The 57671-nt window shown below is 61.9% G+C and carries 48 protein-coding genes and 4 pseudogenes (1 of these 52 only partly in view); 14 read left to right on the top strand and 38 right to left on the bottom strand.

Translation table 11 applies throughout. The features are described from left to right. The 3 genes in view from AB3X86_RS10990 to AB3X86_RS10980 are tightly spaced (at most 43 nt apart) and all read right to left on the bottom strand, a layout consistent with a single transcriptional unit that may run on beyond the window. A protein-coding gene (locus AB3X86_RS10990; RefSeq protein ID WP_368595988.1) for a hypothetical protein crosses the window boundary here: on the bottom strand, positions 1-255 show its beginning. The gene continues 1065 nt to the left of window position 1, outside the view; the window shows 255 of its 1320 coding nt (coding positions 1-255); the start codon lies at positions 253-255; the stop codon falls past the left edge of the window. A 25-nt stretch (positions 256-280) separates the two neighbouring features. Further along, positions 281-1540, bottom strand: a complete 1260-nt coding sequence (locus AB3X86_RS10985; RefSeq protein ID WP_368595987.1) for a hypothetical protein — start codon at positions 1538-1540, stop codon at positions 281-283. Positions 1541-1583: 43 nt separating this feature from the next. Next, a complete protein-coding gene (locus tag AB3X86_RS10980; RefSeq protein ID WP_368595986.1) occupies positions 1584-2306 on the bottom strand; it encodes an NADPH-dependent F420 reductase in 723 nt (240 codons plus the stop codon). Positions 2307-2483: 177 nt separating this feature from the next. On the opposite strand from AB3X86_RS10980, the gene AB3X86_RS10975 reads away from it, so the two are divergent. Both AB3X86_RS10975 and AB3X86_RS10970 read left to right on the top strand, forming a co-directional pair. Continuing rightward, positions 2484-2981, top strand: coding sequence for a nuclear transport factor 2 family protein (locus AB3X86_RS10975; protein WP_368595985.1), 498 nt, complete (start codon positions 2484-2486; stop codon positions 2979-2981). Between the two features lie 130 nt (positions 2982-3111). After that, the gene (locus tag AB3X86_RS10970; protein WP_368595984.1) at positions 3112-4023 is read left to right on the top strand and encodes a LysR family transcriptional regulator; all 912 of its coding nucleotides are present in this window, start codon (positions 3112-3114) and stop codon (positions 4021-4023) included. 80 nt (positions 4024-4103) lie between these two features. On the opposite strand, the gene AB3X86_RS10965 is transcribed toward AB3X86_RS10970, so the two are convergent. Continuing rightward, positions 4104-5015 carry a LysR family transcriptional regulator gene (locus AB3X86_RS10965; RefSeq protein WP_368595983.1) on the bottom strand — a complete coding sequence of 304 codons (912 nt, stop codon included), beginning with the start codon at positions 5013-5015 and terminating at the stop codon, positions 4104-4106. Between the two features lie 212 nt (positions 5016-5227). Between AB3X86_RS10965 and AB3X86_RS10960 the strand changes: the two genes are divergently transcribed. Next, positions 5228-6205 (top strand): zinc-binding alcohol dehydrogenase family protein, encoded by a 978-nt coding sequence (locus AB3X86_RS10960; RefSeq protein WP_368595982.1) that lies wholly within the window; start codon positions 5228-5230, stop codon positions 6203-6205. Positions 6206-6249: 44 nt separating this feature from the next. Here AB3X86_RS10960 and AB3X86_RS10955 read toward each other — a convergent pair whose 3' ends face one another. The 3 genes from AB3X86_RS10955 to AB3X86_RS10945 form a co-directional block, all read right to left on the bottom strand. Next, the gene (locus tag AB3X86_RS10955) at positions 6250-6588 is read right to left on the bottom strand and encodes a hypothetical protein (protein ID WP_368595981.1); all 339 of its coding nucleotides are present in this window, start codon (positions 6586-6588) and stop codon (positions 6250-6252) included. 112 nt (positions 6589-6700) lie between these two features. Further along, a complete protein-coding gene (locus tag AB3X86_RS10950; RefSeq protein WP_368595980.1) occupies positions 6701-7750 on the bottom strand; it encodes a methyltransferase in 1050 nt (349 codons plus the stop codon). A 465-nt stretch (positions 7751-8215) separates the two neighbouring features. Then, complete coding sequence (locus tag AB3X86_RS10945) at positions 8216-8401, bottom strand: hypothetical protein (RefSeq protein ID WP_368595979.1); 186 nt, start codon at positions 8399-8401, stop codon at positions 8216-8218. 148 nt (positions 8402-8549) lie between these two features. On the opposite strand from AB3X86_RS10945, the gene tssA reads away from it, so the two are divergent. Further along, positions 8550-9617 (top strand): type VI secretion system protein TssA, encoded by a 1068-nt coding sequence (tssA, locus tag AB3X86_RS10940; protein ID WP_368595978.1) that lies wholly within the window; start codon positions 8550-8552, stop codon positions 9615-9617. Positions 9618-9630: 13 nt separating this feature from the next. Here tssA and AB3X86_RS10935 read toward each other — a convergent pair whose 3' ends face one another. The 20 genes and pseudogenes from AB3X86_RS10935 to tssB form a co-directional block, all read right to left on the bottom strand. Next, positions 9631-9930 carry a hypothetical protein gene (locus AB3X86_RS10935; protein ID WP_368595977.1) on the bottom strand — a complete coding sequence of 100 codons (300 nt, stop codon included), beginning with the start codon at positions 9928-9930 and terminating at the stop codon, positions 9631-9633. Beyond that, positions 9927-10067 (bottom strand): hypothetical protein, encoded by a 141-nt coding sequence (locus AB3X86_RS10930; RefSeq protein ID WP_368595976.1) that lies wholly within the window; start codon positions 10065-10067, stop codon positions 9927-9929. The genes AB3X86_RS10935 and AB3X86_RS10930 overlap by 4 nt, the downstream gene beginning before the upstream one ends. Then, the gene (locus tag AB3X86_RS10925) at positions 10067-10786 is read right to left on the bottom strand and encodes a PP2C family serine/threonine-protein phosphatase (protein ID WP_368595975.1); all 720 of its coding nucleotides are present in this window, start codon (positions 10784-10786) and stop codon (positions 10067-10069) included. Before AB3X86_RS10925 ends, AB3X86_RS10930 begins: the two co-directional genes overlap by 1 nt. Beyond that, complete coding sequence (gene tagF, locus AB3X86_RS10920) at positions 10783-12255, bottom strand: type VI secretion system-associated protein TagF (RefSeq protein WP_368595974.1); 1473 nt, start codon at positions 12253-12255, stop codon at positions 10783-10785. The genes AB3X86_RS10925 and tagF overlap by 4 nt, the downstream gene beginning before the upstream one ends. Beyond that, entirely contained in the window at positions 12252-15857 is a 3606-nt protein-coding gene (gene tssM / locus AB3X86_RS10915; protein ID WP_368595973.1) for a type VI secretion system membrane subunit TssM, read from the bottom strand. Before tssM ends, tagF begins: the two co-directional genes overlap by 4 nt. 4 nt (positions 15858-15861) lie before the next feature. After that, positions 15862-16698: a type IVB secretion system protein IcmH/DotU gene (icmH, locus tag AB3X86_RS10910; protein WP_368595972.1), complete on the bottom strand. Its 837-nt coding sequence runs from the start codon at positions 16696-16698 to the stop codon at positions 15862-15864. Next, positions 16583-17230: a type IVB secretion system protein IcmH/DotU gene (gene icmH / locus AB3X86_RS10905; protein WP_368595971.1), complete on the bottom strand. Its 648-nt coding sequence runs from the start codon at positions 17228-17230 to the stop codon at positions 16583-16585. Before icmH (AB3X86_RS10905) ends, icmH (AB3X86_RS10910) begins: the two co-directional genes overlap by 116 nt. After that, positions 17227-18425: pseudogene (gene tssK / locus AB3X86_RS10900) on the bottom strand (type VI secretion system baseplate subunit TssK). The gene icmH (AB3X86_RS10905) and the pseudogene tssK overlap by 4 nt, the downstream one beginning before the upstream one ends. Before the next feature lie 80 nt (positions 18426-18505). Beyond that, positions 18506-19888, bottom strand: coding sequence for a type VI secretion system-associated FHA domain protein TagH (gene tagH / locus AB3X86_RS10895; protein ID WP_368595970.1), 1383 nt, complete (start codon positions 19886-19888; stop codon positions 18506-18508). Beyond that, positions 19885-20439, bottom strand: coding sequence for a hypothetical protein (locus AB3X86_RS10890; protein ID WP_368595969.1), 555 nt, complete (start codon positions 20437-20439; stop codon positions 19885-19887). The genes tagH and AB3X86_RS10890 overlap by 4 nt, the downstream gene beginning before the upstream one ends. Then, on the bottom strand, positions 20436-22322 hold the full coding sequence (gene tssI / locus AB3X86_RS10885; protein ID WP_368595968.1) for a type VI secretion system tip protein TssI/VgrG: 1887 nt from the start codon (positions 22320-22322) through the stop codon (positions 20436-20438). Before tssI ends, AB3X86_RS10890 begins: the two co-directional genes overlap by 4 nt. Before the next feature lie 99 nt (positions 22323-22421). Next, positions 22422-23045, bottom strand: coding sequence for a hypothetical protein (locus AB3X86_RS10880; RefSeq protein WP_368595967.1), 624 nt, complete (start codon positions 23043-23045; stop codon positions 22422-22424). A gap of 35 nt (positions 23046-23080) precedes the next feature. After that, positions 23081-23677, bottom strand: coding sequence for a hypothetical protein (locus tag AB3X86_RS10875; RefSeq protein ID WP_368595966.1), 597 nt, complete (start codon positions 23675-23677; stop codon positions 23081-23083). A 6-nt stretch (positions 23678-23683) separates the two neighbouring features. After that, the gene (gene tssH, locus AB3X86_RS10870) at positions 23684-26389 is read right to left on the bottom strand and encodes a type VI secretion system ATPase TssH (protein ID WP_368595965.1); all 2706 of its coding nucleotides are present in this window, start codon (positions 26387-26389) and stop codon (positions 23684-23686) included. Between the two features lie 82 nt (positions 26390-26471). Next, positions 26472-27488: a type VI secretion system baseplate subunit TssG gene (gene tssG, locus AB3X86_RS10865; protein WP_368595964.1), complete on the bottom strand. Its 1017-nt coding sequence runs from the start codon at positions 27486-27488 to the stop codon at positions 26472-26474. Further along, entirely contained in the window at positions 27452-29341 is a 1890-nt protein-coding gene (gene tssF / locus AB3X86_RS10860; protein WP_368595963.1) for a type VI secretion system baseplate subunit TssF, read from the bottom strand. Before tssF ends, tssG begins: the two co-directional genes overlap by 37 nt. A 5-nt stretch (positions 29342-29346) precedes the next feature. Then, entirely contained in the window at positions 29347-29850 is a 504-nt protein-coding gene (tssE, locus tag AB3X86_RS10855) for a type VI secretion system baseplate subunit TssE (protein WP_368595962.1), read from the bottom strand. A 78-nt stretch (positions 29851-29928) separates the two neighbouring features. Beyond that, the gene (locus AB3X86_RS10850) at positions 29929-30432 is read right to left on the bottom strand and encodes an Hcp family type VI secretion system effector (RefSeq protein ID WP_368595961.1); all 504 of its coding nucleotides are present in this window, start codon (positions 30430-30432) and stop codon (positions 29929-29931) included. A gap of 112 nt (positions 30433-30544) precedes the next feature. After that, complete coding sequence (gene tssC / locus AB3X86_RS10845) at positions 30545-32038, bottom strand: type VI secretion system contractile sheath large subunit (RefSeq protein ID WP_368595960.1); 1494 nt, start codon at positions 32036-32038, stop codon at positions 30545-30547. An 8-nt stretch (positions 32039-32046) separates the two neighbouring features. Further along, a complete protein-coding gene (tssB, locus tag AB3X86_RS10840) occupies positions 32047-32592 on the bottom strand; it encodes a type VI secretion system contractile sheath small subunit (protein WP_368595959.1) in 546 nt (181 codons plus the stop codon). A gap of 492 nt (positions 32593-33084) precedes the next feature. Here tssB and AB3X86_RS10835 point away from each other — a divergent pair, with 492 nt between their 5' ends. The 3 genes from AB3X86_RS10835 to AB3X86_RS10825 are packed head-to-tail and all read left to right on the top strand — an operon-like array spanning position 33085 to position 36301. Next, positions 33085-33981: a hypothetical protein gene (locus AB3X86_RS10835; protein WP_368595958.1), complete on the top strand. Its 897-nt coding sequence runs from the start codon at positions 33085-33087 to the stop codon at positions 33979-33981. Next, positions 33978-34868, top strand: coding sequence for a DUF3365 domain-containing protein (locus AB3X86_RS10830; RefSeq protein WP_368595957.1), 891 nt, complete (start codon positions 33978-33980; stop codon positions 34866-34868). Before AB3X86_RS10835 ends, AB3X86_RS10830 begins: the two co-directional genes overlap by 4 nt. 26 nt (positions 34869-34894) lie before the next feature. Further along, positions 34895-36301: a serine/threonine-protein kinase gene (locus tag AB3X86_RS10825; RefSeq protein ID WP_368595956.1), complete on the top strand. Its 1407-nt coding sequence runs from the start codon at positions 34895-34897 to the stop codon at positions 36299-36301. Positions 36302-36332: 31 nt separating this feature from the next. On the opposite strand, the gene AB3X86_RS10820 is transcribed toward AB3X86_RS10825, so the two are convergent. The 4 genes from AB3X86_RS10820 to AB3X86_RS10805 form a co-directional block, all read right to left on the bottom strand. Next, entirely contained in the window at positions 36333-37181 is an 849-nt protein-coding gene (locus AB3X86_RS10820; RefSeq protein WP_368595955.1) for an anti-sigma factor, read from the bottom strand. A gap of 135 nt (positions 37182-37316) precedes the next feature. Next, positions 37317-38387 (bottom strand): catalase family peroxidase, encoded by a 1071-nt coding sequence (locus AB3X86_RS10815; RefSeq protein ID WP_368595954.1) that lies wholly within the window; start codon positions 38385-38387, stop codon positions 37317-37319. Then, a complete protein-coding gene (locus AB3X86_RS10810) occupies positions 38365-39144 on the bottom strand; it encodes an anti-sigma factor (protein WP_368595953.1) in 780 nt (259 codons plus the stop codon). Before AB3X86_RS10810 ends, AB3X86_RS10815 begins: the two co-directional genes overlap by 23 nt. A 154-nt stretch (positions 39145-39298) precedes the next feature. Then, positions 39299-39859, bottom strand: a complete 561-nt coding sequence (locus AB3X86_RS10805) for an RNA polymerase sigma factor (RefSeq protein ID WP_368595952.1) — start codon at positions 39857-39859, stop codon at positions 39299-39301. Between the two features lie 593 nt (positions 39860-40452). On the opposite strand from AB3X86_RS10805, the gene AB3X86_RS10800 reads away from it, so the two are divergent. Then, positions 40453-41106, top strand: coding sequence for an SDR family NAD(P)-dependent oxidoreductase (locus tag AB3X86_RS10800; protein WP_368595951.1), 654 nt, complete (start codon positions 40453-40455; stop codon positions 41104-41106). A gap of 2381 nt (positions 41107-43487) precedes the next feature. On the opposite strand, the gene AB3X86_RS10795 is transcribed toward AB3X86_RS10800, so the two are convergent. Both AB3X86_RS10795 and AB3X86_RS10790 read right to left on the bottom strand, forming a co-directional pair. Further along, the gene (locus tag AB3X86_RS10795) at positions 43488-45149 is read right to left on the bottom strand and encodes an NRAMP family divalent metal transporter (protein WP_368595950.1); all 1662 of its coding nucleotides are present in this window, start codon (positions 45147-45149) and stop codon (positions 43488-43490) included. A 109-nt stretch (positions 45150-45258) separates the two neighbouring features. Continuing rightward, positions 45259-45408: a hypothetical protein gene (locus tag AB3X86_RS10790; protein WP_368595949.1), complete on the bottom strand. Its 150-nt coding sequence runs from the start codon at positions 45406-45408 to the stop codon at positions 45259-45261. Positions 45409-46865: 1457 nt separating this feature from the next. Between AB3X86_RS10790 and AB3X86_RS10785 the strand changes: the two genes are divergently transcribed. Continuing rightward, positions 46866-48404 (top strand): carbohydrate porin, encoded by a 1539-nt coding sequence (locus tag AB3X86_RS10785; RefSeq protein WP_368595948.1) that lies wholly within the window; start codon positions 46866-46868, stop codon positions 48402-48404. Positions 48405-48721: 317 nt separating this feature from the next. Here AB3X86_RS10785 and AB3X86_RS10780 read toward each other — a convergent pair. Both AB3X86_RS10780 and AB3X86_RS10775 read right to left on the bottom strand, forming a co-directional pair. Next, positions 48722-49224: pseudogene (locus AB3X86_RS10780) on the bottom strand (class II aldolase/adducin family protein); the annotation flags it as partial. Between the two features lie 582 nt (positions 49225-49806). Further along, complete coding sequence (locus AB3X86_RS10775; protein WP_368595947.1) at positions 49807-49923, bottom strand: hypothetical protein; 117 nt, start codon at positions 49921-49923, stop codon at positions 49807-49809. Positions 49924-50258: 335 nt separating this feature from the next. Here AB3X86_RS10775 and AB3X86_RS10770 point away from each other — a divergent pair. Then, positions 50259-50603: pseudogene (locus AB3X86_RS10770) on the top strand (fatty acid desaturase); the annotation flags it as partial. 31 nt (positions 50604-50634) lie between these two features. Next, positions 50635-50880: an Arm DNA-binding domain-containing protein gene (locus AB3X86_RS10765; RefSeq protein WP_368595946.1), complete on the top strand. Its 246-nt coding sequence runs from the start codon at positions 50635-50637 to the stop codon at positions 50878-50880. 1 nt (position 50881) lies between these two features. Here the strand turns inward: AB3X86_RS10765 and AB3X86_RS10760 are convergent, their stop codons facing one another. Continuing rightward, positions 50882-51694 (bottom strand): IclR family transcriptional regulator, encoded by an 813-nt coding sequence (locus AB3X86_RS10760; RefSeq protein WP_368595945.1) that lies wholly within the window; start codon positions 51692-51694, stop codon positions 50882-50884. Positions 51695-51860: 166 nt separating this feature from the next. Further along, positions 51861-52427, bottom strand: coding sequence for a VOC family protein (locus tag AB3X86_RS10755; protein WP_368595944.1), 567 nt, complete (start codon positions 52425-52427; stop codon positions 51861-51863). A gap of 142 nt (positions 52428-52569) precedes the next feature. On the opposite strand from AB3X86_RS10755, the gene AB3X86_RS10750 reads away from it, so the two are divergent. The 3 genes and pseudogenes from AB3X86_RS10750 (at position 52570) to AB3X86_RS10740 (ending at position 56473) form a co-directional block, all read left to right on the top strand. After that, positions 52570-53421: a fumarylacetoacetate hydrolase family protein gene (locus AB3X86_RS10750; protein ID WP_368596308.1), complete on the top strand. Its 852-nt coding sequence runs from the start codon at positions 52570-52572 to the stop codon at positions 53419-53421. A gap of 57 nt (positions 53422-53478) precedes the next feature. Beyond that, positions 53479-55002 (top strand): annotated as a pseudogene (locus AB3X86_RS10745) (bifunctional 3-(3-hydroxy-phenyl)propionate/3-hydroxycinnamic acid hydroxylase). Positions 55003-55093: 91 nt separating this feature from the next. Further along, on the top strand, positions 55094-56473 hold the full coding sequence (locus tag AB3X86_RS10740) for an MFS transporter (protein WP_368595943.1): 1380 nt from the start codon (positions 55094-55096) through the stop codon (positions 56471-56473). Positions 56474-56608: 135 nt separating this feature from the next. On the opposite strand, the gene adhP is transcribed toward AB3X86_RS10740, so the two are convergent. Continuing rightward, positions 56609-57634, bottom strand: a complete 1026-nt coding sequence (gene adhP, locus AB3X86_RS10735; RefSeq protein ID WP_368595942.1) for an alcohol dehydrogenase AdhP — start codon at positions 57632-57634, stop codon at positions 56609-56611. Between the last annotated feature and the right edge of the window lie 37 nt (positions 57635-57671).

Genomic DNA, 57671 nt, shown 5'->3' with positions numbered 1-57671 from the left:
CGCATGCACGGCCGCACCCGTGATATCGCCGACGAAGAGGACATTGTCGGGCCCGAACTCGAGGGCTCCCGCAGACCGAAGCGGTCCGCCCGGCCGCGGCAAGCCGCCCCTCTCCACGCCGGCCCTGACCTTTTCGCCCCCGGCCAGCGCCGGGCGGGACAAAGCAAGCATGAGTGCCGAGGCCGAGCCCGCACGCAGAAACTCGCGCCGCGCACGGGCCTCGTCCGCCATACCGGATTTTGTCGTGTGGTCCATTGCGTTCCCTGGTTGTCGTTCGATGCTAGATGGTGGCGAATCCGCCACCGGCAGCCGTCAATCCACCGCTGACCTCGAGCGCATCGATCGCGCCATGCAGTTCCAGCGGATTGACGCCTTCGCCATGCGTGATCAGGCCGCCGGCGATTGCGATCTTGCGCGCCGATCCTCCGGGCTTGATGCTGAGCGCCGTCGCTGCAAGTCGGACAACGACGCCTTTGACCAGTGAGTCGCCCGTACCCCCCCACGTCTCGATGCCCCGGCGGACGGTGATTTCGCCGACAGGCTGGCTGATCTGAATGCCCACTGCGCCATCAGCATGCGTGACGACCCGCTCGAATTGCGCTGACCGCACGGTGCCCGTGTAGACATTGAAGCCGCGCGATCCCTGCCCGAACGTCTCGATCAACGCGTTGACTTCGAGCCGCTCGAGGGAGCCGAAATTCACGAAGCCGATGCCGCTCGGCCCGTGGGACGTGACCTTCCCGTCGACGATCCAGCGATCGACGGTTCCCCAGTTGTCGAGCACCATGTCATTCGAACCGTAGGTCGTCACCGGGCCGTGATTGTGCACGTTGGCGACGCATGCGCCCGACACGACGAACAAGCCGCCGGTGATGCGATCCGGCGTGCCTGGTGCGATGCCGCCATCGCTGTGGACGGCGCCGGTTTCAAGGCGATGCGCGACGACACGCCCGCCCGTCTCTCCGGCGCCGCCGACGAAGATGCCGCTGCCGCGAACCGGCGCACCGGCACGGCCCGCCGAAAGCCCGGTGAGGTCCGCCGTGATGACCACGCCGCGGTCTTCGCGCTGATTCCAGAGCGTGAAGACGCCAGGAACGACTTCGACACCATATCCCTTCGGGCGCTCTTCATAGCCACGGGCGTCCGCGGCCCAAATGTCGATATCGTGGGCTTCGACATGACCGCCTGCCACGCTGTCGCGGGCCAGCAACTGCACGACGCCCGCAATGCTCAGAGCTTGCAGCACGAGCCGACCGAACCCGTCGACACGGGTGTCGTTGAAAATGGCGCGCCGATCGGGGTCCGTGGAAAGCCGCAAGCCCTCGACCCGATTGTCTGCCGAAAGCTCCAGCCCGTCGCTGCCGGGCGCGAAGCGCAGGGCAGCATCTGCGTCGAGGCCGGTCAGAGCCAGGCCGGGCCGCAGGCGAAGGGCTGTCACCCCATCGATCTGCGCTGAAACGACGATATGCAGAATCTGGTCGTCGTCGAGCGCCGTCTGCAATTCGGCGCGCGTGGAGACGGTGCGCGTTTCGGTGTTCATGGTGAGTCGTTCTCCATGATCTGATGCACGGTGCGCACGCCGTTTAGACGAGCGACACGGCCTCTTTGGCGCTGACCAGCTTGCCAAGCTTTCCATACTCGTGCAGATCGCCGCCAACCTCGATCCGGATCGACTGGTCGATGCCGCCCACGCGCACGGGAGAAAAACCGCTGACGGTAATGAGTCTTGCCACGACCTCGCCGGCTTGTGCATCGTCCGCTGCATAGAACAGCACGGCACGCTCCGGCGACCGGTTTGCGCCGGCTTCCAGCGATTCGGCGCCCAGCGTGCCGAACGCCTTGACGAGGCGCGCCCGATCCGGGAGCAGCCCGCAAATCAACACGCCAGAAGATTGCTCGTCAGGAATGATCTTCCTGTATCCGCCCTTCCCGTCCGGGGCAATCGGGTTTGACGGGTCCACGATGATCTTCCCCGCCAGCGCCTCACGATGGGTGACGAGAAATTGCCTGATTGCGTCGAACTGGATCGCCAGGACAATGACGTCCGCCTTGGCAATTGCATCCTCGACCGTCGACGCTTCGGCATAGTTGCCGAGGTCCCGGGCCACCTCCTCGGCCTCATCCGGCGTCCTTGCCGCGACGATGATCGTCTCGCCACCAATTACCAGATTCTTCGCCAGCCGGGAACCTATGCTTCCAAGGCCGATGATTGCCGTGCTCATGACAGTTGCCCTCCTTTCTGTTTCCCGCCTGCGTAACCGCAACGGTGCATCGCGGGGGATGATGTAATCAGTGACGCTTTGCATTCGTCTTCGCTGTCGAAAGCGTGCACGACGTTTCCCGTTTCGTTAAGAGCTGCTGCTCAAATACTCGTGACACGCAATGTGTTCTGGATGGTAGCCAACCGTTCGGCTGACCGCTAACGGACATCGCGGAAATCGGATTTCCATTTCTGGAAAGCTCACGCGAGAGGCCGCGTTTGTATGCTCGAACGTGTACCCCTGATGGGGAGGAAGAAGCCCATGCTCGCGCCAACCGAAGTGCTGTCCTCGATACTCGAGAAGCCAACCGAGATCGAGCGCGTCCGTGCGCTCGTCACACCTGACGTGACCTATGTTTCGCTCAACTGCGACAATCCCGTTCTGAAGCGGATCATGCCGTGGGCCGGTACGTATCGCGGTCCGGAGAGCATCGTGAAGACCTTTGTGGATGTCGGCCGTTACCGGGAGATTCAATCCTTCGAGCCGGAGGCGCTGTTCGGCACCGACGAATACGCCGCCATGTTCGGCCGTTTGACGTACCGATCGACGGTACTCTCAAAGGTCGTGACGACGCCCTTCGCGGTGTTCGCCAAGGTCGAACATGGCCGCTGCACATATCTCCGGTTCATGGAGGACACGTTCGCGACAGGCGCGTCGTTCCGAAGCGGCGGAAGCTGGACTTTTCAAGGCAATCCGAACGGCGAGCGAGTCGTGCTGTAGGCGACGTATCCTTTACGTCGCCACGGGCGGACGGCTGCCTTGCTGCCGCCCGGTTGCGGCGGTAACCTGCGTCAGACGATTGAGGCCGCAGATCGCCAGCAAGGTGCGGGGCGGACGGAGCGTAACGGTAATGAAAGATCTGAATACGCTGCTGATTTTTGCGAAGGTTGTCGAGGCGAGCAGTTTCTCGGAGGGCGCGAGGCGGCTGAAGATGCCCATTTCCTCAGTGAGCCGCCGTATTGCCGAACTCGAAAATCAGCTGGGTGTTCGTTTGCTCGATCGATCCACGCATCACCTGAGGCTCACAGACTTCGGCACCGAAGTATTCGAGCTCGCGAGACAGGCAACCGAGGTCAGCGAAGCCGTCGACAATGTCATTTCGAACCGCCTGCCCGAGGTGTCCGGCGCCGTACGGCTCTGTGCGCCGCCAAACCTCTCCGATTCGCTGATCGTACCTGTCGTCGGAGCCTTTCATCAGTCTTACCCGAACGTCGAGGTCAAGGCATTCATTACCGAACGCATCGTCGACCAGATAGCCGAGGACGTCGATATCGCGTTCAAGGTCGGAACCTTCACCGACGCGACGCTCGCGGCGCGCACGCTTCTGAGCTACCGGCATCAGCTCGTTGCAAGTCCAAAGTACCTCGCCAGATGCCCGCCTCCGGAATCGCCGCGGGACCTTCCCGCGCACAGGCTTTTCGCGTTCTCTTTCTGGAAGCCGGACTATTGCTGGAGCTTCGTTCATGTCAACGACCGGGATACCGAAACGGTTTCCTTCCAGCCGACAATTGCCATGAACGATTACACCGGGCTCATTGTGGCGCTGCTCGAGGGCTGCGGCATTGGAGAACTGCCGCCCATCGTCCAGCCAGACCTGGTGCGCAGCGGGCAGCTCGTCGAGGTCTTGCCGGACTGGCATCTGCCGGTGTTCGACCTGACCATCGCCAACCTGCGCGACCGCTATCTGCCCCGGCAGGTCCGCATCTTCAGGGACTTCGCGTCGAAGATGGTGCCTGGGCTCTTTGGCACCTTACCATCCTGAAAAGGCGAAAACAGGCGATACCACCGAAGCCGTTTCAATCATTCGAAGTCCGTCCGTCAGGAGGTCGAATGTTCTGTACTTTACTCCGGAATATCCGGAAACAACACGGGTGCCATTTCAATCGCGAATTCCTTGAAGAGCCTGCATGGTTTAGACATGTGCCGGTTGCCCAGGTAGACGAGTGAGAGGTCGTAGGTCGGTAGGCGCCACTGCGGCATCACTTCCACCAGCTTGCCCTCGCGGACGAGATCGGGCCGAACCACAGGGGGCAGCTCACCAATGCCGGCACCTCCCAGCAACATGGACGCGAGGCCGGCAAAATCGTTCATCGCGAATAACGGCCGGAACGTGAGCGTCTGCTTTTCGCCTCCATTCTCGTGCACGAAGCACCAGCTGCAATCCGCCTTCCAGTGCGAAAACGCAAGGAGGCGATGCTCGAGCAGATCCTGCGGTTTTCGGATCGCCCCGCAGCGCTTAAGGCAGGCGGGCGTTGCCACGATGCGATGCCGATAGGCCAGAAGGCGCCGCGCGACCAGCGACGAATCGCGCAATGCACCAACCCGGAACACAAGGTCGACGCCGTCCGCGATATGTTCGACGTAGCGCTCGGTAACGAGAATCTGAAAACGCACGTTCGGATAGCGCTTCTGGAATTCCAGGACGAGCGGCGTCAGCAAGGTGTCCGAAACGCTCGGCGGCGCCGAAAGGCGCAAGAGCCCTGACACGTCCGAGAGATGGCTGGAAGCGACCCTGTCGATGGCCTCACCCAGCTCGACGCCTCGCACGGCTTGCTCATACACCTCCTTGCCGAGGTCGGTGAGGGTGAGATTACGCGTGGAGCGCTCCAGGAGCCGAACGCCCAGTGCCTTCTCGAACTCTGCGATGTGCCGGCTGACCGTAGAGACCGGCATGCCAAGCCGGCGTGCCGCCTCGGAAAGGCTTCCCGATTCGACCACCTTTGCGAATATCACCAGCGAGCTGAGGTTCGCCATCGCTTTTCCATCATTGGAAAACCATTGTGCGCCAATCGTCAGCGGCGTCGCAAGAGCGGGCGCCAACCCAGAGTACGAGCGCGCACGTGACGTGTCATGGCACGATGACCTTCCCGGAACTGGAAAACAATTTTCTGCTTTTCCGCCTACCGGAAAATCGCGGCTCGTCTATGGTTTCGAATAGACACTCGCGAGCCGAAAAGGAGGCATCGATGACGACCATGAAAGCAGCAGTGATCCACGAGCCGGGTGGTCCTGAGGTGTTCAGACTCGAACAACGTCCCATACCGACGCCGCAGCGCGGCGAGGTGCTGATCCGCGTGAAGGCGTTCGGACTCAATCGGTCCGAAATGTTTACGCGCCAGGGATTTTCCCAGAGCGTGAAGTTTCCGCGCGTGCTGGGAATCGAGGCGGTCGGCATCGTGGAAGACGCACCGGGAATGGAGTTCGCCAAGGGCGATACGGTTACCACCGCGATGGGAGGCTTGGGGCGTGAGTTCGACGGCAGCTATGCGGAGTACACCTGCGTACCTGCCCGCCAGGTGCAAAAACTGGTCGCTGGCCTGGCCTGGGAAACGCTCGGCGCAATGCCGGAAATGCTTCAGACCGCGTGGGGCTCGCTGTTCAAGGCTCTCGCGCTGCAAGAGCGGGACCGGCTGCTGATTCGGGGCGGAACGACATCGGTTGGACTTGCCGCCGCGGCAATCGCCAAAGCGCACGGTGCGTTCGTGATTTCGACGACCCGCAATCCGCAGAAAGGCGACGCGCTGCGTGCGAATGGCGCCGACCGTGTCGTCATAGACTCGGGCGCAATCGCGCAGGAGATCGGCGAAGTGTCGCCCGGCGGCGTGGATAAAGTGCTGGAACTCATCGGAACCACGACGCTGAAGGACTCGTTACGATGCGCGAAACAAGGCGGCGTGGTGTGCATGACTGGCATTGTTGGCAACCAGTGGTCGTTCGATACCTTCAGTCCGATGGAAGTGATACCGAGCACGGTGAAACTCACCATTTACGACGGCGGAGTCAATGAATTCATGGCGACGCCGTATGACGAATTGCTGGCGCAGGTGAAGGCCGGAACACTTCGTGTCCCTGTTGGGAAGGTTTTTCGGCTCGACGAAATCGTGGAAGCACACCGGTGCATGGAAGAGAACAAGGCTGGAGGGAAGATCGTCGTGCTGCCATGAAGGCGGCCTCCAGGCGATTGCACCGACCGATGGAAGCCCCCATCTCACGTTTCGCGATACACACCGACAATAGCTGGCCAGAAGGAAACCGCGCCCGCGATGGCCTCCGAAGCACCTTCACTAATGGCGACCCGGCCGACCTGGGCCAGAGTGCAACGCGCCGCAAAATTCCATAATTTCCTTGTGCACGAAACGCCGCTATCTTTTGGCGGCCAGATGAACGTCAAGCTGGCCGCAACCCGGCTAGCCGGAGTCGTCACGACGACCGCAAAGCGGAACGTCCGAAATGAACTCTGAGAGCCGGCCGTCGCCGCCCCCTGCAAGCGAGCGAGCAGCAGTCGTTCGGCACCGACCTTGGGCGAACGACTGGTGAGCAGGCGCATCCGCGTCGTCACACGGACATCAGCAGTGGCCGACTAGCGCGCGTTGCGCATCGGGCGGGTTTCGGAGTGGACCAGCCGTTCGAGTGACCACAGCATCCCTGCGCCTGCCACGCTACCGGATTCCGATAATCATCGAGTTTTGCCCGACCAGCGGCTCGACTCTAACCTCTCGGAAACCTGCCTCGGTCATCCATTCACGGCACTGCCTGGCGGTATAGTCGAAACCACCGGGGGTCTCGATCAGCATGTTCAAACTCATCAGCAAACCGAAAGCGTTCCGTCTGCGCTCGTCGTCAATCACCGCGTCGTAGACGATCAAACATCCGCCAGCAGGCAGCGCCTCGTAACTCTTCGCGAGCAACTCGCGCTTCTGTTCGAGATTCCAGTCGTGAAGAATATGTCCCATCACCAGCACGTCGGCCGAAGGCAACGCGTCTTTGAAGAAGTCGCCTGGATGAAAGTGAATTCGATCCTGTAGATCGTTCGCCGCAATGTAGTCGTTGAACACGGGACTGACCGCGGGCAGATCGAACCCAATACCCGCAAGATGCTCGTGCGCACGCGCGACCTCCGCCGCCAAGGCACCCTGCGCAGTACCGACGTCGACGAACAAGCGATAGTTCTGCCATGGAAACTTCTGCGCAATCTCTTTTGCCAGATCCAGGCTCACGCCAGTCATCGCGCCCAGAAACTCACGGAGCCCGCGTTCGTTCTGATAGATTGCGTGGAACGGGTCACCGCCCTGCTTTGCTTCGTTCTGCGGTAGCCCGGTGCGCAGCGCTTCGGTCAGCGAACCCCAGAACGGATATAAGCGGTTGTTGGTCATGAGCAACATTCCTCCGATACAACCCGGCTTTGCTCTGTCTAGAAACGCACCTGCGTCAGCAGTGTTCCGGTACAGGCCGTCGTCTCGATCCAGGACCCCTAGCGCAACCAGAGCATCGAGAAAGTCCAGCGCCGATCTCGGATGCAACTGCAATTCCTCGATCAGTTGGGTCGCATTGCGGGGGCCCTTCCCAAGAACCGTGAACAGGTCAAGTTCGACCGCGGATAGCAGCGTCTTTGAGGCCCAAAACCCCATCGCCAACTGAAGCAGCTTTTGGGGAGAGTCGGCGGATGCACTCCCGGTTTCAGACGTGAAGGTGCTCGATTGCGTTTCCATTGGCTTATTTCCTTTCGCAGAGGTACTAAGGTGTTCCCCGCTGGCCTTGCTTCGCTATGTGAATCTTCTTCTGAAACGTACAGACTCCGTTGGCGACGACGACTTCCTGGCGAATGTCGAATTGCCTGTTTGCAACAACAGAACACTGTGCCGGCGAACATTATTCCCCGCTCGCCTCGCATTCCACACATCGGCAACGCGTCGTTACGTTGCTCGATGTCGTGCCAGCGCCGCCACGTCCCTAGCCTCCAGTCACATGAATCGTCAGGCGCTATGAGCTTTCCCGCAGCGCCTGATAGGCACGTCCGGTAGACATGCGCTTTTCTGTAATCGCTTGTGCACGTCCGGTGACCGTCGCGAGGATGTCCGCCGGCGTTGTTTCAGGAGAACCGGACTGGAATGGTGGCTGCGGATCGTAGGCCACATAGAGTTGCGCCCCTTCTCTGGCGACTCATCGCTGCTGGTTTACGCCTGCCAGGCGTATTGCTGGAACATCTCCTCGAGCGGCGGGTTGGTGACGCTGCCGGTATAGTTCGTCATGGTCGACGCTGCGACGACCAGGATGACATCGAGCACCAGAGCCTGTTCGAACCCGGCGGCCGTAAAGGATGCAACGTCCTGATCGTCGAGACGGCCACGCTTGTCGATCAACGAATAGTGATGTACCGGAGCCTCGCCAATTACATCGCACGCAATAGAAAGTGCTCGCTGACCGAAGATTGGATGACACGGAACAAACACCGAGTGTTAGCTGTTATGTGGTTGTTCTCTCCGGCCTCTACTTCCTCGCGAGTCAGTCATGACGCTATTCGATCCAGACAAACTGCTACGTCCTGTCGATGACCATTCCCCGACAGGCGATAACCTCGAATACGACCCGGAATTCATCGCGCTCGAACAGATCGCAACGCCGATATCCGAGCGGGCGATGGGCGACAGCCTGAAGGCCGCCGTAGAACCCGACTGGGACAGGGTGGCAAGCGCCGCCGAGGCTTTATTCAGCCATACCAAGGATCTGCGCGTAGCGATCCATCTGACGGCTTCCGCGGCCCGCATACACGGCGTCGCAGGTTGGAGCGCCGGCCTTGGGCTGGTTCGTGGTCTGCTGGAGCGTTACTGGAATGAGGTCCACCCCCAGTTGGAAGCCGACGACGACAACGACGTGACGGCGCGCTCCAACGCGATCAGGCCACTTGGCGATCCCCGGAGTGTGCTCGCGTATTTCCGCAAGGCGCCCTTCGTGACCTCGCCTCGGCTCGGCCGCTTTTCGTTGCGCGATCTGCGCATCGCGACAGGCGCAATCGATCCGACGCCATCCGCCGAGGGCGCGCCGCCGACACTGCCCGAGCTCGAAGCGTGCTGCATGGATTGCCCCGTCGACCAGTTACCCGCTGCGTCAGCGGCGCTTGCCTGCGCGCTGGATCACGCGCGCGCCATCGCTGCGATTGCGAGCGAAAAGCTGGGCGCGGCTGGCCCCGATCTGAACCAGCTCTGCGGCGATATCGAAGAACTGAAGAAGTTCGTCGATACGCAATTGTCAAGGCGCTTTCCAGAACTCGGCGAAGCACACACCTCAGGATTGGCGTCGGCCGGCGAGGACGCGCCCGGCGAGCATCCACTCGCCAAACCGGGCCCCCGGCGCGATGATGAAAAAAATAACGGGCGAATCCAGGGACCTGACGACATCGCCCTGCGTCTCGATGAGATCTGCGAATACTATGAACATCACGAACCGTCCAGTCCGCTTCCGGTCCTGCTCAAGCGAGCCCGACGTCTGGTCGGCAAGAGCTTCGCGGAGGTCCTGAAAAACGTCGCACCCGGCAGCCTTGCGGAACTGCAGACGCTGGCCGGGCCCGAGGAAGAATAAGTCTCGCGGGCCACTATCGAGCAAAGGCGGACCAGCAAAACAGCACGGTGCTCACCACGACTACGCAGAGCAGCAACGCGCACGCGCCAAGCAGCCTGACACTGTAGCCCCGGCGCGGTGCCACCCCTTCAGCACTGCGCGCGCCGTCGGCCGCCCGTCGCTCGCTATTGCCGGCACCCGCAGTGTCCCGAACCATCGATTCGAGCAAGACGCGGCGGCGTTGCCGATATTCGTTGCGCTGAATCCGCTGCAAGCGATGAGCTACGTCGAGCGCACGCAATGCTTCGTTGACCTGTTGTTCGTCCACGCTCATTCCTGCCGCCTCCTCTTTCCATCGCCGGCACTTCCGGGCGTGTGCTCGTTCAGCGCCTCGCTCTTGTCGAGCGCTCCGCCGAGGCCGCGCTCCCGTTGCTGCATGCCGTTGCGATTGGCGAGCTTTTCGTAGGACATCACGATGCTTCAAACCGCACGATGACGGCGGAGATGTTGTCGCGCGCGTGGCGTGCCAGGGCGAGCTCGAACAGGCACTCGATCTGCAGGTCTGGACTACGCGGCTGACGAAAAGTCGCCGTCAGTTCGCCGTCGCTCAATTCCTTGTTGACGCCGTCCGAGCACAGCAGGAATTGCATGCCGGCACGGCTGGCGGCAACGGCCCAGTCAACGTAGAGCGTTTCATGGGCTCCAACCGCCCGGGTCAGCGCGCCCGCGCCGGCGCCGGCCTGCGCGCCGCGTCCAGAATGCATGACGTCAATCGGCCGAACTTCCGCGTGGTCGCGGGTGAGTTGCGTCAGTGCGCCGTTTTCCTGCACGTACACCCGGCTATCGCCGACCCAGCCGCACAACACGAACTGCGGGGCATGCACCAGCAGCGCGACGGTCGAGCCGATCAGGTCGGCTCGCCGCGTGGCGGCGGCCTCGCGCAGTTCGGTGTTCACCTGCTGCAGACCGTCTTCGATCGCGGCAATGAAGTCGAACACGTCGTCATTGCGTTTCAGCGCGCCGAGCCGCTCGACGATCAGCGCGCTCGCGTAGTCGCCCGCGCAATGGCCGCCCAGACCATCGGCCACCGCCCACAGTCCGAGGTCCTCGCGAACGAGAATCGCGTCTTCATTGCGGCTGCGCACGTTACCTGTCTCGGTGCGGCCCGCGGAGCGGCAACGCGTCGTCATGAGCCGACTCCGATCACGGCCAGCGGCCATTGCGCGGGCCGCCCGGCTAGCCCCGCGCACGCCGCGAGATGCAGGCGGGCGTCCTCGTTCGTGGGCAAGGCCAGCGCATCGCTCAGACACGCGCGCGAAAGCTCGGTGAGCGCGCGCGTGACGAGCAGCACCAGCCGGTCCCCGTCCTCGAGCGTGACGCACGCTTCGTCGCAATCGGGCTCTTCGGCGGCACCGATGCCCGGCATCGTGAACCAGGCATTGCCGAACAACAGATCATCGAATTCGCCACCCGCGCCGGCCGCCCGCTCGACGAACAGCGGTTGTAACTGGCCACGCCGGTAGTGCCAGGCAGCCACCGCGCCGACGCGCAGCAATCGCACCTGCGCTGCGTCGAAACGCGCGACGAGGGCGGCGCCGTTTTCTGTTGCTGCGTGGCGTGCATCGTGCCGGGCCTCGCGCAATTGCGCGTGCAGCGCCAGCAGGCCGGACCGCAAACCAGGCAGATCCGCCGCGCAGCGCTGCGCCGTCTCGCGAATGGCGCGGGCCGCGTCTCGCTGCGGGTGGGACGGCCCGTCGTTGGCGCTCAGCACCAGCGTGCGGCCGTCGTCGAGCAGCAGTAATGCGTCATCGGGGTCCGCAGAGGGATGGACTGCCGACACGGCTTCGGGCAACGCTTGATCGTCAATATGCGACGCAAGCGGGGCGCACGCCCTGTATGCCGCGTCCAACGACGGCACATTCGTCGATGGATCACCGGAGGCTGCCCCGGTGAATGCCAATCCCTCGACGTCCAACGGATCGCACGTCTCATGCATCGCCACCGGGTCCAGCAACGCCGCATAGCTCAGTGGCAAGCCGCGTGTGGCGAGCAGGCGCCTGGCGCCCTCGGTCCACCAGAGGCACCAAGGCCCCGGCTGCCGGCCGAGCTGCGACCAGGCTTCGGCAAGCATCACCGCTGCGGTTGCGCCTTCGGGCAGCGCCAATTGCCATTGGCCGCCATCCCACGGCAGCGCGCGCCAGAGCGTGGCCATGTCCGTCGCCGGTTCCGCGCGCGTCTGCGGACCGGGCAATGCCGCCACGCGCGCGTCGAACGTTTCGACGCTCACGGCTTCGCGCTGTGCGCCGCGATAGACGCGCTCGAGCGCATCGAACCATGCGTGATTGCCGAGCAGCGTGGCGATATCGCGGTCGCAGGGCGCAGCCAGCACCATTGGAAAGGCTCGGCCGAGCCGGTCGTGGGCCGGCCCGACCAGCCCACACCATGTGACGTTGCCGCACACCCCTGCGGGCAGCACGAAGCGCCACGCCGCGCCCTGCCGCCACGCGCCGTGCCAGTGCGCGCCGAACTCGCGGCATCCGGCTTCGATCGCGCGCTGGAAGTGACGGTCCCAGCTTTCGACGAATGCGGATGGCAGCCGCCGCTGAACGAAATCGCCCGCACCGGGCAGCTTGCCGAAGAAGCCGACGCCCCCGTTCATCGCGGGCACCTGAAACGCCGGACCACATAGTTGAGAAATGGGCTCTGCAGACTCGCTGGCGCGACAGGCAACTTCGCGGCATGGCCGCCGAAGTCGAAACTCGCCAGATAGCGCAGCTCGCTCTGCCTTTGCAGATGGCCCGCATCGAGAGCGTGAAAGAGCGCCCACTCGCCGTCGAACTTCAGCGGCGTACCGACGATTTGCCCCGACGCGTCGAACGCGCTGACGACCGCATGCCCAGGCTGCGGTCCGGGCCAAGTCATCTGCATGCTGGCGGGACCATTACCTGCACTACCGGTGTAGTCGTACTTCTGCCCGTCGACCTCGACAGTCAGCCTCGCGATCGACGGGTCGAGCTGCGGCGCGAACAGCGTAAAGCCGACCTGCGGCTGCGCGCCATTGCGGAAATAGATCTGGCGGATCGCGTCGGCGGTCTGCGCATCGCTCAGCACGGCATCTGGGCCGGCAGCAGAGCCAGGCTTCCAGCGCCAGTTGCGACCACTGGTATCGACGGATCTCGCAAGCGTCGACTTGAAGAAGCTGTCGAAGCGGCCGCCGCTGCCAAACAGCTCCGCGAAATTCTGCAAGGGAACATCCGATGTGCCGTTCGACGCGAACGGATAGCGTCCGTCCACGAGCCTCGCACAGTCGTTGCCCGCCGCTTCGCGAAACTGGCTCGCGAGCGCTGCGCTGCCGCCGCTTGCGACGAGTTCCACGCTCTTGCCTGTCACGCCAGAGATCAGCGTAGCCACCTGCGGCGGCAACTGTTCGCTCTCCTGGCGCGCCGCGAGCACGGCTGGGTTGTTCTGCGTGCCGGGCGCGCTCAGGTCGGTCATCGTGAGCAGGTTCTTGCCGAGTTGGTCGAGCACGGTGCTCATCTGATCGAGCGGCGTCGAACCGGGTGTGCCGACGCTCACCTGGTTCAACTGTGCGAAATGCGCCTCGATGGCGGCGCCCGGCTGGCTGGCCGACGCTTGGCCCGAACCCACGCCAGCGTTTGCGGCATTTGCGCCGCGGCTGCCCGGTGGCCCGTTCGGCAGCGTCGCGCCCGCACCACGCAGCTCGCGTGCGAGAGGCGTATTCAGCGCGCGTCGCGTGACGAGGTTCTCGCCGACCGTCGCCGCCTCCGCACCCACCGCCGACGCCGACGAAGCCGGTGTTGCACCGTCGACCGTGGTACCGCGCAACATATCACTGGTGTTGTCACGCACGAGATGCAACAGCGCCTTTAGCGGCGAACTCGGGCCCGACAGTTTCGCGGCCAGCGCACTCGCGCCTTGAATATCGGACACCGGCTGAAGCTGGAGATCGGAAAGCAGCGCGTCCCATGCCTTGATGTAAGCCTGCTCGTACAGCGTCAGCACTTGCTGCTCATAGCGCGAGCGAGCGAGTGGATCGATGCGGCTGGCGTTGAACACCCAGTAGTCTTTCACGAAACCGTCCACCGACCGATCGATTCCGCCGTACGCCTCGGCGGCGAATACCGGCCTCGTGAACAGTGCGGGAAACGGCTGCGAAAGTGGTGCACCGCTTTTCCGGTTGAATACATTGCCAAGAAGTCCTAGAGACTGATCGAGACGCACCGGCGGCGCACCCGAACGATTCGCGTCGAGCTGGACGCTGCCGTAGATCAGCGTAGCGAGATCGGCCGTCTTCAGCGTCGCCCGTGCCTGATCGATCAGCGCATTGTCGAGTGTCAGGGCGCGCGGCTTTACCGGATCGTCGACCAATGCAGAAAAGTGCTTGTCGAGCGCCTTCTGGATCGTCGGGTCCTGCGGGAACAGACGTTGCCATTCGATGCGGGCGAGCGCGGCCAGCTCGCCAGGATCGAAATGCTGAGGCTGGCCCAGCATCAGATAGCCCTTCAGGTAGTCGTAGAGCGACTGCACATCGTTCGCGCTGGCGCTGAGTCCTTCGCGAAAGCGCACGCCCGCGCCGGGCAGCAAAGTGCCATCCAGTTCGCGCAGATACGCGCGATGCACCTGCTCGAATAGCGCGTGCCCTTGGAACAGGCCTAAGCGCATCAGCCATGGCACATGGCCCTGATATCGACCCGCGACGTCCTGTGCGCCGGAGATGACTTCGAGGCGAGCAAGCGCACGCGCGAAATAAGCCTTGATGTCTGGTGCTGCGGCGAGGCTGCTGGCGGGCGGCAAACCTTCCAGCGAGTCCCGGACCTGCGCGACGTAAAGGCGGTTGCGCGTGTAGCTGGTGGCGAAGCCGCCAATCAATAGCGTCGTGACGAGCGCGATGCCCAGGTACGCGCCGGTCTGCATCAGAAGCATCCGCCGTTCAAGCCGCGGATTGGTGCCGACGAGGCCCGACTCGCGGAACAGCACTTCTTTCAGCAGCCGCTCGACGAAAAAGGTCCGCGCTTGCGTGCTGCCGCCCTGCACGCGTGCAGCGTCGACGCCGAAGGTGCGCGCGACCGCGCTCAGCATACGGTCGATGGGCGCGTCCTGCTGGGTGCCGGAGGTCAGATAGACGCCGCGCAGCAGCGGTGTTGCGCCGTATTGATGCCGCCCGAACACGCCTTCGACGAACTGCCGGGCGATTTCGCGAAACGCCCCGAGCTGCTGCGGAAAGCTGAGCACGGCGGCGCGCCGGCTGCGATCGCGCTCTCCATGCAAACGCTCGATCACACGGGTATTGAGACGCTCCAGCAAGAGGTCGAACTCGTCCGCGAAGCACGCACAGGCGCTGCCTTCAATACCCGCCGCGACGCGAAACGTCATGCCCCAGACCTGGCTGCGCAGATCAGGCCCGAGGTCGTCAAAGAACTCGGTGAAACCCGCCACGAGATCGCACTTGGTGAACACGAGGTACACGGGCGCCGCCACCTTCAAATGCTGAGCGAGTTCGTCCAGGCGCCGACGCACCGTGCGCACGTGCTGTTGACGCGCAGCTTCGTCGAGTGTCAGCAGATCGGACACGCTCATCGTCACGATCACGCCGTTCAACGGACGGCGTCGCCGGTACCGGCGCAATAGCGACAGAAATGCCAGCCATGCCGAAGCATCGGCGGTCGCATCGGAGTCCTGCGTGGTGTAGCGGCCCGCGGTGTCCAGAAACACAGCCTCGTCGGTGAACCACCAGTCGCAGTTGCGCGTGCCGCCGATGCCACGCAGCGCCTCCTTGCCAAAGCGCTCCGACAGCGGAAACTCCAGGCCGGAATTCTGCACCAGCGTGCTCTTGCCCGAGCCTGGCGGACCGATCACGACATACCAGGGTAGCGCATAGAGATTGCTGCCGTTTTTGCGTGTCTTGCGCAACGTGTCGATCGCTTCGCGAAAGCGCAGCCGCAACTGCTCTCGCTCGGCGCCGGCGGGATCCCCGGCGGGAAGCTCGGCGTCCTGCCCCGCAAGCTCGCCAGACAATTGCGACGTCTTGCGCCGCGCGCGCCATTGCAGCGCCTGCTCGTAAAGCAGCCAGGCCAGCACGAGCGCGAAGATCAGCGCGAGCCGCGCTGCGGGGCTCGCGAGCGGTTGCCGTGCGCCGATGCCCAGATAAGGACCGCCCAGCCAGATCAGCACAGCGATCAGCAGCAGGCCGATCGCGACGGGGAACCACCGGGACGTCACCCAGTTCTTCAGCGTTTTCATGGGCTCAGTGCTCCGGGATATACAGGATTTCCACGCGCCGGTTGCGCGCGCGGTTCGCCGGTAGATCGACCGGCGTCGCGATCGGCTGCGAGGAACCGGCGCCGCTCGCTTCGAGGCGATTGGGATCGTCGAGTCCTTGCGCGAGAATCCGCTGCGTGTTTTGTGCGCGCGCCGTGGAGAGCGCGAAGTTGTCCTTGAAGGACAGCGAACGTACAGGCTGGTCGTCCGTGTGGCCGACCACGATCACCCGGCCCTTCAACTGGTTCAGCGCCCACGTGATCCGGTGCAGCAACGGCACGACGTCGGGTGCGATGTCGGCGCCACCGGACGGAAACAGTTCGGCGGCGGCGAGACGCACGGTGTCACGACCGTCGGATTGCTCGTCAACGCTCAACTGGCCCGCCTGCACCTGCGGCGCGAGCAGTTGCTTGAGCGTCACCCGTGCAGCCGCGGGTGCGGGCGCGATGCCTTGCGGCGGCGGCGCGTTTTCCAGACCGATCGCGGCAAGCTGCGCGCTGACTGGCGCGGCGAACGCGTTGAGCTTCGTGAAGAACACCAGGAACGCTCCAAGCAGCACGACGGCCGCCGCCGATGCAGCCACCCACAGCGGCACATGCCGCATCACAGGATTGCGGCGGTCTTCGACACCGCGCCAATGTGGCGCGAGCTCGGTGGCGGGCGCTTCGCGCAGACCGCGAATGCGCCGATAGAGATCGTCCTGAATGTCAGCGAGACGCGCGAGGCCGCCTGGCTCCACGAGATAGCGCCCGCCAAAGCCCAGCGCGAGACAGATGTACATCAGCTCGATCAGATCGAGATGGCGCGAGAAGTCGACGCTCATCGAGGATCTGGAAGAACTTCGCACCGCCGTAGGCCTCGCCGTGAAAGGTCACGAGCAAGGTCTTTTGCGCCCAGCCGCTCATGTCGCCCCACGGTGCGTTGTTCACCGCCTCGTCGAGCATCGTGCAGAGCACATAGCGCGCCGCCATGATGGCTTGTGTGTCGGCGCCGGCGGACTGTGCATGGCGCTCGAAACTGCGAACCTGGGCGACGGCCTGCTCGCGCAGACGGCCAACGTCGGCCGGCGGCGATACGCTGTGCCGCAACTGCACGGTCAATAGCAGCAGCGGATTGGCCGCGCGCACGAGCGGATTGCCGACACCGCTCAGGAAGTCACTCAGTTCGGCGCGCAGCGGCGCCTTGCCCGGCGATTGTGATGAGCGGGTTCCCTGTATGACGCGCGAGGCCGGCGGTATGGGCGACACGATATGGGTGCCGTCGTCGGCGTCGGCGCTGGCAGAGCGCTGCGGGCGCACCATCGTGGCATTGCTATCCGGGGCCGCGTTGCCGGCACGATCGTTGTTGGCGTTCATGCGCGTACGGCCCACAGTTGCAGGTCAAGACCGGCGAAGCCGCTGCCGAAGTGCATCGCGATGCCGCCCGACGTCTTCAACATGCGCCACATCGGCGAGTTTCTGTCGCACTCGAAATAGAGGAATCCGGATGTGTACGGCAACCGATCTTCGATTGCGCGGGCAATTGCCGGCGCATGTCCTCCGACTTCAGGTCCGCCTTTGCCGCAAGCACGAAAGTGGCGGTGTCAAGCAGCGTGACATCGGGCACCATACCCACCCACACGCCGTATTTGCGTTGCTGCAGCGCAATCGCGACTGCACTCTGTTCGAGCACCGCACTCAACGCGATACGCAGCGCCGCAATCACCGGCTCGAAGCTTTCGCGCAGCAGTTCGTGCCGATACGGGGGGAAAGCCCGCGCGCGCTTGCCCGGCGCGGTGAACGTGGCCAATTCTCCAGCCAGTTCCAGCAGCAGCCTGTAAAGCGCTTCGGGATGCAGCAGCGGTGCTTGCGCGAGATGCGCGACGAGCGGCTGATAGCGGTTGATCACCTGCAGCATCAGAAAGTCCGCGATTTCCGCGGCGCCGCCCCGATCGGTCTCGGCCACGCGTCCCGCTAGCGCCTCGCCGCGCTGATGCAGCAGCCCGAGCAGTTCGGACATGAACGTCACGAGCCGTGCGGCCGCTTCGGTGCTCTGCGCAGTCGGCATGAAACCCTCGTCGAGCATCACCCGCCGGTCTGCACGGCATTCGACGACGCGCGCCAACGGAATCCGCATCAGACCTTCCATCGGCTGCGACTCGGGTAAGAGCCGCGTGCTCATGCCGGCCACCTCGAGCGCGGTCGCGCCTTCCATGCTGCCCGACGCATCGTGCACTTCGGTTTCGCGCACGCGATAGCGGAACAACTGATCGCCACCGGTGTCGGGCCATGCGCTGTCCGGCTGGGTGCGCGAGCGCAGAGGCAAGGTCAGATGCACGATCTGGTCGCGCCAGTTCGGATCGATGTCGAGTGGCGGCGGTAGCGGATCGTCGCCGGGCATCGCAAACGGCGTGCCGTCGGGAAACACGCCGCGTGCACGCTTGATGCCGAGTTTGCCGATTGCGAGCAGGTCGCTTTCCACTTCGAGTTCGTGAAAGCCCCATGCGTGCGGACGCAGGCTGCCGGCGCGCAGTTCCACGTAACGCTCGAAATATCGTTCCTGCTGCTGCATGTGCTGCGGCCTGAGAAACAGGCCTTCGCTCCAAATCACCTTGTTGCTATGGGTCATGTCGATGTGCCTGGTAAGGGTTGTCAGACGTCGCGCCGCTTTTTCAGGCTTCCGAGCTGTTCCTCGTAGGCGCGTGCGAATTCATCTCCGAACAGCCGCTGGAAGCACTCGTCAGGGTTCCTGGTGACTGTCTCGAACTGCTCCTTGTAGCGCTCCCAATAGCGCGGCCTTCTCCCAAGTGAAAAGCGACGCATACTGCCTCCGGTTTCCTGTTCGACGCGGGCCGGATCGAAATGCGCGAGCAGCGACCGGAACGCTGAGCGCACGCCGGCGAGCATCGCCATCTGGTGATTGCGGATGTCGTCGGCGGCATCGTTGAGCGCGGCGCGGCCCGACAGGAATCCGCCATCAGGCGGCGCAAGCAACCGCTGGACGGCATCCTGCGCGGTCGGCGCGAATTTCAGCGGGTTGTTTTCCGAACGCTGGATCAGCGTCGCGGGCAAGCGGAAGCTGTTCTTCAATTCGGCCCGCGCGCGCAGCACGTCCATCATCGCCTCGACGGCGATGTGAAACATTTCCTTCAGCTCGGGGGCCATGTCCGGAGCCGCGGGCGAATGCTGTGGCGATGGCATCTGCGACGGCACACGATGCTCGCCGGCCGTCGCGGATGCGTCCTCACCAGGTTCGGACAGCACCGGCTCGCGACGCGCCGCGACCAGACTCGCGGCCGCGTCCCAGTCTTCCGGGAGCACGGAACCTTCGAGCCGCGCGGCCTCGGTCTGTGGTGGCCGGAAGCGGTCGGCCGCCGCTGGCGTGTGATTCCATCCGGGCGCTGCGGACATGCGCGGCGGCGGCTCGTCGGCGCAGGACGACGGCGGGTCGAACAACGCTAGCGGATCCAGACTCGCACCGGGCCGTGATCCATCGGCGACATCTGGAATCAGGCCTTCGGATTCGCCTATGTGCTCCGCCGGCGTAGTGCGTCGCGGCGCGAGCAGCAGGCTCAGATCCAGCGCATCGTCGTTGCGCGCAGGCGCGCAAGCCGGCATCGGCGCGGACGAGATAGCGGGTCCCGTTCGCACCGGATCGTGCGAATCGTGCGGATCGTCCAGATCGCCGCGCATCTTCGCTTCAGTTTCATCGTTTCCGCTCAATCGGACGCTGATCTCGAACGTATCGATCAGCAACCGGTCACCTTGCTTGAGCGCTGCCGGGTCACCCTTTCGCAGCGGCGTGCCATTCATCGACATGCCATTGGTACTGCGATCCTCGATGAAATAGATGCCGTTCAGGTAGCGCACCAACGCATGCAGACGCGAGACGCCCTCCGCGCCAAGCGTCCAGTCGCACTCGTCGGCGCGGCCAATGCTGCCGTCGCGGCAGTCGAACACCTGCTCGAATCGCGCGCCAGCCTGGCCCGCCCGCTCGGCTTCGATCGAGAGAATCAGCCGTTGTGCGGCACTCATTGCAAGCCTCCATCGATACCCTCGGGAACACCCAGGAGGCCCAGCGCATCGCGCGCAAATGCGGCACGGCGCGCATCAAACTGCACGGGAACCAGCGCGGCCATGTAGTTCACCGCCGCCGTCGCCGCAATCGCGCTCAGGTGTTCCGGCGGCGGCGTTGGTCGCTCGTGATCCGGGTTCAGGTTGCCGCCTGCCCAGCCCGCGGCGGCGGCCGTCCACGCGCCGATCGTCTGGTAGCGGTGGGCCTTCGCGAACGCGAGCGCCGCGGCGCATTGCGCCTCCACGGGATCGCGCAGCCACGCTTCCGCCAGCGCGAGGCCCGCGCGGTCGTGCTCGTCGAGCGTTTGACGGCGGCCGCACTGGCACACCCACGCCACCGCATAGCGATGCGGCAGCAGACGGCTGAGCAGGCTCAACGCATCGGCGCAATAACCGGCGTCTAGGAGCGCCTGCACGGCCGCGCGCGCCGCGATCGAAGGCCGCAGGCAGGCCCGAGCGCGCGCGGAAAGCCGCATCTGGTCCGCAGCTTCGAGAATCGGCGGCGTGCTCATAGAATCATCGGAGCCGCGCCGCCCAACACCGCCGTGGCGGTCCCGATCAACTGCAGGTTGGTGGACTGCACGAGACAGTCGGCCTCGGACTCGATTTCCATCGCCGCAATCGAACTCATGTTCAGATTGGCTTTCGAGTTGATCTCCATCGCGAGACCCGATGCCATTGTCACGTTCATCTCGCCGTTAAGCGTGATGTTGGTGCCCTGAATCGCGATTTCGCCGGTGCTGTTCATCGTGATACTTGCGAGGCCGGTGACGAGCTTGATCTGGTTGACCGCGGTCAGTGTGTAGTTGTGCGCGACCTGCACCTCATGGTCGTGCTCCGACTCTTCGCGCAGATCCTTTTGCGCATGAATCAGCACCTGCTCGCTGCCCATCCGGTCTTCGAAGCGGATCTCGTTGTAGTCGTCGCTGCCGCCGCCCTCGTGACTGCGACTTTTCACGCCGCTCTGGGTCTTGTTCTCTGGCAGGTTGTACGGTGGCATGTTGTCGGCGTTGTAGACACTGCCGATGATGAGCGGCCGGTCCGGATTGCCGTCGAGAAAGCTGACTACCACCTCCTGCCCGACGCGCGGAATGAATTGCGCGCCCCAACGCTTGCCGGCCCACAGTTGCGCGACCCGCACGGGGCATGAGTTTTGCGCGTTGGGCTTGCCAGGACGACTCCAGAAGAATGTGACCTGCACCCGGCCGTATTTGTCGACGGCTATGTCCTCGGGCGTATTGCCGTAGACCACGGCCGTCTGCAAGCCAGCAATGACCGGACGCGGTGTGGTCGGCATCGTGCGAAACGGCTGACGGCTGCGAAGCACCTTGAGGTCGCACTCGAACGGCGTTTCACGATCGTCACCGCCGCCACCCGTCGAGTAGTCCGGCTCGACGAGACGCGTGACCGTTTCGATCACCATGTACTCCTGATTTGCATCGACAAGCGGAAAATCCTTGAGCGTGAACAGCGCCCCCGTCGCGAGACCGCAGGCATCGGTGCGCCCTGAGCTCATCGCGAGTGGCACGTTCAATGCGTCCGCGCGCACCTGCGCATACCGCTGCCCGTCGGACAGACGCTCGTCGAAGCCGACGTAGTCATACCCGTAGTCGTAGATGTCGAGGCCACTTACGCCGTGCGCGTCCTCCATATCGGTCAGCTCTTCGGTGGCGAGGAGTGACGCTTTCGGCTTCAGATAGTCGTAGTCGTCGAGCTGTACCTTCGTTGTATTGACAGCGCGTGAGCTTGTCCAATCACTGATCGAGGCCTTCATGCGCTTACCGTGCTCGATTGGCGGCGCATACGGAATCTGCTCGAATCCTGGCACCGCCGAGTGCGCGCCGAGCGAATCGGCCAGCACCATCGTGTGCGTGCTCTGCGTATGTGTGAAGAAGTAGTAAATGCCCTCCTGCTCCATCAGCCGGCTGATGAAGTCGAAGTCGCTTTCGCGGTACTGCACGCAATAGTCGCGCGGCGCATAGTTGCCGCTCAAGCTGAGCTTCACATCGCTATAGCCGATGTCGTTCAGCACCGACTGGATGATCTGCGGCACGCTCATGCTTCGATAGATGCGGCAATCGCGCTTGCGCGTGGTCAGCCACGGCTTTGGCACAAGCGTGAACGCGTAGACCGCGTAGCGCACGTTCTCGATATTGACGAAGCCGCCTTGCTCGCCCTCGCAAACAATCGCATTGAAATAACGCGTGTAGCCTTGCGGCGTGACGAGCTTCACCGTCATCGGCGTTCCCAGCAGCGAGCGCAGATCCACTTGCGGGTTCTTGCTGATAGCTTCGAGCCGCCAGGCAAAGAGCTGGCCGAGCGATTCGGTCGCAGTCATGTTGGCGAACAGGAGACTGCTACCGAGACTCGAAGTGAGGGTGATTGCGTGGGCCATGAGGTGCTCTGTCGATGGGTTGCTGTTGCGCTTCAGAAAACAGAACAGCCAGCGGGCCCGGCCTATTCCCTCCGGGTACGCGACGACGACCCGGCCGGCTCAATGAGGAAAGACGTTGGCGTTCAGCTGGCTCTTCCACGCATCGAAGTTGCCCGGGTCGTAAGATACCTTTTCCGCCTGGAGGTCCTGCCTGATCGCGAGAAGCCACTTTCTGACAAGCCCCGTGAGCTCGCCTTTGATGAACTCCGACAGCTCGACACATCGCCCGCGGCGAGCATTTTCGCTCGCGGGCGTTCCCTCCAAACTCGACCCTTGTTTGACATACGATTCCTGCGCCGCGACATCCGATCCGGCATTGACCAACTGACGCCAGTTTTCCATCGGATCGTCAGCGGCAACGGCCATCGCCCACTTCATGACTGCGGCTTCAAAAGCGGCAGAAGCCCTACCGAAATCCTGCGAGTTGCCATCGTTGGTGATGACGGGACGGTCGTCCTGAGTGGCACCGATCAGCGCTATTTTTTCGTGATCCCTGATTCGCCTGAAGAAGTCATACGAATATTTGTACTTCGATCGAAGCACAGCTTCAGCGTCGGCTACGTTCGCACCGCTGCCATTCACGGCATCGAGATCGCGGTCATTGCCGTAAAGCGCCAGAATTTTCTTGAACGCACCGAGAATAACCTTGTCGAAACGGTTAAAAACGTGATTGCCTTTTGCCATCGTGCACTCCGCGCAGGGTGATCAGCCGCAGCCGGCTACAGCTCATTGACGATTGACGCGTTCTTCGCGCCTACCGTGTTGGGGCCGAGCCCGCGGAAATAGATCAGGTAGTCGTCCTTTTCGAGCGGTCTCCAGTTGGATGTGTAGTTCCCGTTGACGTCGAACCGGCCGAATCGCTTCGCTACATGGTTGTAGGCCTTGAAGACGATTTCGAGCTTGTTCAGGTCGGCGCTCTTGCTGTCATTCCTCAGCACCTCTTTCATGACGCGCTCTACGAGCTTCGACCTGGCGGCCTCCGAAGTCAGCGCCACCACTCTGGTCAGTTCGCGATTCATCCGGGTGCCACCATCACCACCGAGCTTGAGCGCGTCTATCAAGCAATCGCGTGCTGCGGTGCCGGGATTGCTCACGTGGTTGTAGTCCGTGAGCATGATCTTCGCGCCGTTGTGAGCATAGGCAAACAACGTAAAGTTCTTCGAACGGAAGTAATAGGTATGGACTCCTCCTCCGCTGTCCGCATAAGTTACCTGCGTCTCGTGCCCTGCATTTTGCTCCCGGTCCGCCTTGCGGAACTCGGTCAGAAACCGCGAGTACGCGGCCGGTACCAGTTCTAGCGTCAATGTCGTCGTCACGTTGGGTTACTCCACTTCGGATAGCTGCGAGTCGGGTTGAACATTCGCCTCGAAGCGATACGCGAATTCGCCGTCCGTCACGCCGACGTACACATGCGCGACGTCCTCGTCGCGCATCATGCGATCGAGAAACTCGCGGCTCAGTGCAGGCAACATGGTGTTGGTCAGAATCGCGTCGATCATCCGGCCGCCCGATTCGCTTTCCGTGCAACGGCTCACGACGAGTTGCACGACGGCGTCGTCATAGGCGAAAGGCACGTTATAGCGATCCTCGACACGCCGCTTGATGCGCTCCAGTTGCAGCTTCACGATCTTCGCGAGCATCGCGGGGCCGAGCGGGAAGTATGGGACCGGCACGAGGCGGCCCAGCAACGCGGGCGCGAACACATCGAGCAGCGGTTCGCGCAACGCCTTGGCGAGCGCGCCGGCATCCGGTGTCCGCTCGGGGTCACTGCACAACTGGGCGATCAGATCCGTGCCCACGTTGGTCGTCAACAGGATCAGCGTGTTCCTGAAATTGATCGAGCGGCCTTCGCCGTCATCCATCGCGCCCTTGTCGAACACCTGAAAGAAGATTTCGTGGACATCGGGATGCGCTTTTTCGACTTCGTCGAGCAGCACGACCGAGTAGGGCTTGCGCCGCACGGCCTCGGTCAACACGCCGCCTTCGCCATAACCGACATAGCCGGGCGGCGCACCCTTGAGCGTGGAAACCGTGTGCGCTTCCTGAAACTCGCTCATGTTGATCGTGATGAGGTTGTGCTCGCCGCCGTAGAGCGCTTCGGCCAGCGCCAGCGCAGTCTCGGTCTTGCCGACACCCGACGTGCCGGCCAGCAGGAATACGCCGATGGGTCGATCGGGGTTGTCGAGCCCGGCCCGCGATGTCTGGATGCGCCTCGCGATCATCTCCATCGCGTGGTCCTGGCCGATCACGCGCTCGCCCATCAGACTAGCGAGGTTCATCACCGTCTTGAGCTCGCTGCGGACCATCCGTCCGACCGGAATGCCGGTCCAGTCGGCGACGACCGAGGCAACCGCCTGATAGTCGACGTGCGGCAGTATCAGCGGGTTTTCGCCCTGCCGCTCGGTAAGCTGCGCCTGCAGTCGCTTCAGCTCCGCCAGCGCCTCTCCCCTCGTGTGATCGTCGAGCGCGGGCGGCGCGCCCTCGCCTCTCAGGCGCGAGCGTAATCCGAGAATCTGCTGAACCAGCGACTTCTCGTCGTTCAACGCGGCGTCCAGTTCCCGCAAACGCTGTCTTTCCATTTCGAGCGCTGCCGAAGCCTGCGACTCGCGCGCCTGCACTTCGATGCCGACGCTTTTCTCGCGCGCGATGATCGCCTGTTCGGTCTTTAGCGCCTCGATCCGCTTGCGGGCGTCATCAATTTCCGGCGGTACTGCATGCTGGCTGATCGCAACGCGCGCGCACGCGGTATCGAGCAGGCTCACGGCCTTGTCCGGCAATTGGCGCGCAGGAATATAGCGATGCGAAAGCTTGACGGCCGCTTCGAGCGCTTCATCGAGAATCTGCACACGATGATGCTGTTCCATTACGCTCGCGGTGCCGCGCAGCATCAGGATGGCCTTTTCTTCGCTGGGCTCGTCAACCTGCACGGGCTGGAAACGCCGCGTCAGCGCCGGGTCCTTTTCGATGTGCCTGCGATATTCAGCCCACGTGGTCGCGCCGATCGTGCGCAGATTGCCGCGCGCAAGCGCGGGCTTGAGCAGGTTCGCCGCGTCGCCGGTGCCCGGTGCGCCGCCTGCGCCCACCAGCGTATGCGCTTCGTCAATGAACAGAATGATGGGCTTCGGCGAGGATTGCACTTCGTCGATCACCTGACGCAGGCGATTCTCGAATTCGCCCTTCATACTCGCACCGGCCTGCAGCAGGCCAATGTCGAGCCCGCGTACCTGCACGTTCTCCAACGGCGGCGGCACGTCGCCCCGCGCGATGCGCAGCGCAAATCCTTCGACCACGGCTGTCTTGCCGACACCCGCCTCGCCAACCAGCATCGGGTTGTTCTGGCGCCGGCGCATCAGCACGTCGACCAGTTGGCGAATCTCGATGTCGCGTCCAACGACGGGATCGATCTTGCCGTCGCGCGCGTGCGCGGTCAGATCGACCGTGAACTGCTGCAACGCCTGCTGCTTGCCAAACTGGGCGGGCGCGATTCCAGCGCCGCTTCCGGCGGGTGCTTCGGCGCCGGCGAGAAAGCCGTCCGTGGCGCGCTGACCGCTTTCGGGCGAGCCTTCGACGATCCCCTCAAAGTTGTCGACGAGGGTCTCGACCCGAAGCTCGTCGAATTGCGCCGACACCTCTAGCAATGCGCGGCGCAAATGCCGCGTGCGCAACAGGCCAACAATCAGATAGCCGGTGCGCACCTGACTCTCGCCGAACAGCAGCGTAGCGAATACCCAGCCACGCTCGACCGCTTCTTCCACCTCGGCGGACAGATCGGAGATGCTGACGCTGCCACGCGGCAAACGTTCAAGGGCGGCCGTGACGTCTCGCGCGAGGTGCGAAGCATTCAGGCCAAAATGCCTGACGATGCGATGCAAATCCGAATCCTGTAGCTGCAGGATCTGATGAATCCAGTGTGCCAGTTCGACGTATGGGTTGCCGCGCAGCCGGCAAAACACGGTGGCGCTTTCGATGCCCCTATAGGCAAGCCCATTGAGCTTCCCGAACAACGCGCCGCGACTGATGTCTGCCATGATTTCAATCCTGTGTGACCGTGAGGCGGCCGCAAGGCGGCCGGTTCAGTTGAACAATGCGCGAGCCCGCGTACGCCGGCCTTCATTCGACCGGTCTGAACACGACCTCGTCCGCGTCGCTGGGTTTCGGATAGCGGCCCATCCATGTGTTGAAGCCCATGCTGCCGCCCTGCCCCAGATGCGTTAGCGGAACTTCCTCTTTCTTCAGCACGAGTTGCACGTCCCAGCCCCGCTCCTCGCCCACGTACAGCTTGACCGCGGCCACCAGTTGCGGGAGCGTGTCGCCGCCCGGAAGAAAGCGATTGAACTCGTTGCGGGTCAGCGGGCCGACACGCAGCCGGAAGCGCTGCTGCGCGCCACGCACCTGTGCACCTAGCAATGCATCGCGGCCCAATGCCGCCATGCTCTTTCCGATGTGAAAACGCGCGTCCCGGGGTAATTTCATCCACCCGGCGACAAACTCGATCACGCCCATCTGCACGCCGAAGTAATGCTCAAGAAAACATTTGAGCCCCTCGGCATTGCGTGCCTGAGGCACGAGCCGCCCGGCGAAGAAACGCTTGTACTGATCCGGCAGCGCATCGCGCCCGTCGAGATGCGGCGTAGCGATGCCGATCAGCGCACCGATCCATGTGCGAAACCGATCGTCTTCCGGGCGGTCCATCTGCACGGTGGGCTGCGAATCAGCCCACGCGCGATAGAAGAGGCTCAGCATCCGGTGATGAAACACGTTGGCGAACGCGATCAGCGTTGGGTCTTTCGCATTCTGCTGGCGCTCGATCGCGTGTTCTGTGAGGTGCTGCGGCAACGGTCCGTGCGGCCCGAATAAGCCGAGAAACAATCCGACCACGCGCGCCGGCCGGCCGTTTTTTTCCGGCTCGAATCGCGCGATGCTGCGCGATGGGAACTCCAGCGTCGCGGCATGCGCGAGACGCACGGGATCCTCAGCCGGCCGGGTCGAATGACCGAGCCGCGGCCGCTCGGGATACCCGCATTCGAGGCGGCGCATGGCCTCGAAAAACTCGAAATCCCGGGGGCTCGCATGCAACGCCGCTGCGAGCGTTACAGGATCGGACGCTTGCCGAGCTTCGCGGGCCATCGGGCCACCTCATTTCGTTCGAGCGTGCGCAACACCGTCTCAGCGAACGAATTCAGCGAGACGTAGCGCGCAAAGAAATGCTGCAATACCGACGCGAACAGGAATGCACCGCTGCCTTCGAACGCAGCGTCGTCGCAGGTCAGCGTAATCTCCAGCCCGCGTCCGTACGTGACCGGCCCAGGCACCGGCACGCGTCGTGTGACCGGCTTCGCCGCGACATGCTTGACGCCTTCGATCTGCCGCCGTGTCGCAGCGTCGAACGGGTCGTGGTACAGGCCGAGCATTTCGCGCAGCGCCGCAGCGCCCGTTTCTGCCTCTTCGTCGAGCAGCGACAGGTAGTTCAACTGCAAATGACTGATCAGGCGCCAGGCGGATTCGCCGTTCGCCACCGGCGCGCGAGGCCGGGTCGGTCCGGCTACACAGCGAATCGACGAAACGGGCGCGTCGGTGTCGAGCGTGAAATCGGTGTATGACTTGCCCACTGGCATATGCAGCGGCAAATCACGATTCGTGCACAGGAGCCGTAGCCCAAGCTGGCGCAGTGTGGTCGCATAGGGCGCGTCGTTGGCATCCACCAGTGCGATGAACGTCTCGCTTCCGCCGTAGCTTGAGCGCGCGCCGCGCTGCCTCTGGCGACCGGACAGCAGGCGCGGCTCGCGGCGCAACGTATAGAACGCCGCCTGCGGACTGTGCCAGTTACGCGCGGTGCTGTCGTAGAACGGCAGAAAGCTTTGCTCCGGCTCCTGGCGATCGCCGTAGCCCTGCACTTCCAGTACGCTATGCACTTCGAAATCCATCGGCCGGGTGCGGTCACCGAGGACGTGATATTCGGTTGCGCCCTGTTGCAGATGAATGCGGTCCGAACGTCGCTCGAACAGGTTGACGGCCGGTGTGCAAAACAGCCGAAAGTTGCCCGCGTCGATCGCGTTGTGGAGCCGCGTCGCACTGCGCTCGAGCCACACCACGATCTCGAACTCGTTGCTCCGCGAACACGCGAGCGCCGCTCGCAATCCGGTGAACTCCGCAAACAGGAAGCGCTCCGGACAGGCGAAGTATTCCTGCAACAGCCGGTAACCGCTGAACGAGCGGCCGCCGTAGGGCAGCATCGCGTCGTCTTCGTCGAAGCCCTTGGCGCGCAGCGCCACGGCGTCATGGTGGATCTCGACGGTTTGCCCATCCTGCGCGGCCGTGCGCACCGTATAGCCGGTACGGTTCGCGATCAGCTGCTCGTACAGCAAACGCGGCAGATCGCCGGCGCCGGCGAGAAAAACCGGCAAAGCGTCGAGCGCGAGCGTGTTCACCGCCACACCGGCGAACGTTCTGAACTTCAGGCGCAAACCCGCGCGTACCTGGCCCGCTTGCGCCGGCGGCACGAGTTCCGCGGCGGCAAGCGCAGCGGGCGTGTCGAAGTATCTCGCCTCCGCAATGGCGAGCGGCCACAGCCTCACGTCGTGCGCGGTGCGGTATTCACATGCGGTAGGCTCGCCGAAGCCGATCAGGCTGCGCAAGACCGTGTGCCGCGCGACCGGATGGCCTGCTCCGGCCAGATCCTCCGCTTGATCAGGATGCAGTTGCACGACCGCCATCGACGGAACCGGCGTCAGGTAATGCGGGTAGATCATCTCTAGCAGATGCTGCGTGAACACCGGATACTGCGCATCGAGCTTCAGTTGCACGCGCGCGGCGAGGAACGCGAAGCCTTCGAGTAATCGCTCGACGTACGGGTCCGCGCAATCCAGGCCGTCCATGCCGAGACGGCCGGCAATCTTCGGATATTCGCTCGCGAACTCCGCGCCCATTTCCCGGACGTGTTGCAGCTCGCGATTGTAGTAATGCAGGAGTCGTGGATCCATGACGTTCAGCGCAAGCGTTGCGACACATGAAACTCGCCGGTCTCGAGATCGACGTCAGTGCGCAGATAAAGGGCGAGCGGCATCGGCTGGGCCCACATGTCCGCTTCGATCACAAACTGCAGAGAACGACCGTCCATGCGGGTGTCGTCGATCTCGACGCTGACCTGAACGGTACTGGCAATCAGGCGTGGCTCGAAGTCGAGCAGCGCCGAGCGGATACGGTTCTGCAGCCCCGCGACGTCGATACCCGAGTGCGCTGTACCTACAAGATCAGGAATTCCGAAGTTCAGCGTGGAATGGCGCACGTGGGGGAATCCGGTCAATTCTTCGCCGCTCCATTGACGCGTGCAGTTGAGCAGCCACGCGATGTCGCGCGTAACGTATTCGCGCAAACGCGCAGCCGTAATGACTCGCTGCTCCCGGCTCTCCTCGTGCTGCGCAGGATCGAGATCGGTCAGACGATCAAGCAGCGACGGCTGCAGACGTTCCTGGGGCATCAGTTCTGCCATGACGTGCGCTTCCTCAACAACGTGTCTCGAACACGGGAAAGCCGGGCAAAAGGCAGCCGGCCCGGCGCCGAGGCCTGCTTACTGCTTGGCGACCTGCTGGATATCGAAAGTGAAGTCCTTGGTGCCGCCGTTGGCTTTGCCTTCGTCGTCCTGCGGCTGGAACGCATACTTGAATTTGCCGAAGTGCAACGTAACGTTCTCTGTGAGCCGCTCGTCGCCACCGCTGCCGCCCGTCGATACCGACGTGATCAGTACACCCTCGCTCATCTCGATGGTGAGGAAATCGGTCTGCTGACCGGTTGCGTTGGTGACGTACAGATACGCGTCGTCGACGCGCGCACCCGTGCAGCAAGCGTTCAACAGTGCGTTCGAGCAACTGTCGATGTACTTCGTGATGGTGATGTCCTGAATGTTGGCTTTGCCTCCTGCCGCGTAGCCCGCGCCCGTGTGCAGGTTGCCCGTATTGCTGACGCCCCACGACCACGCGATGATCGGAACCTGGTTCTTGTGCTTCGAATGGTTGGAAGCCCCCTGGATCGTGACCGTTCCAGAACCAAATTTCAGGTGCATATCGAATGACATAGTTACCTCTATATGTGAGCCAGAATGATGTTCTCGCCGTAGCGGTGAACGATCGGGACCGGAACGCTGCCGCTCCGGATGCTTGCCTGCAAGCCAGGGTCCGGCAGACGCCTCAAGCCGCCTGTGCGGACGGCAGACGCGACACCAGGCGCAGCGATACCGTCAGTCCTTCGAGCTGGTAATGCGGTTTGAGGAAAAACTTCGACGTGTAGTAGCCGGGATTGCCTTCGACTTCTTCGACGACAACCTGCGCAGCAGCCAATGGCTTGCGTGCCTTGCTTTCTTCGCTCGAATTCACCGGATCACCATCGACGTAATTCATGACCCAGTTCGACAGCCAGCTTTCCATCTGTTCGCGCGTGCTGAACGAGCCGATCTTGTCGCGCACGATGCACTTGAGGTAGTGCGCGAAACGGCAGCACGCGAACATATAAGGCAATCGCGCAGACAGATTCGAATTCGCCGTGGCCGCGGGATCGTCATACTCTTCCGACTTCGCGACCGATTGCGCGCCGATGAATGCCGCGATATCCGAATTCTTGCGATGCACGAGCGGCATCAGCCCCATCTTGTCGAGTTCCGCCGAGCGGCGATCGGTGATCGCGATCTCGGTCGGACACTTCATGTCAATGCCGCCGTCGTCGCTCGGGAAGGTATGCACCGGCAGACTGTCGACCGCGCCGCCCGACTCCACACCGCGAATGCGCGTGCACCAGCCGTAGTACTTGAATGAACGGTTGATGTTGACCGCCATCGAAAATGCCGCGTTTTGCCACGTGTACTTCGCCGAATCCGCGCCTGCGGTGTCTTCCTCGAAGTCGAACGCATCGACCGGGTCGGTCTTCGCGCCATACGGCAGGCGCGCGAGCGTGCGCGGCATCGTCAGCGCGAGATAGCGCGCGTCGTCCATTTCGCGCAGCGACCGCCAGCCAGCGTAGTCCGGCGTCGTGAAGATCATCGAGAGATCGCGCTTGCCCGACAGTTCGGTCCAGCTTTCCATGCCCAGCAACGTCGAATCCGCCGCCGAGATGAAGGGTGCATGCGCGGCGGCGGCAATCTGCGAAATGCCGCGCAGCATTTCGACATCCTGAGGACTGTGGTCGAAATAGTAATCGCCGACGAGGCAACCATATGGCTCGCCGCCGAGCTGGCCATATTCTTCTTCATAGATGCGCTTGAACACGGGACTCTGGTCCCACGCAACGCCCTTGAAGCGCTTCAGGTTTTTCCCCAGTTCCTTTTTCGACACGTTCACCACGCGGATCTTCAGCATCGGGTCCGTTTCGGTGTTGGTGACGAGATGATGCAGCCCGCGCCACGAGCCTTCCAGCTTCTGGAAATCCGCGTGGTGCATGATGGCGTTCAACTGCTCGCTGAGCTTGCGGTCGATCTCGGCAACATACGCGTTGATCGTCTGCATCAAATCGTCCGAGATGATGTGCGAGTCCTGCAGCACTTGTGCGGCAAGGGTGCGCACCGCTGATTCGACTTCTTCCTTCGCGCGCTCGTTCTTCGGCTTGAACTCCTTGCTGAGGAGCGCGGAGAACTCGCTGGCTTCGCTCACTGCGCCTTCAACATCCTGCTCGATCTGCTTCTGGATCTCCATGATCGCGCTCACTCCTGTCCGGATTCGGTTTCGGCCGCGGCGTCGGTATCGGCATCCGCGGGCTTCGGCGCCGCGCCCAGCGATTGCAGGAGCGCGGGGTCCTTGATTGCCTGCGCGATCAATTTTTCCGCGCCCGCCTTGCCGTCCAGGTAGGTGCCCAGGTTGGCGAGCTGTGTGCGCGCCTCCAGCAGCTTTGCAAGCGCGTCCACCTTGCGCACGACTTCGGCAGGCGAAAAATCGCCCATGCTTTCGAAGCTGATATCGACGCCGAGCTGGCCCTCGCCTGTGAGCGTATTGGGCACGCTGAAAGTCACGCGTGGTTTGATCGACTGCATGCGACTGTCGAAGTTATCGACGTCCACTTCCAGCGCCTTGCGCGCTTCTATCGGCGGAAGATCGTCAACATTTGCACCGGACAGGTCCGACAGCACACCCATCACGAACGGGATCTGAATCTTCTTCTGCGCACCGTACAGCTCCACGTCGTACTCGATCTGTACGCGCGGAGCCCGATTGCGCCCAATAAACTTCTGACTGCTCTGCTTCGTAGCCATTCGTCGATTCCTCAGGTATCCGTACAGTTATATGAGATCGCCGATCCGCGAGGGTCCTTCGATCGACTCGAAGTGTTGGCGGCGGGTCATTCACCATCCATAACAGCGCAGCGTCGCGATCTATTCCATATGCTTCGTACGTACCGCGAATTGGCTCCGGATCACGCTTGTCGTCATCTTCGCAAACCAGAACAGCCGAGCGCGGCGCGATATTCCGTGGATGTTGCGAGTCGGGGCTGTGTTTCGCCTGCGATGCCCTGGGTTCATCACTATGTGGGATGCGCTTGACCGCGGCAATCGTCTGAAATCCGGAATAAAACTGCGACGCGGCTGTTTTGGTAATACCCGCGCGATTCAACGCGCTGCGTTCACTGTGCGTCGTGATAGGAAATGCTCCGCAAAGCTCATTCGTTGATCCTCAGACCGCTCAAGAGCCTCATACCGTTCGCGTTGCTGCTGACCACGCCGTATGCCAACGCGGCGTGGACACTCGTGCAGGCCGACACGCCCGTCACCGTCATTCATGAGACGGGGCTGTATCTGGTCAATGGCGGACAGCGCTTCGCACTTGACGACATCGTCCAGACGCCAGCGAGCGGCGGCATACAGATTCAGGACGGTGCGGGCGACAGCGTCGCGCTGGGCCCCGCCACTCGCGTGCTGCTGATGAGGGACGCGCGCATTGCGTTGCTCGGTGGCTGGGTGAAGGTGCAACACACGTGCGATACCCAAACGGCCTACTGTGCGGCACCCGTGATCGAGACCGCGCGCACGGCCATCACGCCAGCCGACGGCAGCGCGCTGGTGATCGCCGCAACGGCGGCGAATTATCAGACTCCCAACGCGCAGGACACGACGGCCCTCGCCACCGACGCCGTGTTCTGCGAGAGCGGCACGGTCAGCATGCTCGGCATCGGCGGCTCGCGAAGTCACGCTACTCCCGTCAAGCTTGACGCGCATCGCTTCGCTACGCATTCCACCGCGAGCGACACGATTACTGTGTCGGCACGACTCGACCCTGCATTCATCGCCGCGATGCCGGCAATGTTCCGCGATGTGCTCCGGGTTCTGCCGATGCCGTCCCCTCTACGCAACGACCCGCCGGGCAACATCCGTCCGGTCGCGTACGACGACGTATCGGACTGGCTGGAGAGCGGGCTTGCAGCGCGCGGGGATCCTTCGACGCGCTTTACGTCGCGCTTTCGCGCGCGCCTGGCCGACCCTGCTTTTCACCGCGCCGTAGTGCAGCACATTCGAGATCTGCCGGACTGGCGTCCGCTTGTCTTTCCGCCGCCACAACATGCGGTGATACGGAGCACAGCGATTCAGACTCGGTCCGCCTATCTATCCAGCTACTCCAGCTACTCATCCGGCCCGCTACGCCCATGAAGCTCTCGCTCGCCATCAAGTTCAATCTCGTGTTCATCGCGGTCTTCGCGATCGGACTAACGGCAATCGGTTTCGTTGCGGATCGGGTGCTGCAACAGCAGGCGCTCAACGAAATGCGTCACGATGCCGACGTGCTGCTCAGCGCCGCCTCCGCCATGCAGAACTATACGGCCCAACACATCACGCCCCTGCTCGCGACGCAGATCAAGTATTCATTTGTGCCGGAGTCGGTGCCGGCGTATTCGGCGATCGAAATGCTGAACTCGCTGCAGAGCGCGTTTCCAAACTTTTCGTACAAGGCGACGATGCTCAATCCCACCAATCCGCGCGACCGGCCAACCGATTGGGAAAATGAAGTCATCGCGCATCTGCACGATCATCCGGAATTGAAGGAAGCAACCGGAGAGCGCCGCACGCCGGGTGGCGACCAGTTGCTGTTTCTCGCGCATCCGAGCCGCATCACCGACACCGCTTGCATGCAATGCCACAGCACGCCGTCTGCGGCGCCAACCACGATGCTCGACAAATACGGACCAGCCAACGGTTTCGGCTGGACCATGAACGACGTGATCGGCGCGGAGTTCGTGTCGGTGCCGATGTCCGAATCGATTGCGCGCGGCCACGTGGTATGGCGTAGTCTCATGCTGTCGCTAACCGCGGTGTTCGCGGTGGTGCTCGTCGTGCTGAACGCGATGGTGCATTTTCTCGTCACGCGGCGTTTGCAGATGTTGTCGCGCGCCGCAGACGAAGTGAGTCTCGGCAAGCTCAGCGACGTCGAATTGCCGGCAGGTGGCAGCGACGAAATAGCCTCGCTCGCGGTGTCGTTCGGACGGATGCGCACGAGCCTCGTCACCGCGTTCGAAATTCTCGAAGAGCACCAGGAGTAAGGGGGCCGCCTATCGTGAACGACGCCATGACTTCGCGCCCCGCCACGACACCCGCACAGATCGGCCGGTACCGGATCGAGCGCGTGCTCGGACGCGGCGCCATGGGCACGGTCTATCTCGCGACCGATCCGCACATCCAGCGCCAGGTGGCGCTCAAGACGATACACGCCGCGCTGCTGAACGACGGACAAGGCACGGCGGAACCAACCCGCACGGAACTGACCGCCCGCTTTCTCAACGAAGCTCGCGCCGCAGGACGGCTCGTACATCCTCACGTTGTCGGCGTGTTCGACTATGGAGAGGCACAAGGCGTTGCTTTCATCGCGCTCGAATATGTGCGTGGCGAAAATCTTGCGCAACGGCTCGCGCACCATGCCCGCAACGGCGGCACGATACCATTGATGGATGCGCTCACGTGGTTCGCGCAATTACTCGATGCGCTTGCGTATGCGCACCAACTTGGCGTGATCCATCGTGACATCAAGCCCGCGAACCTGCTGATCGCCTCACGCGGCGAATGCAAGGTGACGGACTTCGGCATCGCACAGCTCGATACGGGACGTCTGACGCAAGCGGGCATGACGATCGGCACACCAAGCTATATGTCACCGGAGCAGTATGCGGGCGGAGAGGTCGATGCACGTAGCGATCTGTTTTCCGCCGGCGTCGTGCTGTACGAAATGCTGAGCGGGCATTGCCCGTTCACCGGTGCATCGGCCGCCGTCATGCATCAGGTGATCAACGAGATGCCGCCGCCTCCGTCAACGCATGCTGCATGGCTGCCCGCCGAACTCGATGCCATGGTACTGAAGGCAATCGCCAAGCGGCCTGAGGACCGGTTCGCGTCCGCACAAAGCTGGCGCAACGCTTTATTGACCTTGCAGGACACATTGATGGCGTGGCTCGATCCCAACCATACCGTCGTGCGTGGGGGGCCGGCGCGTGAGGCGCTCGCGCCACCAGCGGCCAGCGCCGCGGCTGGTTGGCCGCCGGAGTTTCTGGCTGAAGTGGAGCAGCGCCTCGCGAGCCATGTCGGACCGGTTGCATCGCTGCTCGTGCGGCGCGCTGCATCGCAGGCGAGCGATTCGCGCGCCCTACTGGAACAACTGGCGCGCCATTTTTCCGGCGACTCGGCGCGTCGTGAGCTCGATACGCTGATCAAGCAGCATACTATCGCCTTAGCCGATGGCTCCATGCGAGGCGCGATGTCTGCTGCGGATGCATCCGCAGCGTGCACGCCGCTCGATTCCCGGCAGGTCGAAGTCGCTGTACGGAGGCTCGCATCGCACGTCGGCCCGATCGCGCGCATCGTTGCCGAGCACGCCGCGCGTGGCGCGGACACGGCGACCTTCCGCGCGCGATTGGCCGAAGCGCTGCCGACGCAGGCGGACCGAGCGGCCTTTTTGCGCGCCCTCGACGATCTGCAGCCTTGAGCCGTGGAGAGCCGACGAAAAGGCAACGCAATCAGATCAGAGCATCCACGCTGCTGTTCGTGATCTGTTGCGCGATCGACTGGAGATCGACCGAGTCCGGCTTGCCGATCAGCGCGAACGCCAGATCGTTTTGCCGCCACGATACGACGGTCATGCCGTTCAATTGCTGTTGCGCAATTGCCTTGTCCGGCCGCGCGTCTTTCATCACGCACAGAGCGACGGGCGCGCCGTCGGCGGGCAGATAGACGATCTGGACCAGCGGCTTGTCGTTGAAACGCAGGCGCGAGACTCCCTTGAACGACAGCCCCGCCGCCTGCAGATCCGGCACTCGCAACGCAACGCCGTCGACCTGCCGGATCGCCGCAACGGTTCTCGCGGAAGCTTTGAGGTCGGGCGTGATGTCGGCGACGGTATCGCGCGTGAAGAGCCGTTGATAGTCGACCGCCGCGCGAATCCACGGCGACGCCTCGCCAGATGCGACGGTCGTCGCACCCCCGCCCCCGCCGCCCGGCATGCCCAGCAACGCGGGGCCGAGCCGCAGCGCGAGGCCCGCGCAAAACGCTCCGGCGACAAATGCCGCGGCGAGCCACAAACGCGCCTGTGGTTTTCGTGACCGCACGGGCTGGCTAGCTATGGGGTTCGATTGCGCGAGCCGTGCGGCGCTCGCCATGGCGTCGATCTGGCGTTGCAATTCGACCGGCAACGGCGGCAGTTTCTGCGTTGCAAACGCCTCGCGATAAGGGAGTTGCGACGCGCGCAGCAATTTGACGCTCTCCTGCAATTCAGGTGAAACGGCGAGTTCTTTCTCGATCGATGCAGTCTCGGTCGGGCCGAGGTCGCCATCGACATACGCCATCAATCTGCTGTCGTCGGGTCTCATAGGTCGCCAGGCTGAAAGGAAATCGAGCGTGACCGGGATTCGCCCGCACTCGTCTGCACCAGGCAGGACGGGCACCGCTCGTTGGTCGTCAAGTCTCTATGATAGTCCGGGTTGCACGTTCTTCCCAGGTCGCACTCAGTGGCGATTCCCCCCGGCAGCGGCCTCTTCTTTCGTTCGGCGGTCGAACGAGACACCATATGCCGACGAACGTGCTACGAGCAACGGGTCGGCGGATGGCACGATGCCGTCGGGCAGAATGGTCGGATCGAACGAAATGTCGCGACATGGCCCATCGATCTGCGTTTGCGCGCGATCGATCACGACCGTGCCCGCGTCGATCCGCTCGCGTTGCGGCGAATCGTTCCATTGCTGCGTCGAATCGTCGATCGGATCGCCGGGCATCGCCACGCTCAGCACCAGATGCCAGCGCAACGGCCCCTTCGCGAGTTGCATCACCAGATCGTGCGACAGGAAATCGGGATCGATTTGCGCGCGTGCTCCGACAGGACGCCAGGGGCTGTCCGGCACCACGTCCCAGCGGACGAAACGCTTCACGCCACGCGCATCGGTGGTCTGGAAAGAACTGATACCGTAATAGGTTGCATTGCTGAAGCGGGACGATGGCGGGTGCGAACGGACCCATTCCATAAACGCACGGGCCTCCGGATGGCCATCGAGAAACGCCTGCACTTTTGCGGGATTGGCGTGGCCGGTTCGTGGATCCGACGCTTGCGCGCGCAGCTCATCAAATAGCGCCTGCGGCGTGCGCACCACGAAGATCGGCGCCGAATTCATCGCGAGGCGCCACTGTTCGCCGTGCGGCAGCGCAATCCGCAGCGCAAAGCTACGCACCATGCCATCGTCGTCGTCCTCTTGTGGATTGCTGCCCGGTATCGACAGGCGCCCGACGATGGCGTAGCTGCCGCGTTCGAATACGCTCGCGCGCGAAAGCTGTGTGCCGGCGCCGTTGCTGTCGAAATGTCCGGTGACGCAAATACCTTTCGCATGATTGCGCCGGAAGCCCGGATGCGGCGTCGACGTCGCCTCGAATGCATCAACGATGCGCTGTGCGGTCAGGCCGGGCGCGAGCCATCCCGCGCACCAGGCAAACAGCGCGGCGAGCAGCGCGGGCACCGCGAATACCGCGAGCCAGCGCACCGCCAAACCGCGGCCACGCCGCCGATCAGGACAACCTGGCGTATTCATTTGCGTCGTTGCGGCCGATGGTGGTCGACACCTGCCCGTCATATAGCTGCTTGCCCAGCGCGTCGAGATCGAGGCCGCCGTGCTCGCCAATCAGCGCATAGCCGAATTGGCCACGCCGCCACTCCACGACATCCATCCCTCCGACACGATCGCTCGCGGGCACCGCATCGGCTTTCGCCTCTTTCAGCACGCATAGCGCGACAGGGGCGCCGTGCTCCGGCAGGTAGACGATCTGAACGAGCGGCTTGCCCCGAAAATTCAGGCGTTGCACGCGCTTGAACGAGAGCCCCTGACTCCGCAGATCGGGGATCTTCACAGCCAGGCCGTCGTCCCGGCGGATCTCGGCGACGGTTGCAGCGGTCGCGCGCAGGTCAGGCTGCAGCGAGGCGATAGTGTCGCGTGTGTAAAGCTGCTGATAGCTGACGGCCGCAGTAATCCACGGCGACACGCTCGAATCGTTTGACTCCGTCATGATTGCGCCGCCTGTCAATTGAGGCAACAGACGGTACGCGAAGCCGCAGCAGACGGCGCCCGCGACAAACGCGACCGCGAGCCACGGCAACGAGGCGCGCGGCTTCGGTCGATGGAGGTTGCCGCCGGACGCGAGCCATGACTCGCCTGACTCACCACCGCCGGCAATATCAATTGCATGGATTGCAGTGGCGTTATTGACCGCCTGAGGAGCGCGTGCACCCGCCAGATGCTGGCGTAACAGTTCGTCGACGTTGCGGCGCAAGGTCTCCGGCAGCGCCGGCAACGCCTGCCTGCTGAACGCTGCCGCGTACGGTAATCGCGACGCTCGCAAGGTCGACATATGCAACGAGAGGTCGTCCGACTCCCGGATCGCACGCTCGACATGCGTGCACTCGTCCGGCGGTAATGCTCCGTCGACGTAGGCTAACAGGGTGGCGTCATCGATCATCATCGGACTGCTCGCTGTGGGATGACCGCGCAGTCGTTGCCTCGCGGTGACCGAATCGCGTCCCAATAGTCTGCCGGGCGCGCGACAGCCGGCTCATGATCGTGCCGATCGGCACACCGAGCGTCTCGGCAGCCTCGGCATAGCTCATGCCCTCGACGGCCACCAGCAGCATCACTGTTCGTTGCGCCTCGGGAAGCCGCTCGACTGCCGCGATGATCTCGCCGTGCAGCATATTCTCTTCCGGCGTGCGCGCACCGGGATCGGCGACGGTCTGCAGAAACTCGTCGTCCCAGTCCATGCTCGAGCGGTTGCGCACGTTACGCGCTCTCAGTTCGTTGATCCAGGTGGAGTGGACGATGGAAAACATCCAACTAAGGGGAGACGTGCCTGGCTGCAACTGATCGGCGCGCTCCAGCCCCCTAACACAGGCGCGTTGGAGAAGGTCCTCGGCGTCATGCTGGTTGCCGCTCAGGCGCAACGAGAACGCCCACAATCGCGGCAGCATTCCCGGCAGCAGACTGGGCAGACTCTCATCCTCTGCTGTTGACATGATTGACTGGCTGATAACCGATGAAAGACGGTCGGACAGGCCGACGAAAGACTGGCCGCACCGGGCCGAGCGGCGACGTCTGTATTGTGCAACGTCCGGAAAAATTTCGCAGATGGCGACGATCGCGGCCGACCCGCTCGAAAGATTTGGGCCGTCGCAGCGCGCGAATGCGGGCGTACCAGTGGGTTACATGCCCAATACGAGCAGAAGTTATCATTTCACTCTCCTTGCGTCTTCGTCAATGAATGCACTAATGGCTTTCAAGGTCAATGATGCAGCGTGTAATTTACCCACGCCCGCCGAATCCACGCGGCATTCCCCCACATATTGAGACTGGCATCAACGCCAGCAGCCCCGGCATGCTCAACGTAACGTCCGAATCGTCCTGCAACCTTCATCGTCCCCGACATGAGGTATTCGTCCGACTACCGCTTTTCAATCCAGTCCAGTTAACGGAACGGGAGAACACTCGCGAAATATAAATCCGTCGAGCTCTGCCCCTTACACACGTGTCAGTTTTGTCGTTCAGCCTAAGTCGCCATTGATGCAAACGTGCATAGAGTCACGGAACCTTTATTTCCAGGAGAGCGAATATGCAAACCGGTGCAAAGGTAGCCCCCGTCACCGGAGGGAACCGTGGAATCGGGTTCGAAACTGCAAGGCAACTCGCTGAAAAGGGTCTAGCGGTGCTGCTCGCATCCCGAAATCTGGAGGAGGCGGAACACGCTGCAGCAATCCTCGAAGACGAAGGCTTGACGACGGTCTCTCCTGTCAAGTTGGACATCACGAACTCTGCGAACCGCGATGCGGTGTCGCAGCTCATTGCGAGGCAATTCGGTCAGCTTGACGTCCTTCTAAACAACGCCGGAGTGGCAACACCGGAGGGCACCGGGACCGTGATTGATCGTCTCACGAGTGGCACTTCGCTGGAGGAGCTCAGGCTGGTGTTTGAAACCAATGGCTTTGCAGTGCTCCTGCTCACCGGCCAAATGCTTTCCCTCCTTCGCAAGAGTAGTGGAGCACGAATCGTGAACGTGTCCAGCCACCTCGGTTCGTTGACGCTACACGCGCGAAACGATCAGGCCGTCGCATACACCAAACGCTACGCTTGCAATGCCTCAAAGGCTGCTTTGAATCTTTTTACCATTCAACTTGCGCAGGAACTTGAGGGAACGAACATCAAGGTGAATTCGATTCATCCGGGATGGGTTAAAACCCGCCTGGGTACTGACGCTGCGCCGCTGTAACCTTTTTTGCGCCGTCGCGCGCGCGCAACGTACCTGGATTTGCGCGTCGACCAATACGAGTGCATCGGCCTTCAGTCGAATGATCAGAGGCTCTGTGTTGGCAACGGGCAGCACATGAAATCCGTCGCTCGCCAATTTGCGTCGAATGATCGCTGGAATTGATGTGACGTGTCGGTCCGATATCATTCCTGCGGGACCGTGCGGAAATGTCTTTGTTCAATTTGCGCGAGCGTCTGCATTCTGGCACGCGGATTCAATACGACCTTTGAATTTTCTGTGCGGAGCACGGCAGTCCATGCTCATCCACGTTGCGTCATCCGTCACCTTCGCGATGCCGGTCAATCATCGATTTGCGTGTTGGGGGAAGACCCACTCACGCGATACGATATTTTTTCTGCCGGGCCAGTTCGTTTTGCTGCGTGGACGAGTAGATTTTTTTTGCAGCAGGTGTTCATCTTTTTGCGCGACCATCGGTGACCACACTCAAAGGATTTGCGGATGACAAAAGAAAGAGAATAACAACGAGGGATGGCAGGATAGGCTATCGCCGGTTTTGGGCGCCCAAGGACCAATGCATTGATGGCAAAAGAAGACCCGCACGACGGATTTTCAGTGCTACCACCTAGATCTGTCGAATCAATGTAGATGGGTCTCGGACAAAGGCTGTATCATTTCATTCGGGTCGTCAGCCCCCTTTGCCTTTCGAACACTGCTTGGGACGGAATTCAAAAGTAACCTACATGCTCGAAGGCTCCCAAGCGGAGCGCGAGTCGAACATGTCGCCCATCTTGCGAGTTCGTGTGTCGTGGAAGTTCGTGTTAGCCCTCAATGCCGGGGCACCGCCGAGACACCTGTCGCAAGCGTCCATCGTGTAACGATTTCACCCTTCTTTCATCGGCTGCGCAATGCGTCACTAAGGCAGTATTTCCCGTAAACGAGGCAGTGGAACGTTCCTCCATGCGGCGCTACGTTTTCAGCGAAAGCGTCCGTCGTAGCCCGCGTCGTGTTCGTATCGGCTGACGGCAGGTTTTGATCAATGGACTGGAACGCCACGACGAGGACCAGAGCAAAAACCATGAATATCGGTCTAATGTGCTTTTTCATCATCGACACCTGATACAGTAATCTGGAGCGCCCCGGCAAGGTCCGGTCGAGCGGCGCGCCCATTCCACATCGCCGAGTGGCCTGTTACGCCATGGTCGGCAAATATACGAGACGAGACGTTCGGCCGCCGTCGCGTCATTTGGCTTGCATGGGTAGACGCATATACCCCGAGACAGATTCGTCGGCTTCGGACTAACCGACGCTGGGCGCGCCGGTCGCCATGCCGCTTCGACCTGTTGCCAGCTCCAGCTTCGACTGGTGCCTCGGAGCCAGGCAGCCAGTCGTCGAGACCTCCGAAGACGACCGGGCAGCATTCAATTTGTATGTGAGACTGATTGACCACACGCGCTCTCCTCTGGTGGTTTCGTAACACGATCAGGGCCAGGCCGTCCAATGTGCTCAAGCACGCACGGCGGCAAGATTTCCATCCCGAATGCGGCTGCATCGCCTCGATCTCTCAGGGCTGCCAATGAACAAGCATGAAGCCAGATAGCTGGATCTAGTATCGAAGCAAGCAATTCCCGAAGCGCTTTCCAGAGGGTATTCTTTACCTGCCTCGAAGTCGCGTCAGGTGGTCCACACTTTGACCTCGTAAGCCGATGAGCGCACATGAGAACTCCTCGTCGATATGTCCGGTGAACACTTGAGCATTAACTCGACCTCCTAGGCCTGTCCGTGCAAAGTCTCAGTCCCGGAGTAAAACCTGCTGCAAACTGTGCGCGAAATGTATCGCCTCCACTGACTGTCAGCGATCACGACGCAACCCGCAGGCGCCGTAGCAAAGCGCATCCTGCTTCCGTTAGTCGCACGGTGATCCACTCAGGCACTCGTTGCTGAGTTTCGACAAGCTGCCGACTCTGTAGTGCTTTCATGTTCGGATCCAGTGTGCGTACCCGCGTTTCGCCGTTCGCAAGCGTTAGCAGCATGGCAATCTCATGGTGGCTGGGCATCGAAGTCCCCGCAATTGAAGACATGTCAGGGGCACAGAAAACTCCTTCTTAAACCCCATCGCGCAACGCACAAAAGGGCTTAAAGCTTTCCGTCGGAGTGTTGATGACTGGTGCCCTGGTCAACTCGGCCCGCAGGTGATTCACCGTCTTCGTAGCTTCGATTTGCTTAGGACACAGACGCGACAATTCGACGTAAGCAGGAAATCACCGGCACATAGTTTCCTGTGGGTTGAAGACGCGTCATGTGCCCGCATGCATACGCTTGCAAGAAAGAGACGCGGCCGCGCGCTAAGGAGAAGGGGCAGACTTGCATCTGCCCGATCCATGTTAATGGATAGCCATCTGCACGACCTTTACGATGACGAGCCCCACCGCGACGACGAGGTAGGTGCGCAGCACGCCCATCCACACGCGTGTCGACAACGTCAGGTGCTGCGGCGCCTGCAGGTCTTCGAGCGGTGGCATGCGCCACGTGTTGCGCAACTCCTTCAGGGCCAGCCTGTTGAGCGGAGCCGCATCATGGACGACAGTTCCACCGCGCAACTTGCGCGAGAGTTCCACCGCCGCGTACACGGCTGCGGCAAGCCCGCATCCGCCTACGAGAATCTTGATAATCGCTGCACCGCTGATATCCGGATAAACAGTGGCCGCCGTCAGGATGATCGACAGCACGACGAGCACGGCAATCACTGCGCCCGTAAACACGTTCAGTTGCTTCGAATTCACCCACGGGCCGAGCACAGCCTTGTCATTGCACAGCAACAGCAGGAACACCGTTGCGCTCGGCAGCAGCACGCCAGCCAGCGTCTGCACAGCCTCGGTCAGCAGGCCAAGCGGGCTGCCCGGTATCAGCACGAGGGCAGCCGCGAGCGCGATGATGCCGAAGTAGACGAGATAGAAGCCCTTCGCGTCGAGCACGCTGCGGTGAAGCGAGTGCTTGACCTTGAAGACGTCGCCAACCGCATAGGCCGTCGAGAGCGAGACAGCGGCAGCGCCGATGATCGACGCGTCGAGCAGCGCCACCGCGAAGATCGTGGCCGACGTCTGTCCAACGTATTTGTGCAGACCCGCAATGACGCCACCCGCGTCGGTGAAGTTGCCGAACTCAGGCCTGCCGTCAAAGAGCGCAGCGGTGAAGGCCATCATTGCCACGGCGCCGACGATCACGAACGCGATACCGATCCAGAGGTCCGCCTTTTCGTACTTCATGAAGCGCGGGGTGATGCGCTTGTCGATTACATAGCTCTGCTGGAAGAACAGTTGCCACGGCGCGACGGTCGTGCCGACAATGCCGATGACTAGCAGCATCACGTCGGAGAGCTTCGAATTCGCTGGCCAGGTCGGCACGAAGAAATCACGCGCGATGACGCCCACAGGCGGGTGGATCGAAACGAGCACCGGGATCAGCAGGAGGCTCAACAGGCACAGGACAATCGCGAAGCGTTCGAAGCGCCGGAAGTCTCCCGTACTGACGGCCGCCATCGTTAGAACCGCGGCGATGCAGACACCGAGAACCTTCGAGACGCCGAGAAAGTCGAGCGCAAACGTAATGCCGATAAACTCGGTGACGATCGTAAGCGCATTGAGCAGGAACAGATCGATGACGCTGAAGGCACCCCAAAACTTGCCGAAGCGTTCGAAGATGAGCCGTGCGTGACCGACGCCGGTCACGGCACCCAGGCGCAGCACCATTTCCTGGTTCACGTAGAGAACCGGGATCAGCAGCGCGAGCGTCCAGAGCAGCGACGTGCCATAGTTCTGCCCAGCCTGCGTATAGGTGCCGAAAGCGCCGGCGTCGTTATCGCCGACCATGACGATGAGGCCGGGGCCAAGGATGGCGAGCAGCGTGCGCAGGCGCGCCATCCAGTTGTTACGAGGGGCGGTGTCATGGCGGGCGATCGTGCCGAGGTCGCCTTTGATATCGCCAACGTGTGCGTCGTCGAGTACCGCACTCCGACGTTTCGTGATGTTTGCAGGAGTGGTGGACATCTTTATCTATTCCTTAGTTATACATTTTTAACTTAATGATTGAGACATGGCGCAGCCCCGCCGACTGCTGGTGCAGGAGCAGGGCAGAAGTCGGCCACGCCAGGCCGTGTCAGCGAGCGAGCTTTTTGAGTGCCGCCCAGATGGCAGCGACTACGCTGCGCGATGCGTGCGAACGGGTATCGAGCGCAAGCATGCCGTTGTAGTGCGTGCGAGCTTCTTCGACGTGCGGGAGTTGCGAAACGAGCAGAGCGAAATGCATGGTGATTCCTCCAGATGCCTGAAACGTGGCGCCATCGATCAGGCGTGCCTTCGTTTCGCTCACGCGGGGCGAAATGCCCGGGCGTGTGGGAGGAACGTGTGCGGACTGATGTCAGGCGAAGCGGGCCGCGTCTTTTGGGAACGCAGCGCAAGTCGTGCAGGGACAAGGCTCAGGGTCGGGCATTGTGAACTCCTCTGTTGTGTTAGGGTCCGAGTCAGCATTGACGGACGTGTTTAACCGCACACTGGATTGGCACGCAATTGCGTGCGCGAATACGGCGTGAACAAGCGGCGTCACGAGCCAACGGCTCCACACGCCGGGTCGCGTAGACGAACGTGCGTGAAAACGCCGCGCCAACGACGACGGCCAATCGAAGTCATGCGCGGGGAGAAACTGCGGAAGCTACTGCGGCGCGCACCGTCTGCCTGCTGGCAGGACGGCGGCTAAGGAAGGATCCAGGCGGGCGTCGTGCCGGTCAGGCAGAAGAACTATTCGAAGGTCGACAACTACAACTGTCCAAGGCATTTGCCCCTTTCGTGGAAACAGGCGAATTCTAGTGACGACGCGCGAGCCGAGTCAACGTCTATTTCAAAGATTTTTCTTTCGAATCCGTTACTTCCATTAGACGCAATTCATTTGCATCCCGCTTTAATATGCACTCCACAACCGAACCATTGACCGTGAGTATCTGTTGCACGCGTGCAGCGCAGCGCAGGCTCATGTGCCTCCCAGAATGCCATCGACCTGGCACGGTCCGGCGCATTTGGCATCGCTCTTCAAACTGCTAGGCACTGCATGACAATTTTTACTTGCGCGCTCGCAGATGGCACGCATAGAATCCGCCCTGTCTTAGGAACAGGAGAGTCCTTCGTGGACCCAAGCTCTAGTAGTCGATCTTGTATGCCGGCCTGTGCCGGCAGCCAGACTGCAATCGCGCGTTAGCGACACCGGACTTTCCTTCCCGCCGCTGACTCCGATTGCCGGGTCAGCGCGCTTCTTCCGGACCGCCCCGCGCGGTCTGTCTGTAGCTCGCTCCCTTTTTGCTTAGTACGCCGACAGCGCTCGTTTCGCTGACGGTGTGCCACTTATCGAACGTTGCCCGGCCAAGCCGGGCTCGACGGGAGTTGAATCATGCATATCGAACGCTTTCTCCGCGCCTCACGCGATTACCTGCGTGCAACGCCAGCAGTCGCACCGCACCGCGAACCTGACGGGCATAGCCAGCTCTGGCGGCACACAGGCCCCGACAGAGTTCAGGCAGTGCAACGCGGCACCTCGGTTGCAGCACTCTGGAAGATGCGGGGGCGCACCGTTGGCGGTACTTACTGGCCCGCCTGAGCGGGTCATCGTCGCAGATAGGACTTTGCAAGACTGCAGTCCCCACGGCGAGTCGGCGCCGGATACCCTCCTGCGTTGGCATCGCTTATTCATCAGTTCGCTTCCCAGAAGAACACAAAATGATCTCCTTTGGCACGCTCACACAGAACGACCACAGCATTGACAGCCGATGTATTCTCGCTCCGCCCTCGCGCCTGAAGCCAGCCTGCGCCGCCGCAGCGCTGTTGGTGGCACTGGGCGCCAGCATCACCACGCCGGCTTATGCACAGTCGGAGTCAGCCGCCCCAGCAGCGGCAGCCCCGGACTCCACCGCTGCCACGAACACCGACATAAAACCCGCATCGGACGGGGCCGCTGCGGCGCCGACCGGTTTCTGGGAGCGCTCCAACCTGCTCGGCGACATGGGCGGACTGCGCACGCTGCTGGGCGACCACGGTGTCACGTTCAATGCGCAGGAAACAAGTGAAGTCTACGGTAACTTCTCCGGCGGCATCTCGAAGGGCGCTTCGTACAATGGCGCCACACAGTTCGGCCTTAGCGTTGATACCGACAAGGCATTCGGCCTGAAAGGCGGCACCTTTTTCGTCGATGCCCTGCAGATTCACGGACACGGCATAACGGCTGCACGCCTGAATGCACTGCAAGCCGTGAGCGGCGTCGAGGCCGAAGCGACGACGCGTTTGTGGGAACTCTGGTACCAGCAGGCGCTCGGCGACAGGTTCGACGTCAAGATCGGCCAGCAGAGCCTTGATCAGGAATTCATCATCAGCCAGTACGGCAGCACGTTCGCGAATGCGACGTTCGGCTGGCCCGTATTGGCCGCCACCGACCTGCCTGCGGGCGGCCCTGCTTACCCGCTGTCGTCGCTTGGCGTGCGCCTGCGGTTCAAGCCAAGTGATTCGATGACGATTCTCGGCGGCATCTTCGACGGCAACCCTGCGCCGGGCAACGGCGACCCGCAACGGCTCAACGCCAGTGGCACCCAGTTCAACCTGCACAACGGCGTCATGATGATCGGCGAGGTCCAGTACGCGATCAATCAGCCGCCGGCAAGCGGATCCGGGGCGGCACCAACAGGGCTGCCAGGCACCTACAAGCTGGGCTTCTGGTACAACAACAATCACTTCGCGGATCAGCACCTCGACACAAACGGCATCTCGCTCGCGAGCCCTGCGTCGAACGGCGTGCCGGCCACGCATCGCGGCAACTTCAGCATGTACGCCGTCGCTGACCAGATGGTATGGCGCCCGAGTGCCGACAGCCCGCAATCGGTCGGCGTGTTCACGCGTGTGATGGGCGCGCCGGGCGACCGAAACCTGCTCGACTTCAATGTCAACGCCGGCGTTGTGCTGAAAGCTCCGTTCAAGGGCCGGGACAACGACTCGGTCGGGCTCGCGGTGAGCTACGCGAATGTCAGCTCAAGCGCAAGCGCGCTCGACCGTGACATCGCAACGCTCCAGACGCCGGGCTACCCCGTGCGCTCGGCGGAGACGGTGATCGAGGCGACGTACCAGTATCAGGTTGCGCCCTGGTGGCTGCTGCAGGGCGAATTCCAGTACATCTTCCATCCGGGTGGCGGCATCCCCGATCCGAACCACAGCGGTGCACGGTTCGGCAACGAGGCCGTGGCCGGACTGCGCACAGTCGTGACGTTCTGATGGCCCGGCCTGCCCCACCGTTGGGTCAATGGACGTCTGGCAAAGCCCTTTAATCCCGCGTCTGATTAGCAGCGGCCGCGCCTCACGGTACAGGCAATGTACGCGCTTGTGATGGCACGCGCAGACGCCAGAACCCCGGCGCTCTTTTGGAGCGGCCGGGGTTCTGGACGTAACGGATGAGGAGCCTGGCGATTACTGCGCCCTTCAACGCCTTTGATCGCCAAGGCATCCACCACATGTACTTGTTCGCCTAACCTATACGCGTTCGTCCTCAAAAAACAGGAGCATTCGCGCTGTTCTGGCGAATCGTTGGCGCAGGTAAGCAATCCGTGATTCTGTAAGATTGCGGCCTTACATGTTCCTAGCGCTTCGGCGATGCGCTGTCCCTCGTCTAGCTCGACGGCAACGCCGCCGTAGCCATCATAAAGCGCGTGATCGTTGTAATAGGGGCAAGCGTGCTGGGAGATTGGGTCGAGCTTGCGGCCCAAAGCTGAGAAGGCTCGACCGTGGATAGAGTGGCGTGGGCAGCGCCAACTGAATCCGGTCGTGCTGCCTGAATGCCGGAACGATTTGCGAATGCTGCCGCATTGACAGGCCGGTCACCTTCAACAACATTGCCGTTGTGATCTACTCTGATTAGATCGGAGAACTTGATGAGACTGAAATGCATGCCAAAGGGGTTCACCCAGAAGGTGTTGGTGAACTCTGTGTCCCGTGTGGTGATATGACCCGCACTCCCCTCGTCAAACCCGAACTTCGAGAATAGTCGGAAGCTTGCTGCCAGCCTCTGCTTCCGTTGCAAGCGTTCCTCCTCAACCGTGGAGCACACGGTGGGGCGTGGCGGACCGACATACATCTACTCAACGGCCGTCGCATTGTCATTCACATTTGAATTGTCAAGGGCGGTGCCCAGCGCGTTCATAATCGGTTCCTTTTCAGTTGATCTGCGCAGCCCTCTCGTGCATGAGGCGGGCTGCCCCGCAAACCGAGGAGATGATTTGGGAGTCATCGCTCGGCTCACGTCCTGCGCGGCGACATCGGCATTGGATCATCTGGCGCTGTTGGAAATAGCGCTAGACTGCCGTGGCACCGGTCTGATGTAACGATGGAAACGCCACCGGTCCGAAGCACTATCAACTGGCAGTAGTTGGCGTTGCCACCCTACATCTCCAGGCAGCGAGCGGCCACGAGGCACTCGCCCGCGGCAAGTAGACGTACTCAGGGCGGCCGGTGGGGATGATAACCGCCGCGAGATCGATGCTGTCACTGCCCGCAGATAGCTCGCCACCAGTGAGGCTGGCCCGCGGGACCACTGTCCAGCAACGCGGGGCAACGGCAGCATCTCGTCGCGCGTGATCGGACATAGGCGCACGTGATTGGGGCCTCCCACGCACGATGTCTTCTACGCCGCCTGCTGATTGTGCAGCTTCAGGTCCCCCTTTAGCTGGAGGAGCTCCCGTGCGTCGTCGGGGGTCGCAACGTCCATTCCCAACTCTTCGATGATTCGACGAACGTTCATCACTTGTTCAGCGTTGGAACTAGCTCTTCGGAGAATCCAGGGTAGCGTCGTCCCGAGCGAATATTCGTCCCATGAGAGCCACAATGCGCCGCTGACGTCCAATGTTTTTTGCGTATACGAGTACGTATACTGTCGCCAGTGGAATCATGTTTCTCGTTATTTTTCAATTGGTTATGTGTTCAATTCGAGTCCTCTCCTGTCCGCTCGCTAATGTTTCAAAAGCCTTGCTGCAGTCAGCAGTCGCTTCCTGCAGGCAAATTGCAGGCAAAAGTTCACGTTTCCATTCAAGAAGCAACCGCCGATCTCCAACCAGTAAGGGTCTGCGTGCCCCTAAGTTGCTCCTGAACAACAACTATCATCTGATTCATCATGACTTGCCTCAGGTGCCGTGGTTCGCGCTGCGGGTGGTCTATCAAACGTCCCGCCAGCAGTACATAGAACGCTCCGGAGCCTTTCTGGTCAAGGGGTACAGCGAATGGGTCAGACGCTATGGATTCGCTTCGGTGGCGCATCCGGTGGCGATCGGCACGTCCGACTCAGGCCGACGAAATCCGGCTGCTTCCGCCGGTTTTGCGGGTAAATTGCGGGTAAACCTTATGGTAGTTGTCCGCCAAGGAGAACTCCATGAAGCTCACCTTCCCACTCCTGCAGAACGCCAAACCGCGGAGCAAGCCCTATAAACTTCGTGATCGCGATTCCATGTAGTTGCGGGTGTCGGTCTCGGGCTCGAAAGTCGGGGAATTTGACTACCGGTTTGATGGCAAGGACTGCAGCTACACTCTCGGCCGATTCCCCGATCTTTCGATAGCGGACGCCCGTCAACTTCGCAACGCTGCTGCCAAGCTGGTCGCGTCTGGCATCCATCCGAAGGCATACGAGACGTCTCAAGTCGGTTTTGAAACGAGTCTTCGAAGGCGATCGAACTGCACCGCTGCTCCTGGGAGCAGATGGCAGTGAACTACGCTGAGCGCTTTACTGGCGAGACGGTCTGCGACGAGCCAGTTGTCGCAGTCGCCCGGCTTTCGATAGCCGCCCGCGTGCGCTGTGAAATTCGCCCCGCTGCTTCCCTTAGCGTTTCGACGAGACGCTCTAGATTTGCGAACTCGAGTCGTTGGGTCGGAATGATCAATGCCAACGATCCGACCGCTTCACCGGAGTCGTCGGTGAACAGTGGCGACGCTAGTGCCGAAACTCCACGTTCCAGCTCGTCTCTTGAAAGATAAAAACCCGCGCGTCGGATTTTGAGCAATGACGCACGAAACTCTTCGAGCGTCGTCCCAAGGCCGCTTTGCGCAATGTCTTCGGGATACTGTTCGAACAGGGTCGCGAGCTTGGCCTTCGGAAAGCTGGAAAGGATCGCTTTAGGAGCGGCTCCGAGAAACAGAGGCCTCGGACGGCCTCGACTGTACCGGAGGTCAAGAGCCGCGTCGTGCGTCTCCCTATGTGTGTCAACAAGCTCGTTTCCGTACCAGCGCGACATCACTACATCGAAGCCGGAATGCTCACTCAACTCGTGCATGATTGGCTGGCCGACCGCAAGCAATGGATCCGACGCGCGCAGGTGGTAATCCAGCCTGATGATGCGAGGACCGAGACCGTAATCTCCACCTGTAAACCGGACGAGCAGGCCAGCATCCACGAGCTCACGCACGTAGCGATAGGCCGTCGGAGCCGAACAATCGAGTTCGGCGGCAACGTCTTCGGCAGACAAGAACGGCTTTGCCTCCGAAAAAAGTTCGAGTATGGATAAAAGCCGGGTGATGCTCGACATCGAGGTGCTGGCTCCTTCTATGTGAGCGGATTATGCCATTAGCGCGCTCTCCCGCGGCCTTCCCGGCTCACACACGGAAAACGGTTGAGTGCGCGGCTGCCCCCTGTTGTACGCAGGGCGCTACGTTGTTGTTGCCCGATGCGCAGCCGACCGCTCAAGCAACGAGTTAGACAAGCCCCATACGAACGGCCATCTCGGCCTGCCAATCGGTTCTCGGTCTGAATCCTGGCAGCGCGCTCGCGTGGTGCTCAACGGCCGCCATCAGGTCTGTGTCAGGCAAGTCAAAGTCGACCGGCACCCGCATCGGCTGATCGACGTACCACGGCGTGTCGATGAAGATCTCCAGCCGGTTGCCCTCGGGGTCGCGCGCATAAATCGAAATCGCGTTGCCATGCGTGACGGGGTTGATCTCTTCCAGCCCCTCCGAGACAAAGCGCGCGTAAAACTGCCTTAGCGTGTCGAGACTATCCGCTTCGAACGAGATCTGATTGATCGGATTGAACGCCAGATGCGCGGGCCGACCGCTCGCAAGCACGATCTGGTGATGAACAGCGGGATCACGACTCAAGAACACGAGCCGCACTTCGCCGTGCGGCGTCCGCAGCATGCCGCGGTCCGTTACGGTGAACTCCAGCACCCGCGAATAGAAGTCTTCCACCCGCGCCATATCGCTCACGTAGAAGCCCATATGGCTCAGTGACAGCCCGCGTCGCGCTCTCTTCGTACCTTCCATGCTCGCCTCCTGTAGTGATAAACCCTAACGAAAAACACGTTGTGTTCATCGTTAAACATAGCTTATTCTCAAAATACGATAAATGCACGACTTTCTTGTGTTAGCGTTGATCTTCCTGAATTTTTATCTACTTGGAGCGTCAATGAAACTCGTCAGCTTTTCTACCCATCAGGGCCCCTCCTTCGGCGTCGTTCGCGACGACAGCGTCGTTGATCTCGGCAAGCGCCTGGACAATCGTTATGCCGACCTGAAGGCACTGCTTGCCGCCGACGCGCTGGGGGAAGCCGCGCAGGCGGCCCAGGCTGGTAAGGGCGACTACCCGCTGTCTGAAGTGACGCTTCTGCCGGTGATTCCGAACCCCGAACAGATCTTCTGCGTGGGACTCAACTACGCGGAGCACGTCAAGGAAACCAATCGCGAAACCACCGAGCAGCCGGTTATTTTCATGCGGCTCCCGGCTTCGCAGGTGGGTCACGGGCAGCCGATGCTGCGTCCGCCCGAGTCCCGGCAATTCGACTACGAGGGCGAGATTGCCGTGATCATCGGGCGTGGCGGACGGCGCATCGCCGAAACCGACGCCTGGAATCACATCGCCGGGTACGCCTGCTACAACGATGGCTCCGTGCGCGACTGGCAGCGTCACACCACCCAGTGGGGACCGGGCAAGAACTTTTATCGCACCGGCGCGTTCGGGCCGTGGATGGTGACGAGTGACGAGATCGAACCGAACGCCCTCATGACGCTCGTTACTCGCCTCAATGGGCAGGAAGTGCAACGCGCGACCACGCAGATGCTGATTCACGGCATCGCGAAGCAGATCGCCTACCTGTCGACCTTCACGCCGCTCGCTCCGGGCGACGTCATCGTCACCGGCACGCCCGGCGGCGTCGGTGCAAAACGCAATCCGCCGCTGTTCATGAAGCCCGGCGACCGGGTCGAAGTGGAAGTCGACCGGATTGGCGTCCTCTCCAATCCGATTGCCGACGAAGCATAAAGATCGTTGCCGGACGCGCCCCCCGCGCATCCGGCGACTCACCAAGCGGATGTAGACATGTCAGATAAAACCATTTCGTTGCACGCATGCGACTACGATGTCGCCGTGATCGGCCTCGGCCCAACCGGTGCGACGCTGGCGAACCTGCTGGCGATCGAAGGCTTGCGGGTACTCGTGCTGGAGTGAGACAAGGACATTTTTGCGCTGCCCCGCGCGGTGCATTTTGACGGCGAATGCATGCGGGTGTTTCAGAGCATCGGGCTCGCAGACACGCTGCTCCCGAAGTTGTTTGTCGGTCCCGGCATGAAATTCGTGAACGCCGAGGGCAAGCTCCTCATTGACTGGGCACGGCCCACATGCATCGGCCCGCACGGCTGGTGCGCAAGTTATAAGTTTCATCAACCCGATCTCGAGAACGCATTGCGTGACCGTCTGGCCGTTCAGGCGAACGTGGATGTACGACTGCGTCACGAAGTGTTTGCGCTTGACGAAACGACCGACGGCGTCCAACTGCGCTTTGAAGACACGAGCTGCGGCAAACTCGGCCGTGCTACCGCCCGCTACGTGGTTGGCTGCGATGGCGCGCGCTCGATTGCGCGGCGTTTCATGGGCACCGAGCTAACGGATCTGAAGTCGCACGAACGGTGGGTTGTGGTCGATGTATTGCTGGACACACCGCGACCCGACCTCGGCGATTTCTCCATTCAATATTGTGACCCGGCGCGCCCGACGACCTATACGCGTGGTCCCGGAAATCGCCGTCGTTGGGAAATCATGGTCATGCCGGGCGACGATGCGACGCAACTCGCGTCCCCCGAATGGCTGTGGGATAAGCTCGTACGCTGGATTTCCCCGGCGGATGCCCGACTCGAGCGTTCCGCGATTTACACCTTCCACTCGGTCGTGGCGAACGGCTGGCGCCGCGGACGGCTGTTGCTTGCTGGAGATGCTGCGCATCAAACACCGCCCTTCATGGGCCAGGGGATGGCAGCCGGCATCCGCGACGCGTCGAATCTTGCATGGAAGCTCGGCGCGGTCATTCGTGGCACATCGCCCGATGCGCTGCTCGATACATACGAATCAGAACGTTCGCCTCATGTGCGCGAGTTCATCGAAACCGCGGTGCAACTCGGCTCGGTCATTCAGACGACCAATCCCGAGGCTGCGACCAGCAGGGACAGCGAGATGAGCGAAGCGATTCGCAATTTTGTCACTCCACAACCGAAGCTCGGCCCGGGAGCCTGTCTCGACGCATCCTCGTCGACCGTGGTAGGACAGATCGCGCCCCAACCCCGCCTGACAGACGGGCGTTTGATGGATGACGTCGTCGGATATCGATTTGTCCTCGTTGCGTTGCCCGAATTACTCGCCGGCGATGACGACATCGCCAGTCGCGCTGCATGGGCGGGCATCCAGATCGTCAGCGACGAAGACGCGGTGAATGCGTGGTTAGCGTCAACGGGCGCCGCAGCAGTGCTGATTCGACCTGACCGCTACGTCTACGGCATTGCACACGACATCGCATCCTTGCACCGCCTGGTCGAACACGCATTCCCCGAACTGCAGCCAGCCAGCGCGTAACCGGCCCGCCATGCAGACAAAGTTGAACCGCTGAGACAGCGCGACCACGCGCACCTATTGGACGAAGAAGCCAACAATCCCCGGAGGAGTCATGGAAATATCTCGTCACCCGGTCAGCGTCGCTGGCCAGACGCATTCGCCCGGATTATCGGGGGAGCAGTGGAAGATGATTCTGATTGCGAGCCTTGGCGGTTCGCTGGAATTTTACGACTTCATCGTCTACGGTTTCTTCGCGCATCACATCGCGGCCCAGTTTTTCCCGAACGCCTCGTCGTTGATCAGCATGCTGGCCGCGTTTTCCGTGCTGGCAATCGGCTACGTCATCCGGCCGCTCGGCGGTATAGTCCTCAGCAGCTGGGGGGACCGCTATGGTCGCCGTCCGGTCTTCCTGGGTTCGATCATCGTGGTCACCACGGCCACGATCTGTCTGGGTTTGCTGCCCAATTTCCAGAGCTGGGGTATCGCGGCTTCCATCCTGCTCATCCTGTTGCGCATGCTGCAAGGTTTTTGCGTCGGCGGAGAAATGCCCGGCGCCATTACCTATGCAGTGGAAGCGGCACCGCATCGTGCGGGCCTCGCCGCTGGCATCATCATCTGTGCGGTCAACGTGGGCGTCCTGCTCGCCACTTTCGTCAATCTCGGCATCCAGAGCTACCTCTCAAGCGCCGACGCGGCGGCCTATGGCTGGCGGATCGCCTTCTTGTTCGGCGGATTTTGTGGGCTCCTGTCCTACTGGATGCGTCGCAACCTGGACGAGTCCCCCGAGTTCAAGGAGATGCATGGCGCCGTCGCCAGGCAACCATTTCGCGAGACGCTGCGACATCATGGCAAAGCCGTCGCAGCGGGAGCGCTCACTATCGCTGTGATGGCCGGCGTCAACGGGATCCTCTACGGTCACATGCCGGCCTTTCTGGTTCAACAATTGCACTATGCGCCCCAGACGGCGGCGATCGCCCAGAATGCCTATCTGGTCGTCAGCTCGTTCGGTCTGCTCGCTGCGGGCTGGCTGGGAGACAAGATTGCGCGCCGATACCTGCTGCGAACGTCAGCGGCGCTGCTGATTGTGCTGAGCTACCCGTTCTATTGGGCGCTTGTGAATCACACTGTCGATCCGGTCGTTTTATTCGTTCTCGCCGCGGTGGTCTTTTCACTGGCAAGCGGTACGTGGCCCTCTGTCCTCGCCGATCAGTTCCCCGTCCAAGTACGATTCAGCGGGATCGCCCTTGCGTACAACATTTCGGTGGTCGTATTCAGCGGCTTTGCACCGCTGCTCGCCACCATGCTGGTTCGCGCGACGGGATCCTTGACAGCACCAGCCTACTACGTCGTAGGAACGTGTGCGGTCGCTCTGCTCGCGAGCTTTGCATTGCCCCGGGACAGTCTGCGGCCCATTTCAGCGCGACATTGGCCGAGGGCGCGCGCAGCCGCCCCGGCTGTCTCGCGGGAGGACTCGCAGGCGCCCACCGATTGACGTGCAACTCGTGAAGACTACTCGTGCGGCACCGAGCCCAGCTGACGTGGATCAATGCCGTCGGTCATTTGGTCAGCGATGAACCCTCAACTGGATGAGCACGGCGCGCGATATCGGCACCAGGCAGTGGCTCATTCAAAGTTCAGTGAGTACGATGCGGCCGTCGACCTTGCCTTCGCGCAATGCGGTGAACACTTCGTTAATGTTCTCTAGCCGCTCGTGGTGGATATGTGCGCGCACTTTTCCGTCGGCCGCGAATTCGAGCGATTCCTGCAGGTCGCGACGCGTGCCCACGATGGAACCGCGAACCGTGATGCCATTCAGTACCGTGGAAAAGATCGGCAGCGGAAAGTCGCCGGGCGGCAGGCCGTTCAGCGCGACGGTACCGCCGCGGCGCACCATGCCGAGCGCTTGCGCAAACGCACCGCGCGAGACAGCGGTCACGAGAACGCCATGTGCGCCACCGATCTGTTTCTGGACCTCGCTCGCAGGGTCGGACGTCGAGGCGTCGATGGTGATTTGCGCGCCGAGTTTGCGCGCAAGTTCCAGCTTGTCGGGCGCGACATCCACGGCAACGACATGCAGACCCATCGCGACGGCGTACTGGACCGCGACATGACCGAGGCCGCCGATGCCCGAGATGGCGATCCACTGACCGGGCCGGGTGTCCGTGACCCGAATGCCTTTGTATACGGTGACCCCGGCGCAGAGGATTGGCGCGATTTCGTCGAACGCGACCCCGTTCGGTAGATGACCTACGTAGTCCGGATCGGCGACCACATATTCGGCGTAGCTACCGTTCACGGAATAGCCGGTATTCTGCTGCTCGTGGCAAAGCGTCTCCCAGCCAGTCTGACAGTATTCGCAGTGACCGCATGCGGTATAGAGCCACGGCACCCCAACGCGGTCGCCTTCCTTCACGTGCGTGACTCTCGCGCCAATCGCCGCGACATATCCGACACCCTCGTGACCAGGGATGAACGGCAGCCGAGGCTTGACCGGCCAGTCACCATCGGCGGCATGAAGATCGGTGTGGCAGACCCCGGACGCCTTCACGTTGACGAGAATCTGACCCGCAGCGGGCGCAGGAACCGCCACTTCTTCTATCCGCAGCGGCTCGCCGAAGGCATGGACTACCGCAGCTTTCATGAATTGAGCCATCAGTCGCTCCTCAGTGAGTTTGTGATGCTCACGAGTA

The organism is Paraburkholderia sp. BR14374 (genome assembly GCF_040948685.1).
Taxonomy (GTDB): Bacteria; Pseudomonadota; Gammaproteobacteria; order Burkholderiales; family Burkholderiaceae; genus Paraburkholderia; species Paraburkholderia youngii.
Note: the sequence above shows the minus strand (reverse complement) of the source record. Positions and strands in the feature narration are given on the sequence as shown.

Coding starts and splice junctions, on each gene's coding strand:
- AB3X86_RS10985 (WP_368595987.1), bottom strand. CDS start 1,540: ATGAACACCGAAACGCGCACCGTCTCCACGCGCGCCGAATTGCAGACG.
- AB3X86_RS10980 (WP_368595986.1), bottom strand. CDS start 2,306: ATGCAAAGCGTCACTGATTACATCATCCCCCGCGATGCACCGTTGCGG.
- AB3X86_RS10975 (WP_368595985.1), top strand. CDS start 2,484: ATGCTCGAACGTGTACCCCTGATGGGGAGGAAGAAGCCCATGCTCGCG.
- AB3X86_RS10970 (WP_368595984.1), top strand. CDS start 3,112: ATGAAAGATCTGAATACGCTGCTGATTTTTGCGAAGGTTGTCGAGGCG.
- AB3X86_RS10965 (WP_368595983.1), bottom strand. CDS start 5,015: ATGGCGAACCTCAGCTCGCTGGTGATATTCGCAAAGGTGGTCGAATCG.
- AB3X86_RS10960 (WP_368595982.1), top strand. CDS start 5,228: ATGACGACCATGAAAGCAGCAGTGATCCACGAGCCGGGTGGTCCTGAG.
- AB3X86_RS10955 (WP_368595981.1), bottom strand. CDS start 6,588: ATGCGCCTGCTCACCAGTCGTTCGCCCAAGGTCGGTGCCGAACGACTG.
- AB3X86_RS10950 (WP_368595980.1), bottom strand. CDS start 7,750: ATGGAAACGCAATCGAGCACCTTCACGTCTGAAACCGGGAGTGCATCC.
- tssA (WP_368595978.1), top strand. CDS start 8,550: ATGACGCTATTCGATCCAGACAAACTGCTACGTCCTGTCGATGACCAT.
- AB3X86_RS10935 (WP_368595977.1), bottom strand. CDS start 9,930: ATGAGCGTGGACGAACAACAGGTCAACGAAGCATTGCGTGCGCTCGAC.
- AB3X86_RS10930 (WP_368595976.1), bottom strand. CDS start 10,067: ATGTCCTACGAAAAGCTCGCCAATCGCAACGGCATGCAGCAACGGGAG.
- AB3X86_RS10925 (WP_368595975.1), bottom strand. CDS start 10,786: ATGACGACGCGTTGCCGCTCCGCGGGCCGCACCGAGACAGGTAACGTG.
- tagF (WP_368595974.1), bottom strand. CDS start 12,255: ATGAACGGGGGCGTCGGCTTCTTCGGCAAGCTGCCCGGTGCGGGCGAT.
- tssM (WP_368595973.1), bottom strand. CDS start 15,857: ATGAAAACGCTGAAGAACTGGGTGACGTCCCGGTGGTTCCCCGTCGCG.
- icmH (WP_368595972.1), bottom strand. CDS start 16,698: ATGAGCGTCGACTTCTCGCGCCATCTCGATCTGATCGAGCTGATGTAC.
- icmH (WP_368595971.1), bottom strand. CDS start 17,230: ATGAACGCCAACAACGATCGTGCCGGCAACGCGGCCCCGGATAGCAAT.
- tagH (WP_368595970.1), bottom strand. CDS start 19,888: ATGAGTGCCGCACAACGGCTGATTCTCTCGATCGAAGCCGAGCGGGCG.
- AB3X86_RS10890 (WP_368595969.1), bottom strand. CDS start 20,439: ATGAGCACGCCGCCGATTCTCGAAGCTGCGGACCAGATGCGGCTTTCC.
- tssI (WP_368595968.1), bottom strand. CDS start 22,322: ATGGCCCACGCAATCACCCTCACTTCGAGTCTCGGTAGCAGTCTCCTG.
- AB3X86_RS10880 (WP_368595967.1), bottom strand. CDS start 23,045: ATGGCAAAAGGCAATCACGTTTTTAACCGTTTCGACAAGGTTATTCTC.
- tssH (WP_368595965.1), bottom strand. CDS start 26,389: ATGGCAGACATCAGTCGCGGCGCGTTGTTCGGGAAGCTCAATGGGCTT.
- tssG (WP_368595964.1), bottom strand. CDS start 27,488: ATGGCCCGCGAAGCTCGGCAAGCGTCCGATCCTGTAACGCTCGCAGCG.
- tssF (WP_368595963.1), bottom strand. CDS start 29,341: ATGGATCCACGACTCCTGCATTACTACAATCGCGAGCTGCAACACGTC.
- tssE (WP_368595962.1), bottom strand. CDS start 29,850: ATGGCAGAACTGATGCCCCAGGAACGTCTGCAGCCGTCGCTGCTTGAT.
- AB3X86_RS10850 (WP_368595961.1), bottom strand. CDS start 30,432: ATGTCATTCGATATGCACCTGAAATTTGGTTCTGGAACGGTCACGATC.
- tssC (WP_368595960.1), bottom strand. CDS start 32,038: ATGGAGATCCAGAAGCAGATCGAGCAGGATGTTGAAGGCGCAGTGAGC.
- tssB (WP_368595959.1), bottom strand. CDS start 32,592: ATGGCTACGAAGCAGAGCAGTCAGAAGTTTATTGGGCGCAATCGGGCT.
- AB3X86_RS10830 (WP_368595957.1), top strand. CDS start 33,978: ATGAAGCTCTCGCTCGCCATCAAGTTCAATCTCGTGTTCATCGCGGTC.
- AB3X86_RS10825 (WP_368595956.1), top strand. CDS start 34,895: ATGACTTCGCGCCCCGCCACGACACCCGCACAGATCGGCCGGTACCGG.
- AB3X86_RS10820 (WP_368595955.1), bottom strand. CDS start 37,181: ATGAGACCCGACGACAGCAGATTGATGGCGTATGTCGATGGCGACCTC.
- AB3X86_RS10815 (WP_368595954.1), bottom strand. CDS start 38,387: ATGAATACGCCAGGTTGTCCTGATCGGCGGCGTGGCCGCGGTTTGGCG.
- AB3X86_RS10805 (WP_368595952.1), bottom strand. CDS start 39,859: ATGTCAACAGCAGAGGATGAGAGTCTGCCCAGTCTGCTGCCGGGAATG.
- AB3X86_RS10800 (WP_368595951.1), top strand. CDS start 40,453: ATGCAAACCGGTGCAAAGGTAGCCCCCGTCACCGGAGGGAACCGTGGA.
- AB3X86_RS10795 (WP_368595950.1), bottom strand. CDS start 45,149: ATGTCCACCACTCCTGCAAACATCACGAAACGTCGGAGTGCGGTACTC.
- AB3X86_RS10790 (WP_368595949.1), bottom strand. CDS start 45,408: ATGCATTTCGCTCTGCTCGTTTCGCAACTCCCGCACGTCGAAGAAGCT.
- AB3X86_RS10785 (WP_368595948.1), top strand. CDS start 46,866: ATGATCTCCTTTGGCACGCTCACACAGAACGACCACAGCATTGACAGC.
- AB3X86_RS10775 (WP_368595947.1), bottom strand. CDS start 49,923: ATGAACGTTCGTCGAATCATCGAAGAGTTGGGAATGGACGTTGCGACC.
- AB3X86_RS10760 (WP_368595945.1), bottom strand. CDS start 51,694: ATGTCGAGCATCACCCGGCTTTTATCCATACTCGAACTTTTTTCGGAG.
- AB3X86_RS10755 (WP_368595944.1), bottom strand. CDS start 52,427: ATGGAAGGTACGAAGAGAGCGCGACGCGGGCTGTCACTGAGCCATATG.
- AB3X86_RS10750 (WP_368596308.1), top strand. CDS start 52,570: ATGAAACTCGTCAGCTTTTCTACCCATCAGGGCCCCTCCTTCGGCGTC.
- AB3X86_RS10740 (WP_368595943.1), top strand. CDS start 55,094: ATGGAAATATCTCGTCACCCGGTCAGCGTCGCTGGCCAGACGCATTCG.
- adhP (WP_368595942.1), bottom strand. CDS start 57,634: ATGGCTCAATTCATGAAAGCTGCGGTAGTCCATGCCTTCGGCGAGCCG.